We start from the raw sequence: 55830 nt of genomic DNA, 5'->3' as shown, positions 1-55830 counted from the left end.
ACGCGTCCCCATGAAGATCGTGCCTTTCGGCCCCTGCACCATGGTGCGCGCGCCGGGATGGCCGCTCGAGAACACTTCGGCCTTGAAGCCCGCCGGCAGCTTCAGCTTGTCGAGCGGAAGCTTGTCGACCGGCGTCACGATCGGCGGCGTCGCATGCGGCTTGAGATTCGCGTCCTGCTTGCTGGCCGCCGGATTGGACTTGTCGATCGCGCTCATGCCGGGAGGCCCTTGCGAGATCGCGGGTGCGGTCGTCAGTGCGAAGGCGCCGGCAATACCGCCGGCAAACAACATGGTACGGGACAATCGATGCATCGAAGCCTCCCTGCAATACGCCGTCGTTGGATCGCGGCCTTGTCGCCAGTGTCCGATATTTCACGCCCGGATGGCAATCACGGTGTGACAACCGGCACGCGGAAACGCCGGTATTCGTATGCGTCTGTTTGAATTGCTGCGATGCGTTCGACTTCACCATGCAGCGGCGACAGGTGGCAGACCGGATCGGTCGCCCGCGCGTCTCCGGTGAGCAGAAAGGCCTGGCAGCGGCAGCCGCCGAAATCCTCGCGCTGCTTCGGACAGGAGCGGCAAGGCTCCTGCATCCAGTCGGTTCCCCGGAACGCGTTGAAGGCCGGCGCATGCCGCCAGATATCGGCCAGCGAATGCTCCGTCACCGACCAGAAGGTCAGCCCCGGGATCACTTCGGCGGCATGGCAGGGCAGCACCTTGCCCGATGGCGTGACGTTGAGCGAGCGGCGGCCCCAGCCGCCCATGCATGGCTTGGGGTAGCGCGCGTAGTAATCCGGCAATGCGGAATCGATCACGATCCGGCCGTGATGCGCCTGGCGCAGCTTTTCGACCGTCTCGATCGCGCCGATCGCCTGCTCGCGCGACGGCATCAGGGCGCCGCGGTTCTTCAGCGCCCAGCCGTAATATTGCACATGCGCGATCTCGACCCGTTGCGCCCCGAGTGACAGCGCCAGCGCCACCATGTCGCCGATCCGTTCGATATTGAGGCGATGCACGACGACGTTGACGGTCAGCGGCAGGCCGAGCCGCGCCGTCTCAGCCGCCATCGCCTGCTTCCGGGCGAACGCGCCGTCATAGCCGGCGATGCGATCGGCGGAATCGGGTTCGGCATCCTGGATCGACACCTGGACGTGATCGAGACCGTTGTCGGCAAGCTGGCGCAGCCGAGCGTCTGTCAGCCCGACGCCAGAGGTGATCAAATTGGAGTAAAGCCCGGCCGCATGCGCGGATGCCACGATCTCGGCGAGATCGCGCCGCGATGCCGGCTCTCCGCCCGACAGATGAACCTGCAGGATGCCAAGTCCAGCCGCCTCGCGAAAGACACGCGCCCAGGTCTCGGTATCGAGTTCGTCCTTCGGCGCATCGAGCGCCAGCGGATTGGAGCAATACGGGCACCCGAGCGGGCAGCGATGCGTCAGTTCGGCGAGCAGGCCAAGCGGTGCCGGAAGCTCTCGTTCTCCGCCGGCGGCGGCTGCCGATGCCTGGGGCCTGAGATCGGTCACGACAATTCCAGCAGGCGCTTGTCGGCGAGCGAGCGCAGCAGGTTCGCGACGTCGGTTTCGATGCGCTCGCGTGGCGCCTTGAACGCCGCTGTCAGATCGTCGACGATTTCCAAAAAAGTCGCCTCGCCGGTGCAGCGTTTCAAAATCTCCACCGCGATCGCATCCGCCTTGAAAATACGCTCCGGCGCCAGCAGCACCCAGCCGCCCTGCGCTTCGTTATGGGTGAGCCGCACGCCGCGCGGCAGCCGCGGTCTGGCATCGGCAGCAATCGCGGCGGACGGCGCAGCGGGTTCGGTCATCGCCCGTCCTCCGGCACGAACGCGCCCGGCGGAATGTGCCCCGGCGCGACATAGGCGTGGTGCAGCGCATCCAGCATCGCCCACAGCACGCTGCATTTGAATTCCAGCGCTGAAAGAACCATCGCCTGCGAATCCGGTGTGTGCGCATGACGTTTCACATAGTCGAGCGCGAAATCGGAATCCTTTGCCGCCTGCGGCGGACGCTTCTCGAAATAGGCCAGCGTCTCGCGGGTGACGAAATCATAATGTGCGAGCATGCCGTCCATCCGCTCCGAAATGATCACCGGCGAGAACAACTCGGTGAGCGACGACGCAATCGCTTCCAGCAGCGTCTTCTCGCGCACAAATCGCACATAGGCCTCGACCGCAAAGCGCGTCCCCGGAAGCAAACCCCGCAGCGACGTCACATAGTCCCGGTCGAGCCCGAGCCCATCGGTCAGTTTCAGCCAGCGGGCGATGCCGCCATCGCCCTCCTGCTCGCCGTCATGGTCGACCAGCCGCGAGCGCCATTCGCGCCGGATCGCCGGGTCGTCGCAGCGTGCGATCAGCGACGCATCCTTGATCGGGATCATCGCCTGGTAATAGTAGCGGTTCAGGGCCCAGGCCTGCACCTGCGCCTTCGTGCATTGCCCGGAATGCAGCATGTGATGAAACGGGTGCAGACGGTGATACCGGCGTGCGCCGATGTCGCGCAGCGCCGCTTCCAGTTCGTCGGGCTGCATCGGCGTCACAGCACGATCTCCATGCCATCATAGGCAACCTCGAAACCCGCCGCCTCCACCCGCCGGCGGGCGGGCGAGCCGTCGATCAGGATCGGATTGGTGTTGTTGATATGGATGTAGATCCGGCGCGTCTGAAGATCGGACAGCGCCGCAAGTGAGCCGTCGGGACCATCGATCGGCATGTGCCCCATCCGCATTCCGGTCTTCTCTCCCACCCGCAGGGCGATCATCTCATCGTCGGCGAACAGCGTCCCGTCGAACAGGATGGCGTCGGCCCGAAGCATGCGCTCGCGGATTGAGGGCGTCACTGCGGCCGCGCCGGGCATAAACAGCAGCCGGCGTCCGGCGCCGGTCAATTCGACGCCAATATTCACGGCGCTCTCGCCAATCTCCGGATTCTCGCCCTCGAGATAGAGCGGGACCTTTCCGGGGACGGTGAAAACATCGGCCAACAAGCCCTCCACCGGTGAAAAGGTTTCACCCAGCGAAAGCGCATGCCGGGTCACGTGGCCGGGGTGCAGGGCACTGAACATCGGGTTGTCGGCAATCGCGGCGAGTGTCGCAGGCGTCGCATGCAGCGCGACATCCTGCCGCTCGCGCAGGGTCAGCAGGCCGGCCGCCTGATCGATTTCAGCGCCCGTCAGCAGCACCGCCCGGATCGGCGAATGGCGTAATCCCCTGCGCGGATGCAGGGCCGGATTACCGAGGATCTGCGCCCGCAGATCGGGCGAGGCGTTGCACAGGAGCCAGTTCTCGCCATCGGCTGTGACCGCGATCCCGGCCTGGCTGCGGGGCGTCACGCGCGGGTCGCCGGCCCACGCCAGGGCGCAGACCGGGCAATTGCAGTTCCATTGCGGAAAACCGCCGCCTGCGGCTGCTCCAAGCACGAGCGCCGTCAGGCGGCCCATTTGGGCTGGCTTCGATTCAAATCAGCCGGAGGTCAGAATTCAGGCGGCAAGTAGCCGTTGATTTCCATGCCGATGCAGATTTCAACGAGAGTCGGGGTCGTCCATGCCATGTCAGCGGTCCTTTCGGGCAACCAGATTTGCATTATAACGCCGGTGGGCCGAAAAAGTCACCGTCCGCCCCGTGCGGCATTTGGACAATTCCAGCTTGACGCTGAGCCATGGCCGGCGCTTAGACTCGGGCCCGACGACGACAAAAAACGGCGGCGGGCCAGCGGCCGCGCCGACGATTTCGGGAGAACGCATATGACCTACGTTACCGAGGAAAACCTCACCGACCTGGCGATCGAGCGCTGGAGCAATATCCCGGATCCGCGGCTGCGCCAGATCATGACCTCCTTGGTGAAGCACCTTCACGGCTTCGTGCGCGACGTCGAACCGACCCAGCAGGAATGGTTCGCCGCCATCATGTGGCTGACGCGGGTCGGCCAGATCTGCGACGCCAAGCGGCAGGAATTCATCCTCGCATCCGACGTCCTCGGCGTCTCCATGCTGGTGGACTCGATCAACAACCGGGCGCCGGGCGCTGCCACCCCCTCCACGGTGGAAGGCCCGTTCCACATTGCGGATTCGCCCGAAATTGCCGACGGCGGCAACATGGCCGACGGCGCGCCGGGCATTCCGACCTTCTGCACCGGCCGGGTCACCGATATCGACGGCAAGCCGATCGCGGGCGCCATGCTCGACATGTGGCAGACCGACGGCGAAGGCCTTTACGAAGCGCAGATCGAAGGCGCCGAAGGCTACATGCGCGGCATCTTCCACTCCAATCCGGATGGCAGCTACACGGTCCGGACCGTGGCCCCGATCGGCTACACCATTCCGATGGACGGCCCGATCGGCGAACTGATGAACAAGACCAGGATCAGCCACATGCGTCCGGCGCATATCCACTTCCACATCGCGGCGCCCGGCTACAAGAGCCTGACCACGCATGTGTTCCAGAAGGGTTGCGAGTTCATCGACACCGATGTGGTGTTCGGTGTGAAGGAGCCGCTGATCGTCGAATTCGTGAAGCAGCCGGCGGGCAGCAAGGCCCCGACTGGCGAGGTGATGAACGAGCCGTTCTACGAAGTGAAATACGACTTCAAGCTCGCCAAGGCCGCGGCCGCACAAAAGGCGGCGTAATCCTAGGTCATTCCGGGGCGCGTGCGAAGCACGCGAACCCGGAATGACAGCGTCACGCCGCCCGCGCTTTGCCGCCGAACATCTCCACCACCCGCGCGCGCAGCCTGTTCCCTGCATGCCCGAGACGGTCCATGTAGAGATACAGCACCGGCGTGATGAACAGAGTCAGGAATTGCGACACCACCAGCCCGCCGACCACGGCGATGCCGAGCGGCTGCCGCAATTCCGAACTCGCGCCGTGGCCGACCGCGATCGGAAGCGCGCCGAGGATCGCGGCGAAGGTCGTCATCATGATGGGACGAAAACGCAGGATCGCCGCTTTGTAGATCGCGTCGGCGGGCGCCATGTGCTGAACCCGCTGCAGGTCGAGGGCGACGTCGATCATCATAATCGCATTCTTCTTGACGATGCCGATCAGCATCAGCAGGCCTATCATCGCGATCACGCTCAGGTCCATCCCGAACAGCGCCAGTGCTCCGAGCGCACCGACCACGGCTGATGGCAAACCGGTCAGAATGGTGAGCGGATGGATGTAACTCTCGTACAGCATCCCGAGCACCATGTAGATGGTCAGCACCGCGGCGGCGAGCAGGATGCTCTGATTGGCGAGCGACTGCTGGAATGTCTGCGCGGTGCCGGAAAACGTTGTGCTGATCGTGCTCGGCACGCCCAGTTGCTGCTTCAGCACCTCCGTTTGCGCCACCGCATCGCCGAGCGCAACGCCGGCAGGCAGATTGAACGAGACCGTCACCGCCGGAAGCTGGCCGAGCTGATTAACCGCGAGATCGCCGGCGGTACGTTCGACGGTTGCAATCGATGAAAGCGGCACCAGTTGGCCCGCCGGCGTGCGGATGCGGATATTGCCGAGATCGCCCGAATTCCACTGGATGCGCGGATCGAACTCCATCAGCACACTATAGGTGTCGCCGCTGCCATAGATCGTCGAAACCTGCCGCGATCCGAATCCGGAATACAAGGTGGCGCGGATCTGGTCGGCGTTGATGCCGAGCGACGCCGCCTTGTCGCGATCGACATGAAGCGTGACCTGGATCGCACCATCCTGCAGATCGTTGTTGACGTCGGTAAAATGCCGATCGGCCGCCATCGCCTCGGTCATCTTTCGCGCCCAGTCGCGCATTTCGTCGCGCCGCACGCTCTGCATCACGAACTGATATTCGCTGCGGCTTGAACGGCCGCCGATGCGCAGGTTCTGCACCGGCGACATCACCACGTTGATGCCGGAAAAGGACATGTCGCGACGGAAGATGCGCAGCAGCTCCGGCATCGCCGGCCGCTCTCCGCGCGGTTTCAGTTCGACGAACAGTCGGCCGGTGTTGAGACTTCTGGAACCACCACCGCCGCCCACGATCGATGCAACACTCTCCACATAGGGGGAGTTTCGGAACGCCTCCTCGACCTGGTTCTGCAGCGCCACCATCGCGTCGAACGAAATGTCCGGGCGCGCTTCGGTCGACACCTGTAGCTGGCCGATATCCTCCTGCGGAAAGAAGCCCTTCGGCGTGGCGTAGAACAGATAAACCGTTCCCAGCAGCGTCGCGAAGAACACGCCCAGCATGAACGGCTGGTGCCTAAGGCTCCATTGCACGCCGCGGTCATAGGCATTGGTCATGCCGACGAGCCCGCGCTCCAGCACCGCACGCCATCCCGTTTCAGGAGGAATGTTTCCATCCTTGTCGCGATGCGGCGGCTTCAGCATCTTGGCGCACAGCATCGGCGTCAGCGTCAGCGACACGAAGGCGGAAATCGCCAGCGACACCGTCACCACCACCGCGAATTCATGGAAGATGCGGCCGACGACACCGCCCATCAGCAGCACCGGAATGAACACCGCGACCAGCGACACCGTAATCGAAATGATGGTGAAACCGATCTCGCGCGAACCCTTGATCGCGGCATCGAAGGCGGACATCCCGTCCTCTTCCATGTGACGGTAGATATTCTCGAACATCACGATTGCATCGTCGACCACCAGGCCGACCGCCAGTGTCAGCGCCAACAGCGAGATGTTGTTGATGCTGAAGTCGAGCAGATACATCGCCCCGAGCGTGCCGACGATCGAGATCGGCACCGCCAGCGCCGGAATCAGCGTCGCCGTCAGCCGCCGCAGGAACAGGAAGATCACCATGATCACAAGCGCGATCACCAGCAGCAGCGTGAACTGCACGTCGGCCACCGCCTCGCGGATCGACGCCGAACGGTCGTTGAGCACTTCGATGGTGGACGCGCGCGGCAGATCGTCCTGGAAACTCGGCAGCATCGCCTTGACGCGATCGACCACCTCCACCGTGTTGGCCTCGGGCTGGCGCTGGACCGCGAGAATGATCGCACGCGTGCCGTTGAACCAACTTGCCGCCTGATTGTCTTCGACCGAGTCCGAGACCACCGCGACATCGCCGAGCCGCACCGGCCGTCCGCCCCGCGAGGTCACGATCACCTGCCGGAACTGGGTGGCGTTGTTGAGCTCGGTCTCCGCCTGGATCGTCAGTTGCTGCTGGGCGTTGCGCAACGTTCCGACGGGGGTATTGGCATTGGCCGCCGCGACCGCGGCCTGCACCTCGTTGACGCCGATGCCGCGCGCCGACAGCGCATTCGGATCGACCTGGATGCGGACCGCGTATTTCTGGCTGCCATAAACCAGCACCTGCGCAACCCCGTCGACGGTCGATAACGCCGGCGAAATCACCTGCTGCGCAAAGGCGTCGAGTTCGGGAAGCGGCGTGGTGTCGCTGCGGATCGCCAGCAGCAGCACCGGCGCATCCGCCGGGTTGACCTTGCGATAGCTGGGCAGCTCGGTCATCTCCGGCGGCAGCCGCCGCTGGGTGCGCGCGATCGCCGACTGCACGTCGGCTGCAGCAGAGTCGATATCGCGATCGAGATTGAACTGGATCACGATCGACGTCGACCCCTGCGTCGAGGTCGCACTGATGGTGTCGATGCCACTGATGGTGGTGAATTGCTTGATCAGCGGCGTTGCGACCGAATTCGCCATGGTGTCGGGCGCGGCGCCGGACAGGCTGGCGGACACATTGATGGTTGGAAAGTCGGTGCGTGGCAGCGCGGCAACCGGCAGATAGACATAGGCGAACAGCCCGGCCGCCACCACCGCGATCGACATCAGCGTGGTGGTGACCGGATGGCGGACGCAGAACTCGGAAATGTTCATCGCGCCGCGTCCGTCTGTGACGCTGACGGTGCCGCCTTTTTCGGTGCAGCCTGGTCCGGCGCGGCAAATCCGGCCTGTTTCCCGATATCGCGCACCCGCGCGCCATCGGCGAGCCGGAGCTGGCCTTCGACCACCACGCGCTCACCCGGCTCGAGGCCCGAACGGATCGCGGTGCGATCCTCGACGATGCCGCTGGTCTCCACCATCCGCAGTTCCGCAACGCCGTCAGGCTTCACCACAAAAACGAACGGGCCCTTCTGGCTGGTCTGCAGCGCCACTGTCGGAACGCTGATCGTGTCCGGACGGGTATCGAGATCGACCTCGACATCGACATATTGACCGGGCCACAGGCTGAAATCCTGATTGGCAAAGGTCGCCTTCGCCATGATCGTTCCGGTCGCGGTGTCGACCGATGAATCCACGAAATCGAGCTGCCCGGATGCGAGCGGCTGGGTGTCGCCGGCCGCATACACCCGCACCGTCGGCGGCTGCTCACTCCGGCGCGCCGCGCGCAACGCCGCCAGGTCACGCTCGGGCAGCGTGAACGAGACGCGGATTGGACGGATCTGCGTGATCGTCACCAGTCCCTGCGCGTCCGATGATGACACCAGATTTCCCGGCGTGGTGCGGATCGTGCCGATCCGGCCGGTGATGGGCGCGGTGATCCTGGTATAGCCGAGCCGGATGCGATCGTTGTCGAGTTGCGCCTTGTCGGCGGCGATGGTGGCTTCGGCGGCCTTCGCATCTGCAACCTTTTCGTCGAGCTGCTGTCGTGCTGCCACGTTCTTGGCGAGCAGTTCCTCGGTCCGCTTCAGATCGGCATTGGCGCGGTCGCGGACGGCTTCATTCTTGGCAAGCTGCGCCTCGTTGCGTGCGATGGTCGCCAGCAATTCGCGATCGTCGAGCGTGAACAGGAGATCGCCCTTGCGCACGAGCTGCCCGTCATTGACGTGCTTTTCGAGCAGCTGACTGTCGATGCGCGACCGGATCACCACGACGGCAGGCGATTCCAGGAGACCGATGCTGCGGCGGCGAACCGGAAACGTGCCCTGCTCCGCGGCGATAGTGGTCACCGGAACCGCCGGCGTGGCGCGTGGCCCTTGCGTGGTCTGCGTCAGCGAGCCCGCGGTCAGGCCGAGGCGGTCGCCATAATTGCGAATGCCGTAATATCCGGCCGCCAGCACCGCGATCAGAAGAATCGTAACAACGGTCCGTCGCCGCATGTGGTGGCTGCCTCCGTGATCGCCGCAAGACGTGTGCCGCCGCTAATCAAGGCGCGGTCAGCACAACGTTCGCAATCACCAAACGTTCCACCACGGCGAAAATCCGGCCGCCGACATGCTTTGTCACAGCGCGGGGTTAAATCGCTGTCATGTTCCCTGATCGCGACCGCGCCACGGCGACGCGGTCGGCCAGGCAAACGGCCTACCCCCAGATCGCCTTCGCCGCCTGCACCTCGAGTTCCAGCTTCTTGCGCTCGTCATCCTCCGTCACCGGATTGCCGGCGACCGTGGACGCAAAGCCGCATTGCGGCGAGATCGCCAGCCGGTCGAGATCGATGAATTGCGTCGCTTCCTCGGTGCGGCGCTTGAGCGCATCGAGGGATTCCAGCACCGGGGTCTTGCTCGAAATAAGCCCGAGCACCACGCCCTTGCCCTTGACGAAGCGCAGCGGCCTGAAATCGCCGGCGCGCTCGGTATCGTATTCGAGCAGGAAGTGATTGACCTTCGTGCCCTCGAAGAACCGCTCGGCCACCGACTCGTAGCCGCCGGCGCCGAGATAATGGCCCTTGAAATTGCCGCGGCACATATGCACGCCGAACACCACATCGGCCGGCGCGCCTTTGACGCACTCGTTGATGCTGTCGATATAGAGATCGACCAGCTCGTCCGGTTTCATCCCGGCGTCTTCGACCTGCTTGCGGATATTCGGATCGCACAGCAGCGCGATCGCGACCTCGTCGAGCTGGATATACTTGCACCCGGCCTTCACCAGATCGGCGATCTCCTCGCGGAAAATCCGGTTGAGATCGTCGAAGAAGCTATTCACGTCGGCATAGGCAGACTTCGCCGCGAAGTCGGTGGCGCGATAGAAATGCATGGTCGACGGCGCCGGCAGCGTGATCTTCGGCGTCGCGCTCGTGATCCCTTTGAGGAATTCGAACTCGTCCAGCGCCAGCGGCTTGTTGCGCTTCAGCTTGCCGTCGGCATAGGGCGCGGTGAAATCGACCTGATGGCCCTGGTCGTCGCGGAACTTGAACACCGCCGACTTGATCGCGAAGCCGTCGATCCGCTCGACGAAGCGTCCCCAATAGGAGCCGCGACGGAATTCGCCGTCGGTCACGACCTTGAGGCCGACATCCTCCTGCATCTTCACCACATCGCGGATGCATTCATCCTGGATCTTCGCAAATGCAGCATCGTCGATGCGCTTGCCCATATGATCGCGGAAGGCCTGCCGCAGCACCGGCGGACGCAACAGGCTGCCGACATGGTCGGCGCGGAACGGTGGTCGGCCTTGCGGCAGATTGGTCATTGGCGCATGCTCCCGGGGTAGATGGATTATTCTATAGGTCTATAGATGAAATCTAGATCGGCCCGCCGCCCGGATGCAAGCCCCACCCGGCCGATACCGCTTCGCCGCGATCCGCCGCTGCGCAAAAGCGGCGCGGAAGAGCCCGCGGAGCGCCGCAAGCGCGCCACCCACCGCCGCTCGGGCGAGATCATCGAGGCCGCGGCTAAGGTCTTTGCCGAGCGCGGCTATCATGGCTGCTCCACCCAGGACATCGCCGACGTTCTGAAGATCCGGCAGGCCAGCCTGTATTATTATTTCCCGTCCAAGGAAGTAGCGCTCGAACTGGTCTGCATGCGCGGGGTCGAGGGCTTCTACGAGACCGAAAAGGCCATCGCCGAAGGCCCCGGCACCGCGACCGAACGCCTGTCCGGCCTTATCCGGGCGCATATTTCTCCGCTTCTCGACCGCGGCAATTTCATGAAGGTGTTCCTCACCCAGCGCCAATTCCTGCCCGCGCACAGTCGGCGCAAGATCCGCAAGGTATCGCGCGGGATCGAGGCAATATTCGAGGAGGTTCTGAAACAGGGCCAGCGCAGCGGCGAGTTCCGCAATGATCTGGATACGCGGCTTGCGACCCTGTCGATCCTGTCGGTGGTGAATGGGTGCGCTGCCTGGTATTCGCGCGAGCAAGCCTCGATCGAGCGCATCGGCGGCGATTTCATCGCGCTCATCCTGCACGGAATCGATTCACCACAGCCGGGCGCTGCAAAAGGAAAACGCAAGTCGCCGGCGCGCCGGACCAAGCAAAAAATTTGATTGACCTATAGAATTTCCGGCGTTGAAATAAACGTCAGGAAAAAGAGCCGGACCATCGGCCGGTTCGTTTGGGAGGAAGGCCGCGATGAAGATGCCGTTTTACGGCTCTGCGAACTTCTTACGCATCTCGCATTGTGTCATGGCTTGACGTCATGACCCAGGCCGCAGCGCAATCCCCGCAATTTGCAGTCCTGCGCGGCAAGACCGCACCCGGATTGATTGCGGAGCATGCGCGGCGCAAACCCGCCGAAATCGCCTATCGCGCGAAGACGCTCGGCCTCTATCGTGAAAGGACATGGCGCGACTATGCCGCTGCGATCGGACGGAGCGCGCGCGCCTTGCAGACGCTCGGCCTCGCAAAGGGCGACCGTGTCGCCATCATGGGCGACGCCTGCGAGGAATGGGTGATCTGCGACATGGCGGCGCAAGCGGCCGGCGCCATCGTCTACGGTGTCTATCCGACCGCCTCGGTGTCCGAGGTTGAATTCCTGATGAAGGATGGCGGCGCGTCGATCTTCATCGCCGAGGATCAGGAATACATCGACAAGATCCTGCCGATCGCCGACCGCCTGCCCGACCTGAAATGGATCGTGGTGATCGACGATTCCGCGATGTTCGATTACAGTCATCCGAAGTTGATCGCGCTGTCGGAACTGCATGAACGCGTTAAGGGCGACGACGACGCCAATATCGCCGCACTGGAAGCGATGACCGCGGCGCTGAAGCCCGACGATCCCGCCTTCATCGTCTATACGTCCGGCACCACCGGCAATCCGAAGGGCGCGCTGATCTCGCACGGCAAGCATCTCGCCGGCACTTACACCATCGTCGATCACTACCCGACATTGCGCGACAAGGATCACCGCACCGTGGTGTTCCTGCCGCTCTGTCACATCTTCGGTCGCGACGTGGCGATCACGCTGCCGCTGATTTCGCGACTGGTCCCGCATTACGGCGAAACCGTCGACGATTTGATGCAGACCATGTTCGAAGTCGCGCCAACCGCATTGTTCACGGTGCCGCGCTACATGCAGAAATTTGCCTCGCAGGTGCTGGTGGGCCTGAGCACCACTTCGCCGGTGAAGCGCGGGGTGTATAACGCGGCGATGAACCTCGGCCGCTCCGCGGCGCGGCGCCGCTGGGCCGGGCAGACCGGCGCTGCGACCGATATGATGACCACGCTCGCACGCGGCGTCGCCTTCGGCCGGGTGCTGAACAAGCTCGGTCTCGACAAGCTCGAACTCGTGATCTCGGGCGCAGCACCGTTGCCGAAGGAGACCGCGGCGCTCTGGCAGATCTGGGGCGTCAACCTGGTCGAGGCTTACGGCCAGACCGAGACCGGCGGCGCCTTCATCAGCGGCCAGCCGCAGGCCTTCGCAAAGCCCGGCAATGTCGGCACCGTGGTGCCGGGCTGGCAGGTGCGGCTCGACGGAGACGGCCAGATCCTGGTGAAGGGACCGGACCAGTTCGAAGGCTACTGGAACCAGCCGGACGCGACCGCGCAGATCGTCGACAGCGAACACTGGCTGCATACCGGCGATGTCGGCGAATGGCAGGACGGCAACCTGCGGCTGATCGACCGCGCCCGCGATTTTCTGGTTACCGCCGGCGGCAAGACCATCTCGCCATCGGGGATCGAAAGTACGCTGCGCGCCAGCCCCTATATCGGCGAGGCGATCGTGTTCGGCCATGGCCGCAAATATCTCACCGCACTGATCGAGATCGACTTCGATTCGGTTGCCGACTGGGCGCGCGCCAACAACGTGAATTACACCGGCTTCACCTCGCTGGTTCAGAGCGATGCCGTGCAGCGCCTGATCAAGACGGAAATCGACAAGGCGAATGAAGAATTCGCCCGCGTCGAGCAGGTCAAGGCGTTTCGCATCCTGCCGAAGGAACTCGATCCCGAACAGGATGGCGAGCCGGTGACGCCGACCCGCAAGGTGAAGCGCAACCTGATGTACGAGCGCTTCAAGGATCTGGTCGAGGGCATGTACGACGACACCGAGGAGCGGCTTCTCGCCGCGGGAGCGGGCGATGCGCTGAGATAGAAACGACCTCCGTTCGTCCCCGCGAAAGCGGAGACCCATTCTCGCGATTTCTGGATTCCCGCTTTCGCGGCGGGAATGAACGGAGGATAGGCTGAGTGAAAAGAAACAAGATCATCACGGAGGAAATCATGCTGAAACGGAGCCTGATGGGCGCAATCGCTGCGCTGACGATCGCGTTGCCGGCCGCAGCGCAGGACGCCTACACAATCGGTCTGACCGGTGCGATGACCGGCCCCGCCGCCGGCACACTCGGACCGGCCGTGGAAGGCCTGCGGCTTTACATCGACAAGCTGAACGCATCGGGCGGCATCGACGGCCGCAAGGTCAACCTGATCCTGCAGGACGATTCCGCCGAACCGTCAAAGGCCGCAGCGAACGTCAAGAAGCTGCTGTCGCAAGATAACGTCCCGGTTCTGGTGAATGCGAGCCTGTCATCCACCTATGCGCCGATGCTGGCGGAAACCAAACGCGGTGGCGTGCCGGTCCTGTTCATGGGCGCGGTCTGCCCGAAGGAAGTGCTCCCGCCGAATCCCGACCCGCTGCAATTCTGCTCGACCGGCTTTGCGCAAACCTATGACAGCCGCGCCGCGCTCGAATACGTGAAATCGGTCGCCAAGGGACCGGTGAATGTCGGCTATGCGGCGATGGCGATCCCGATCTCGCGCGGCGAAATCGATTTCGCGGCGGCCGAAGCCGAGAAGATGGGCTTCAAGACCGTGGCCAAGGAGGTGATCCCGCCGCCGACGCCCGACTACACGCCGTTCGCAACGAAGATCAAGGATGCCGGCGCCAACTGGGCCTTCTCCTGGGCGCCGTGGGTGACCGAGATCCGAACCTTCGAGGCGCTGCGCCGTCTCGGCTGGGATGGCGAATATCTCACCATCGCGCATCTGGAGGCGGAAGGTGAATTGCCGCGCGTCAAGGATCCGAAATTCTACGTCATGGGCGCGAACGCGTTCTATGCCGACGGACTGCCGATCCATAAGGAGATCGAAGCGGCGGCGAAGGCCGGCGGCGCCAAATATCCGGCGAACCAGATGACCGAAGGCTGGCTCGGCGGGCTCGCGCTCGAAGCCGCGCTTCGCAAGGCCGGATGGCCCGCGACCAAGGAGAAGATCGCGGCGGCGATGTCCGATCTGAAGGTCGACACCAAGGGCCTGCGCGGCGTGCCGATGGTCTGGACCAAGGACAATCACTTCCGTACCCAGCAGGCCTATCGCGTCTATCGCTGGGACGGCGACAAGATCGCCATCCTGCAGGACTGGAAGGTCTACGACGTCGGCAAGTGATCTTAATCTATCGCGACATCGCACACTCCGTTCGCCCCCGCGAAAGCGGGGGCCCAGAGCCACAAACACAGACTTCGATATTCGGCACTGGGTCCCCGCTTTCGCGGGGACGAGCGGAGAGAGTGTCGGCACGACGAAATACACCACCCGTTTGAAAGACCGCCCTTGCAACTCCTCGTCAACATCCTGGTCCTGTCGTCGATCTACGCGCTGATCGCCTGCGGCTATGTGCTGATCTATCGCGTCAGCCGCGTGCTCAATCTGGCGCATGGCGAATTAATGATGGTCGGGTCGTATCTGCTCCTGACCACAGCCTGGATGTTCGTGGGCTCACCCGTGACCGCGATTGCGTCTGCGGTCGTGCTCAGCCTCACCGTCGGTGTGCTGGTCTATCTGTTCCTGATGCGCAAGATGACCGGCGAGATGGTGCTGGCCGCCGTCCTCACCACCGTCGCGCTCGGCATCCTCCTGCGCGGCCTGATGGTGCTGATCTGGTCGGCGCAAACGCAATATCCCGCGCAGGCGCTCGGCTTCGACAATCCGGCATTGATGGTTCCGGGCGGCGCCCGGATCTCGCTGTTCGCCGCGATCCTGATCGGCGTGACGATTGCGACCTATGCCGCGCTCTTCACCTTCCTGCGGTTCGGCGCATGGGGCGTGCGGATGCGTGCGGCCGGGCAAAACCCGCTGCTAGCCGCGCAGCGCGGCATCAACCTGCACGCGGTCTATGCGCTGGCCTGGGGCCTGTCGACATTGACCGGCGCGCTCGCCGGCATGCTGATCTCGCTCGACTCGGGCCTGACCGGCACCATGGTCATCATCGGGCTGAAAGCCTTCCCCGCCGCGCTGGTCGGCGGACTCGACTCGCTGGTCGGCGCCATTGTCGGCGCGCTGATCATCGGCGCCTGCGAGGTGCTGGCGATCCAGTATATCGACCCGCTCCTGTCCGACGTGATCCCGTTCGTGGTGCTGATCGCGTTCCTGGTGGTGCGGCCCTGGGGCCTGTTCGGCACCCGCGAGGAGCTCGACCGTGTCTAACCAGCCGCGCGCCTCGGGCTATTTCCGCACCTCCTACGCGCAGGACGTGGCGCTGATCCAGACGCGCATGCAGCGCGTCAGCGCCGTGATTTTCGGCATCGTGCTGCTCGGCTTTCCGCTGGTGGCGTCGAACTTCTATCTCGATCTGGCAACGCAGGTGCTGCTCGCCTCGATCGGCGCGCTGTCGCTGATGCTGCTCACCGGCTATGCCGGACTGATCTCGCTCGGACATGCCGGCCTGCTTTGCGCCGGCGCTTTCACCGCAGGCATTCTCTTCAAGGAATTCAACACCCCGATCTGGCTGACGCTGCCGGCCGCCGCGATCGTCGGCGCGCTGCTCGGTGTCATCTTCGGATTGCCCTCGCTGCGGCTGCGGGGGCTCTATCTCGCGGTGTCGACCCTCGCCTTACATTTCGTGGTGGTCTATCTCGGGGCGGAATACGAGACCAAGCGTGGCTTCTCGACCGGCATCACCATCGAGGCGCCGGTCGTATTCGGGTTTGAGCTCTATGGGGGGCCGACCTGGTATTACGTGATGCTGGCCTTCTCGGCGCTCACGCTGCTGCTCTGCATCAACCTGATGCGCACGCGCATCGGCCGCGCCTGGCGCGCCATCCATGCGCACGAGACCGTGGCCGAAGCGCTCGGCATCAATGTCGCCGCCTACAAGCTGCTCGCCTTCGTCATCTCTTCGGCAATCGCAGCGGTCGCGGGCGCATTGTTCGCCTATTACCGCAGCTTCGTTTCGGTCGAGGCGTTTTCGTTGTTCCTCACCATTCAATATGTGGCGATGGTGATCATCGGCGGCATGGGCTCGCTGCTCGGCGCCATTCTCGGCGCGCTGTTCGTCACGCTGTTCCCCTATGCGATCGAGAGCGCGCTTCTGGCGCTGCCGAACGCGCAGGCCTATGCCGGACAACTCTTCGCGGTGAATTATGCCGGCTTCGGCTTGGTGATGATCCTGTTCCTGGTATTCGAGCCGCTGGGCCTCGTCGGCATCTGGCACCGCATCCAGACTTACTTCCTGCTCTGGCCGTTCAAGCACCGCCCGGTCGCGGGAGCACGCAAATGAGCGAGCCCCTCCTCATCGCCGAAAAGCTGGCCGTGGTCTATCACCACGCCATCACCGCCATCCAAGGCGTGTCGCTCACCGTGCGCGAAGGCCAGATCGTTGCCATCCTCGGCACCAACGGTGCCGGTAAATCCACCACGCTGCGCGCGCTCTCCGGCTTTCTCGGCATCGACAACGCGCGCGTCACCGAAGGCACCATCACCTTCCGCGGCAAGCGCATCGAGAACCGGCCGCCGAACGAACTGACCAGGCTCGGCATCGCTTTGATCCCTGAGCGCGAGAAGGTGTTCCCCAATCTCACCGTCGCCGACAATCTCGCCGCCCCCTTTGCGCCGGCGCTATCCAAAGCCGAACGCCGCCGGCGCGAGGAGCAGATCTATTCGTTCTTCCCGCGCCTCGCCGACCTGCGCGCGCGCATCGGCGGATTGCTGTCCGGCGGCGAGCGGCAAATGCTGGCGCTCGCGTCCGGCCTGATGACCAAGCCGCAATTGCTGCTGGTCGACGAACTCTCGCTTGGCCTCGCGCCCGTCATCGTCGAGGACCTGATGGCGCGGCTGGTGCAGATCCGCAACGAGCTCGGCATCACCATCGTCATCGTGGAGCAAAGTGCGGCGGTCGCGCTCGATGTCGCCGATTACGGCTATGTGCTGGAAAACGGCCGCGTCGTGCTCGACGGCTCGGCCGACAAACTGAAGTCCCACGGCGACATCCAGGAATTCTATCTCGGGCAATCCGGCGGCGCGGAGCGCAGGAGCTACCGCGACGTAAAGCAATATCGCCGCTCGCGGAGATGGTATGGCTGAACTCGATGTCGACAATCTGACGCTGCGCTTCGGCGGGCTGGTGGTGCTGGACGGCGTATCGCTCAAGGTCGACAAGGGCGAATTGCTTGCGCTGATCGGCCCCAACGGCGCCGGCAAGACCTCGGTCTTCAATTGCATAAGCGGTCTTTATCCCGGCGAGGGCGCGATCTCGTTCCGCGGCGAATCGCTCATCGGCAAGAAGCCGCATGACATCGCCGCGCTCGGCGTCGCGCGCACCTTCCAGCATGGCGAGCTCTTTCCGCAGATGAGCGTGGTCGACAATCTGCTGACCGGCCGTCATCCGCGCATCAGGGGCAATCCGTTCGCCGAGATGCTGTTCCTGTCCTCCGTGCGCCGGGAGGAAATCCGCCAGCGCGAGGCGGTGGAAAAAATCATCGAATTCGTCGAGCTGGAGCGCTATCGCCACACCGCGGTCGGCGGACTTCCGTTCGGCACCCAGAAGATCATCGGCTTCGCCCGCGCGCTCGCCAACGAGCCCGCGATCCTCCTGCTCGACGAACCTTCCGCCGGCCTCAACCGCGAGGAGCGCGAGGACCTCGCGAGATTCATCCTGCGCATCAAGCATACGCTCGGTATTGCCATGATCTGGATCGAGCATGATATGCAGATGGTCGCCGACCTCGCCGACCGGATTCATGTGCTCGATTACGGGCGCACGCTGGCGAGCGGTCCGGCCGATGCCGTGCTGAAGGATGAGAAGGTCATTGCCGCATATCTTGGGACCAGCAAGCACTGACCTTCCTTCTCCCTCCCCCCGCGAGCGGAGCGAACTCCTTCCTTCTCCCTCCCCCCGCAAAGCTCTTTCCTTTCCCTCCCCCCGTGAGCGAAGCGAATGGTGGGGAGGGTGGCCGCCGGCGCGAAGCGACGGCGGTCGGGTGGGGGGCAGAAATCTCCGCGCATTCGCTCGTTTGTTTTCATTGAAAAATCCCCCCACCCGGCTCGCCGCTGATGCGGCTCGCCACCCTCCCCACCGCTTCGCGGGGGGAGGGAAAAGAAAGAGCTTCACGGCCGGAATAAGAGCGTTCGCGGCCTGCATCACGCTGTGCGTCTGCGTCGGCAACGCTCCCGCGCAATCCCCTGATCCGCAAGCCCGCTCCTTCCGCGGCTATATCGAGCAGCTGCGCCCGCTTGCACAACAGCGCGGCGTCACGCCTGCGACATTCGATCGCGCGCTGGCGAACGTCGCCTATGACGCCGAAATCTCCCGCCTCTCCCGCCGCCAGCCGGAATACGGCCGCCCGGTCGGCGACTATCTGAATTCCCTCGTCGCGCAGCCGCGCCTGTCGAACGGCATCCGCCGCATCGGCGAATTGCGCGGTCTCCTCGATTCGATCGAGCACCGCTTCGGCGTGCCGCGCGAAGTGATCGTCGCGATCTGGGGCATCGAGACCAGCTACGGCGCCAACCAGGGCGGCAAGCGCGTGATCCCGTCGCTCGCCACGCTCGCCTTCCACAATTACAAGGGCGACTTTGCGCGCGACGAACTGATCACCGCGCTGCTCATCCTGCAGGAGGGCCACATTCCGCCGGAACGCATGATCGGCTCCTGGGCCGGCGCGATGGGGCAGCCGCAATTCATCGCCTCGAGCTTCATGCGCTGGGCGGTGGATTTCTCCGGTGACGGCAAGCGCGATCTGTGGACGTCGGTGCCGGACGTACTGGCCTCGATCGCGAATTACCTGAAGGAGCATGGCTGGCAGCCGGGCGTACCCTGGGGCTATGAGGTGCAGGTGCCGCAGGGCTTCGATTATCGCAAGAGCCGCAGCTCGTTCCGCGAATGGGTGACGCTCGGCTTCCGGCGCACCGACGGCGGCAATCTGCCGACCACCACGACACGCGACGAGGCGACGCTCTTGTTTCCTTCCGGCGCACGCGGGCCGGCGTTTCTGGTCACGAAGAATTTTGAGGTGATCAAGACCTACAACATCTCGGACGTCTATGCGCTCGCCGTGCTCCACCTCGCCGATCGCTTTCGCGGCGCACCGCCGTTTGCCGGCCGCTGGCCGGACAACGACGTGCAGCTCTCGCGCGAGGACAGGATGACGATTCAGCAGGAGCTTGCGAAGCGCGGCTTCAAGCCGAGCAACCTGCAGGGCATGATCGATTTCGATCAGCGCGACGATATTCGCGCGATGCAGGTACAATTCGGGATGACACCGGACGGGCATCCGACGCCGGAGTTTTTGGGGCGGTTGGTGGGGCGGCCTTAACAGGTGGGGCGACGGTCGCCCCGCGTCCAATTACAACAACGAGGCACGCTCGGAGCTGATGCCATGAGACTTCTCGGATTTGTCCTGATCGTTCTCGGCCTGCTGTGGTCGGTCATGAGCTTTCTCGGCACCATGATGATGTCGCGCAGCGTCAACATGTTCACCGAGGCCGTGCTGCCGGCGCTGCTCGGTATCGTTGCCGCAGCCATCGGCCTCATGCTGGTCGCGCGCACCAGACCACCGCAGGATCACTGAATGCGCGTGGCGACTGCGGAGCTTTGCCTCTCACCCCACCAGCACATACGCCATGATCACCACCAGCATCACCACTTGCGGATAAAACGTCAGCGCGAACCCCAGCGCGCGGCCCGGTGCGCCGCTGGCGTAACCGCGCCAGAACAGCACGCGGCCGATCACGAACAGGATCACCGCGGCCGGCACTGCCGCCTGCCAGCCCTGCGGCATCACGACGGCCCAGATCGCATGCACGCCGAGCGCCAGCACACTCTGCTCCAGCGTGTTCTGCAGCATCGATTGCAGGAGATGCGCGGTCGCGGTGCCAGGCGTCAGCCCGCCGCCATCGATGTCGTCCGGCGTGAAGAAACGGTGCCGCGCCAACAGGCCGATATTGATCGCGAGGCAGGCGAGCACCAGCGTGTCCCATCTGAGTGCGTGCGTGAGCGGCGCCTGCGCGCCCGGCATCAGCGGCGGCAGCAGGCCCGCGATTGCGAGCCCCAGCACCACGAGCGTGATGGCGAGCCCCGCCACCACGCCTCTCAGCACACCTCTCTGCTTGTCCGTCATCGCCGCCCCCGCGCTCAATGCGCGGAGACTAGCATTGTTTAACGCGGAGCGGCGCCGTTGCCGTTGCTCTTCACCACCGGATATTCGACATGACAGCGCTTGCAGCGAAACACATCGGTGACCTTCGCTACCGCGGCATGCATCTGCGCGGCGATCGTCTCACCGCCGCACACCGGACAGGCCGGCGTGGGAATAGGATCGGGAAACACATTACCAATCGAAATATCTGACATCGCAATCTCCTCAAGTTTTTCTTCTGCTTGCGCGCAGATGCAGATCTCCGTTCAGTCGGAATTGGGAACTGGATCGAGTGCCGGAACAACGCGGCGATCGCGGATGGGTGCCGCGTCAAATTCATGAAAAATCGCGTGATGCGCAGGAACCGGGCAGACCGAATGCTGTGACAAAGCGGATCGACCGCGCGCGTGCGACGCGGCAAGCGCGCGCCCGGAGTCTTTTTGACGCGTTTTCTTAACGCGAACTGGTGCCCACTTCGCTCGAAAACGGTCTAATGCTCTTCGACGAAGCGCAGCCGCCCGGTCTGCTGCAGCGTGCGGGTGTCGAAGGTGCGCACCTCGATCGCCCCGTTCACATCCACCGTCACCACCAGCCGGTCGCCTGAGGTTTGCGCTGCGATGATGCGCGCGCCCTTCGGCAACATCGCCATCACGTCGACCGGTTGCGCCGGCGGCGCGGTGTCGCCCGAACGCGAGAGCTTCCAGCCGATCACAACGATCACCACCGCGATGCCGAACACGGTGGCAAAGCCGGAGATCGCAGACATCCGGCGCACGCGGTCGACCACCGCCTGCGCCTGCGGGTCGAGCGGCTTGCCGTCGGGGTCTTTCAGGGGATCTGGCGTGGACATGGTTGGTAGTGGTTGCGTTTTGCCGCTTCCGCAAAGGGCGGTCGGGAGGGGGTAAGCCACTATGACAACGCTTGCAACTTGCCCTCATGCGACATACCCCCCTCCCCAATGACAGCCTCCACCGAAACCCTCACCGTCGCGGCCGAAGACGCCGGCACCCGGCTCGACCGCGTATTGGCGGCGGGGCTCGCCGACCTCTCGCGCACGCGGCTGAAGGCGCTGATCCTGGAGGGCGCCGTCACGGCCGGCGGGCGCGCGGTCGACGATCCCGGCTACAAGGTGAAGGCCGGCGAAGTGCTGACCGTGGACGTGCCGCCGCCGGAGCCGGCCGAGCCCGAAGGCGAAGCCATCCCCCTCACCATCCTGCATGAGGACGACCAGGTCGTCGTCATCGACAAGCCGGCCGGCCTCGTGGTGCACCCGGCCGCCGGCCACCAGACCGGCACGCTGGTCAATGCGCTGATCGCCCATTGCGGCGATACCCTGTCCGGAATCGGCGGGGTGATGCGGCCGGGCATCGTGCACCGGCTCGACAAGGATACCTCGGGCGTGATGGTGGTGGCCAAGACCGACAAGGCGCATCAGTCACTGTCCGCGCAATTCGCCGACCATGGCCGCACCGGCGATCTCGAGCGCGGCTATCTCGCGCTGGTCTGGGGCGTGCCGGACCGCGCCCGCGGCACCATCGATGCGCCGATCGACCGGCATCCGCATTCCCGCGACAAGATGGCGGTGCGCCAGGGCGGCCGCGAGGCGATCACCCATTGGGAGGTGAAGGAGCGCTATGCCGGGGCGGACGGGAAACCGATCGCCAGCCTGATCGAATGCCGGCTGGAGACCGGCCGGACTCACCAGATCCGGGTGCATCTCGCCCATCTCGGCCACCCGATTCTAGGCGACGAGACCTATGCGACGGGATACCGCACCAAGGCGGTGCGCCTGCCCGAGGCGGCCCAGGACGCCCTGCAGGCCCTTGGACGGCAGGCCCTGCATGCTTATCTGCTGGTTTTCCAGCACCCTGTTTCGGGCAAGATCGAGCAATTCCAGTCGGAACTGCCGGTCCCGCTCGCCCGTTTGCGTGGTAGCCTGTCCCGCATCTGAAACTTCGTGCCCGGTTGGGCGTATCTTTAAAAGACGATGTAAATCAACGACTTGGATTACGGCTTTCGGTCACCTTGTGTTCACGCTGAGGTGACGGGAATGTAACTTCCTTTCGTAATCCATGTCACATATGCTGCCAATGCGGTATGTTGCACCGCAGCATGTTCCGCCGGCCCGTTGACGGCGGCGGGGCATATGCCCGCCGATCCTCGGGGGCATGAATGAATGGAGGGCGCAAGTCATGGCCCGTTCTGCGGCTATGCCGATGATTACCGCCGAAGGCGGTCTGTCGCGATATCTCGAAGAGATCCGGCGGTTCCCGATGCTGGAACCGCAGGAGGAATTCATGCTGGCCAAATCCTGGCGCGAGCACGGCGACCGCGACGCGGCGCACAAGCTCGTCACCAGCCACCTGCGGCTCGTCGCCAAGATCGCGATGGGTTACCGCGGCTATGGCCTGCCGATTTCCGAAATCGTGTCGGAAGGCAATGTCGGCCTGATGCAGGCGGTGAAGCGGTTCGAGCCCGATAAAGGCTTCCGCCTCGCCACCTATGCCATGTGGTGGATCAAGGCCGCCATCCAGGAATACATCCTGCGTTCGTGGTCGCTCGTGAAAATGGGCACGACCGCGAACCAGAAGAAGCTGTTCTTCAACCTGCGCAAGGCGAAGAGCAAGATTTCGGCGCTCGGCGAAGGCGATCTCAAGCCCGATCAGGTGGCGCAGATCGCCAAGCGCCTCGGCGTGACCGAGAAGGACGTCGTCGACATGAACCGGCGGCTGGGCGGGGATTCCTCGCTCAACGCTCCGATCCGCGACGATGGCGATTCCGGCGAGTGGCAGGACTGGCTGGCGGACGATTCCGCAGGCCAGGAGCATGTGCTCGCCGAAACCGAAGAACTCGACAATCGCAGGTCCGCGCTCGATCACGCGCTCACCGTGCTGAACGATCGCGAACGCCGCATCTTCGAGGCGCGGCGTCTGGCCGACGATCCGGTCACGCTCGAGGAACTCGCCGCCGAATTCGGCGTGTCGCGCGAGCGCGTGCGCCAGATCGAGGTGCGCGCCTTCGAGAAGGTGCAGAAGGCGGTGAAGAATCGCGTCGCCGCGATGGAAACGCCTAAGCAGCAGGAAGCGCTGCCGGCGCATTGATCCACGCGCGGCAAGGAAAGCCACATCAACGAAGAAAAAGCCGGGCAGCAATGCCCGGCTTTTTTCATTCCCCGGCCTGTGTTCGGCATCCACGCTCACGCGGGCACCATCGCCGTAAGCATCGAGCCCGCTTCTGCCGACGCCGGGAACCGCACGGCCCCGATCCGGCTTCTGTCCTGCAGCAACAGGAGAGACGCATGCCGACGCCGCAAGAACTGGAAGCCAAATTCTGGAAAGCCCTCAAATCCGACATGACCGTGATGCTGGGCGTCGATGGCGTCGAAGACCGGCATGCAAGACCGATGACCGCGCAGGTCGAGGAAGAACGCAGTCCGATCTGGTTCTTCACCGCGCGCGACAGCGAACTCGTCAAGAACCTGCGCAACGGCGCGCATGCCGATGCGACCTTCGCCTCGAAAGGTCACGACCTGTTCGCCACCATCCACGGACATATCGCGCAGGACAACGATCGCGCCACGATCGAGCGGCTGTGGAATCCCTATGTCGCTGCCTGGTTCAAGGGCGGCAAGGACGATCCCAATCTCGCACTGCTGCGCTTCGATGCCGAGCGCGCGGAAATCTGGCTCGACGAATACAGCCTGATCGCAGGCGTGAAGATGCTGCTCGGCGCCGACCCGAAGAAGGATTACCAGGACAAGGTCGCCGAGGTGAGCTTGAAATAGTCGGCATCGCCGCTCAGCACGCAACACCCGTCACGGGAAGAAACGCCGTGGCGTCTTGTGCTCCTCGCATGGATGGAATGCCGGCTCCTGACGCGTTGCAATCGATCAAGATGCGGTTTGTCGCGGACGACTTGATCAGTCGGGCGCGTAGAATTAAGAAAAAGGCCGCACCTTGTTTCTGATCGTGGATCTCCATCAGTGGAACTACTCTGGTCTCTGAACGAAACAGCGCTCGCGTTCGAAACCGCGTTCGAAAACAGCCTTCCCGCAGTCTATATCGTGCTGTCGCTGATGACGTTATCCGGCAATTTTGCCATCAAGTCCTTCTTTGACGGATGTGGCGTGGATCTGTACGGGCGCACTTGGTGCGGCTGCGCTCTCGGCGTGGCCGGCCTTGTTCTGCTGACGGGGCTATCGTCGTGTCATGCCACCACGGCAATGATCGCGATGTTTATCTTCCTCGCCGGCATGGCGCTTCGCGGCGGGGCGCGTCAGGTTGCCGCCATCAATGTCGGTGCCGCGGCTGCACTCGCACCGGTCGTGATCGTCCCCTGATGTCGGCTGCCCTTCCCACAGCGTTCTGGCCGGCTGGCTGGCGCCTTGACGCCTTCGATGCGATCGATCGCATGTCTGAGTACTTCCCAGGCGATCGTCTGACGCGTTATCCGCTGCGATTTCTGCGCTACTGGTTCGTCCGGCATTTGATCGAAACGCATGCGAAAGCGCTGGGCCGGCCATTGGATGTTCTGGAAGTCGGTGTCGATCGCGGACAGATGCTCACCTTCATGATGTCGGGCAGCGCGTCTGGCCGGCCTTCCATCCTCCAGCGCTGGGATGCGGTCGACATCGCAGGCGACCCTGCGATGCTGGCCGCCAAGGGCTATACGCATTACACCCGCTTCAATGTCGAATCCGGAGCGCGCCCCGCGCTGGACCGGCACTACGACGTGGTCGTGTACCTTCATCTGCTTGAACATCTCCATATGCCGGAGGCTTGCCTGCGCGCGGTCCTGCCGTTCCTGGGGCAGGACGGACTGATTGTGGGTGGTTCACCCACCATGCCGAAGCTGATTGCCGATCTCGGTTACGAGCGAAGGCTGCGGCAGCGCGCCCGCCCCTTCGGTCATGTCAGCATCCTGTCGCCTGAGCGGCTCGAACTGTTCGCGCAATCGGAGGGCCTGCGCTTGCGCTTTCTTTCCGGCTCGTACCTGACCCGCAACAACGGTCATGCGATCGAGAATTCGGCATTCTGGCTCAGGCTGAACGTCGCCTTCGGCTCGCTGTTTCCCTCGCTCGGAAGCGAAGTGAATTTCTGCATGTCGCGCTAGGCATGGGCCAAGTCTCGGGCCGCGACGAGAGCGGCGCCTTACTCATTCGCTTTTTTCACAACTCTGCTCCACCGCATTCCATCGCTGCTGCAATCCGCCATTGGAAATGCGTGTGACCTGCGTCTTCGCATCCGGCGCACCGGCATTCGGTGTGATCCGCAGATCCATCCCCGGCTGCGTGGCGAGCGCGGCGATATCGGGCGTCGCCACCGTCAGCCGGCGGCGCAGATAGGGCGCATCCGGCTCGGTCGGATTTTTGTGCATCGACATATCCTGCGGCAGGAACACGAATTTGCGCCGACCCGCAGTCAGTTGGACATCGGTGCCCTCGCCCGCGTCGCCGCCGATCGCTGGACGCACGAACACGATCGCGGAAGACGCCGGACCGCTGCCCCGCGCGTTGCATTGCAGTTCCAGCCAGCCCATGCGTTTGGCGCCATCCGCGCCGGTCGCTTCCAGCAACACCTTCACGATCACCTGCGCAGCGCCGGGCTTGCCCATCCAGGGCGTCTCGGCGATATCGCTGGTGTCGATGCCGAAGCGGTTCAGTTCTTCGCGGGTCAGATAACGGATTTCGTTATGCGGCACCTTGGCCATTGCCTCGACATAGCCCTGCGAGATTCCCATTTCGCGCGCATAGGCGGCCAGTTCCTTCGCGCCTTGTGCGCTGAATTGCCGGCATTGCTCGGCCAGCCGGCCGGCGCCTTTCTGGCCGACGATGCGCCCGCTGCGCAGGAAGCAGTAATAGGCCGGCGAATGGATGCCTATGCCGCCGCCCGGCGGCACCCAGCGCTCCGCCGCACCGATCAGCGCGATACCGCAGGCGGAATTGCAACTGGCGTCGAAGCTGGTCCATTGCGACGCCAGCGGCTTGCCGGATTTCTTGGCGGTCTCGCACACCACCGGCTCCTTCGGCCGGCGCACGCAGAGATCCGGCCGCGTCATCGCGATGCCCGCGCGCATCCGCCGCTCGCGCATCAGCCGGCCGATCGCCATCGCCTCCTCCTGCAGGCCGCCGTTCGAATTGAAGAAGATCGGCAGGTCCCCTGCCTTGGTGCGGGCCAGGAATACCCGGAACCGGGCGGCCGATCCCTCGTCGAACTGCCCATCAGCGGCGATCCAGTCCCGGCAGCCCGGACCGCAGGAATCCTCCGCCCCGCGCGCCAGGAAGAAGGTCAGCGGCTGTTTCGCCAGCTTGGTTTGCAGGTCGGCCTTGCGGCTGACCGGGTTCTGCGCCAGCGACGGCAGCGCAGTCGCCAGGCCCCCGGCCCAGAGCAGCACCCCCGCGAGCAGAATTCGTCCGATCATGGCGCAGTTCCCACCTTACGCGAGGGTACCGGCAATGGCATAAAGAGCAAATTGGACAGAGATTTTGGCAGGCTCCGCCGCGATCCTGTCACAGCTGCGTGCGAGACTTGCGTTATGCCCCGCTACTATTTCAACACCCGCATCGACGGGGAACTGATCCGCGACCCCGACGGCGCCGAGCTTCGCGACCCGGATCACGCCTGGACTATGGCCCGCGCCATGATCCGCGACATTCTCCATGACGAGGACGCCGAGCCGCGGCTGATGCGCGCGGCCATCGAAGTCACCGACGAGGAGGGCGAGGTGGTGCTGGAATTTCCCTTCACCGAGGCGCTGATCGAGCCCGGGCAAGGCTCAATGCGGGTGCATTGAGGCAAAGCCTGAATGTCCTGCGTAGGATGGGTTGCGCGAATGCGAGACCCATCGTCACCGTGCAAGGCGTTGGTGGGTTTCGCTGCGCTCAATCCACCCTGCGATCGATAAAGACCGCTACTGCTTCCACGCCGCGAAGGCTTCCTGGAAGGCGCGCTCGCCCGGCGTCCCCTTCTCGATCGCGAGAATGGCGCGCCGGTTGTTGTTGTAGACGATCGGGATGTCGAACCAGCCCCGCTCCTTGAGAAGCTGGGTATTCCGCGCCTGGTCGGCTTCCACCGCCGACAGGCCGATCAGGAAGAAATTGTTGGTGACCTTTACCGCGAGCCCGGCGAGCGGCGTGCCGCGCGTCTGCTCCGCCTGCTTCATCAGCACGCCCGGGACGTTGGAAATGCCGCCGGCCGGGAAGTCCGGCGGGAGGTTGAACATCACTTCCATGGTGTGGCTTGCCGGCAGCGTCTGGTCGGTGTTGCGCCGGATCGAGAACGACATATTCAGCTTGCGTTCCGGGATTTCGACATCGGCGCGGATCGCCAGTTCAGGCGGACGGCCCGGACCGGGCGACACGGTTTCGGTGCGCCAGATCGCCGATCCGACATAGCGCTTGCCCTGCGGATCGTTCGGCTCTTCCTCGTACAGGACCACGCGCTGCGCGACCGCCGGACCGGACTGGGTGTCCTGCGATCCGAACCGATCGGTGATCTTCGGACGCCCGGCGGCCGGCTGCCCGGTCTTGCTGTCTGCCACCTCCGGCTTCGAGCCGCTGCGCGATTGCAGCATCTCGGTCACCAATCCGCGCTGCGACCAGGCCACCCAGCCGATGCCGAGCACTAGCACGACTGCGATCAGCGCCTTGACGAGACCGCCGATGGTCCGTTTCGGCCGCTCATCCTCTTCCAGTTCCTCGTCTTCCGCTTCGGCCATATCCCGCGGCGGGCGGGCGCCGCGATTCGGCGGCGGTTCGCGGAAGGGGTCCGTCGCCTGACTGCGCCCGTCATCCGGGACGGGCGGACGCATCTCGCGATTGAAATCCTCCTGCGCGAGCCGCGGCTCCATCAGGCGATCGAAATCTCCCGAGAGTTCCGCAAACGGATCGCGGGCCGGCCGGGCGGCGCTAGCGGGTGACGCGGGAGGCGTTGCCAGCGGTTTCGTCCCGCCGGGGAGCTGTGGACGCGGCGGCGCCGGAGGGAATTTCGGTGCAGCGGCAGCGGGGCCGGGCCTTGCCGCGGCCGGCGCGGGATTGCCGCCCGGAACCGGCGGTTTCGGCATTCCCGGTCCGGGCGGAGGTGCTGCCGGCGGACGCGCAGGGCGGTTCGGTGTCGGGGCCGCGGCATTGGGGAAACGCGGAGCGGCGGCAGGCGGAGCCGCCGGGGCAGCCGGCGCGTCGACGCGGGTGCGGCGGGCGGCTTCAGCCTCGACCTTGCGGATCGCCTCCTCAAGGGCGAGCCGCTCGCGGGTGATCTCAGCCTCCTGCAGCGGCGGCTTGACCCCGCGCAATTGCGCAACCAGGGCCGTCCGCGCCCGCTCATAGAGCGCGCGGCGAGCCTCGCCGGTATTCTTGTCGAGCCCGGCAATCGCGCGCTGGATCAGAGGTTGATAGTCAGCCATGCGTTCCTGAACAGCTCCGGATGTCAGAGCAGCCCCGATTGCTCATCGTGTCACGCCTCGAACGGATTCTGAACGAGAATTGTATCCTCACGCTCGGGCGAAGTGGACAAAAGAGCCACCGGACACCCGATCAGTTCCTCGATCCATCTTACATACTTGATGGCCTGAGCCGGCAAATCCGCCCAGGACCGGGCTCCGGCAGTCGCATCGCGCCAACCTTCAATGGTCTCGTAGACCGGCTCAACCAGCGCCTGGGCGTGCTCGCTCGCCGGCAGATAATCAATCATCCGCCCTTCGAGGCGGTAGCCTGTGCAAACCTTGATCTCCTCGAAACCGTCGAGAATATCGAGCTTGGTCAGGGCGATACCGTTGATCCCGCTGGTCCGGACGGTCTGCCGGACAAGCACCGCGTCGAACCAGCCGCAGCGCCTTGGCCGCCCGGTGACGGTTCCAAATTCGTGCCCGCGCTCGCCGATCAGGCGGCCGATGGCGTTGTCCTGTTCGGTCGGGAACGGTCCCTCGCCCACCCGGGTCGTGTAGGCCTTGCAGATACCGAGCACATAACCGATCGCGCCGGGACCGAGCCCCGAACCGGTCGCGGCCTGCGCCGCGACGGTGTTCGACGAGGTCACATACGGATAGGTGCCATGGTCGATATCGAGCAGCGCACCCTGCGCACCCTCGAACAGGATGCGGCGGCCTTCGCGGCGCTTGGTATCGAGCAGCGACCAGATCGAATCGAGATAGGGCAATATCCGCGGCGCCACTGCGGCGAGTTCGTCATAGACCGTGTCGGGCGCGATCTCGGCGAGCCCGTTGCCGCGCCGCAGCGCATTGTGATGCGCCAGCAGCCGTTCGATCTTGCTGCGCAGCGCGGGCAGATCGGCAAGGTCCATCATCCGGATCGCGCGCCGGCCAACCTTGTCTTCGTAGGCCGGGCCGATGCCGCGTTTGGTGGTGCCGATGCGCGCGGCGCCGGATTCGCGGATCGCTTCCAGTTCGCGATGCAGCGACAGGATCAGCGTCGCATTCTCGGCGATGCGCAGATTGTCCGGCGTCACCGCGACGCCCTGCTCCTTCAGCCGATCGATCTCGGTGGTCAGCGCATGCGGATCGACGACGACGCCATTGCCGATCACCGACAGCTTGTTGGGACGCACCACGCCGGACGGCAGCAACGACAGCTTGTAGACTTTTCCGTCGATGACCAGCGTGTGTCCGGCGTTGTGACCGCCCTGAAAGCGGACCACGATATCGGCCTGTTCGGACAGCCAATCGACGATCTTGCCTTTGCCTTCGTCGCCCCACTGCGCTCCGACGACAACTACATTCGCCATCCGTTCAGTTTCCTCCCGCGGCGCGCGGCCCGCGGCTCACGCTTGACTGATCTGCCCGGCCTTAGCGAGGCCCGTTCCGGATACGGCAAGCGTGGCCCTGAGGCAAGACGATGAGACCCGCGAATGGCCGGATTCGTGGCGATAAGCGGTTGAAAAGCATGAAATTTTGGGAAGGTTCGCGGCCGGGAGGGTTAACGCTGGGCCCGCATGCGACGGACGGCCTTCCGGATGCGGCGGAGCTTGTGTACCTAAATCCGGGCCGCCGTCCGGCGGGCTCATTCCATCAACCCGCCGGGGGCGTTCGATGGCCAGTGCGTTCGGCCGCTTCGGCGGCTGGCTCAATCAGCAGGCCTATCTGCTGGTTGTCCTGACCTATCTGATGTGGTCGCTCAACATCGTGCTCGGCCGCCACGTCGCTGGCGCGATTCCGCCCGTGACCTTGAGCGTGCTGCGCTGGGGCATCGGCGCGCTGATCCTGTTGCCATTCGCCTGGCCTTATCTGAAGCGCGACTGGCCGGCGATCCGATCGCATCTTCCGATCCTGTGCCTGCTGGGCCTTACGGGGACCACGGGATATTCGATTCCCTCCTATTGGGGCCTGCAATATACGCTCGCCATCAACGGTCTGCTGATCCAGTGCACGATGCCGATGGTGATCGGCGTGATGTCCTATCTGCTGGTCGGCGACCGGCTCAATTTCTGGCAAGTCGCGGGCATCATCACCTCGTTCTTCGGCGTGCTGGTCATCCTCACGCGCGGCGACCCGGATGTGCTGCATTCGATATCGTTCAATCGGGGCGACATCTGGTTTCTGGTCGCGATCGCGATCTTCGCGCTCTATTCACCTCTGGTGCGCAAGCGCCCGGCCATCCATCCGATTTCGTTCCTGGCCGTCATCGCGATCACGGGGACATTGATCGTCCTGCCGCTCTGCGCATGGGAATTATCGATGCGGACATTGCCGCCGATCGATCTGACCATGGCTGCGGTCGTCCTCTATTTCGCGGTGTTTCCATCGCTGCTCGCCTATCTCTGCTACAATCGCGGCGTCCAACTGCTTGGCCCGAATCCGGTCGCGGCGCTGTATCCGCTCATCATCGTGTTTGGATCGCTTCAAGCATTGCTGCTGCTGGGCGAAGTGCCGCAATGGTTTCATTATGTCGGGACGGTCTTCATCGTGGCCGGCGTACTTCTCGCGACGCGATTGGCGGGAAAGAAAGCGGCAGCCTGAGCAGCGGTCCGGACCCCTTTCCGCGGCAATTGCGCATTCCGGAAAGGGCATTGCCTGCTCCAGCCAGCGCGCCTTGCCGGCAAAGTCGGCGGATCCCATCTAGTTCCCGTATCTTCGCACTATGCGTTACGCGACAATTGTTTGGAGCAATTACAAAATGTCACAGACGACGACGGCCGAGCCCGTGCATGGCGATGACCGCACTCCGTATCGGGTTCGCCACGAAACCAAACGCCGGCGCCTTGTTGTGAAAGACATCAAGAAGCTGACTCCGCACATGACGCGCGTGACGGTTGGCGGCGACGAACTGGCCGGTTTTACGAGCCTTGGCTTCGACGACCATATCAAATTGTTCTTTCCCGACGCCGTATCGACCGAGCGCGATGTGAACGGCGAGCCCAAACCGGTGAGCCGCGATTACACGCCGCGGCGCTACGATGCCGCGGCCAATACCCTCGACATCGATTTTGCGCTCCACGAGGCCGGCCCCGCGACGCAATGGGCCGAACAGGCCAAGCCCGGCGACATCCTGAATATCGGCGGACCGCGCGGATCGCTGGTGATCCCAACCGGCTTCGACTGGCATCTGCTGATCGGCGACGACACCGCCTTGCCGGCGATCGGGCGGCGTCTCGCCGAACTGCCTCGGAATGCCCGTGCGGTTGTGCTGGCGGAAGTGGACAGCGCCGCCGACGAAATCGCGTTCGAACATGCGGTCGAGGCGTCGATCATCTGGGTCCATCGCAACGGAGCGGAGACGGGCTCGCCTCAACCGCTTGCCGAAGCGTTGCGGAAACTCGCCCTGCCGGATGGCGACTATTATGCCTGGGTCGCGTGCGAAAGCCTGACCGCCAAGGCATTGCGCGCGCAACTCGTTGCCGAGAATGGCGCCAATCCGAAATGGCTGCGGGCCGCCGGCTATTGGCGACGCGGCGCGGCCGCGGTGCACGACACGTATAACGATTAGTGCGCGTTCGCTATTGATCGAAGCGGTCGCCCCCTTCTGTCATGCCCCGCGAAGGCGGGGCATGACAGCGAGGCTGACACCAATCGCAAGCGAAGGCGCCCTGGCGGTCCGCTTGCCGTTGAAGCCGCTCAGAACCGTAGCGCCTTTGCCGACTGAACCTGCGGCAGTGCGCGCACTGCATCGAGCACCTGCGGCGATAATTCTCCGTCGATCTCGATCAGCGCCACCGCGTTGCCGCCCGGTGCGTCGCGGCCGACATGGAAGGTCGCGATGTTGATGCCGGCCTCGCCGAGCGTCGACGAGAAGCGGCCGATAAAGCCCGGCTTGTCGAGATTTGTGATGTAGATCATCGAGGGCCCGAACTCCGCATCCATGCGGATGCCCTTGATGTTGACGATGCGCGGCCGGCCGTCCGCAAACACCGTGCCCGAGACCGAACGGGTCTGGCGTTCGGTGGTGACCGTCACCGTGATCAGGCTCTCATAATCGCATTCGCCCTCGCGAGTGATCTCCTCGATCACCATGCCGCGATCCTTCGCCACCACCGGTGCGGACACCACGTTGATGTCCTGCAGCATCGGGCGCAGCAGGCCCGCCAGGGCCGCCGAGGTGAGCGCCTTCACTTTCATCTGCGCCACAGCACCCTCATAGGTGATCGTGACCTTCTCGATTCCGGTCTCGGTGAGCTGACCGGCAAACGAACCGAGTCTTTCCGCCAGGGCGATGAACGGCTTCAGCCGCGGCGCCTCTTCCGCGGTGATCGAGGGGAAGTTCACCGCATTGGAGATCGCGCCGCGCAGCAGATAGTCCGACATCTGGTCGGCGACCTGCAGCGCGACATTCTCCTGCGCCTCGCTGGTGGATGCGCCCAGATGCGGCGTGCAGATCACGTTGGGATGACCGAACAGCGGATTTTCGTTCGCCGGTTCGGTCGAGAACACGTCGAAGGCCGCGCCGGCGACCTGACCGGAATCGAGCGCCGCGCGCAGCGCCACCTCGTCCACCAGACCGCCGCGCGCGCAATTGACGATGCGCACGCCCTTCTTCATCGTCGCAATCGCCTTGGCGTCGATGATGTTCTTGGTCTTCTCGGTGAGCGGCGTGTGCAGCGTGATGAAATCGGCGCGCTTGAACAATTCGTCGAGCTCGACCTTCTCGACGCCGAGATCGACGGCACGCTCGGGCGACAGGAATGGATCATAGGCGATGACGCGCATGCGAAGACCGAGTGCGCGGTCGATGACGATCGAGCCGATATTGCCGGCGCCGATCACACCCAGCGTCTTGCCGGTGATCTCGACGCCCATGAAGCGGTTCTTCTCCCACTTGCCGGCCTGGGTCGAAACGTCGGCCGCCGGGATCTGACGCGCCAGCGCCAGCATCAGCGTGATCGCGTGTTCGGCGGTCGTGATCGAATTGCCGAACGGCGTATTCATCACGATGATGCCCTTGCCCGTAGCGGCCGGGATATCGACATTGTCGACGCCGATGCCGGCGCGCCCGATCACCTTCAGGTTCTTCGCGTTCTGCAGAATCTTCGGCGTCACCTTGGTGGCCGAGCGGATCGCAAGCCCATCGTAATTGCCGATGATCTCGGCGAGCTTGTCCTTGTCCTTGCCGAGGTCGGGCTGGAAATCCACCTCGACGCCGCGATCCTTGAAGATCTGCACGGCGGCGGGAGACAGCGCGTCGGAAATGAGAACTTTGGGTTTGGTCATGATGATGGTCCTGTTGGAGAACCGTCATCCTGAGGTGCGAGCAAAGCGAGCCTCGAAGGATGCGGTCCGGGCCGTCGCCCTTCGAGGCTCGATGCTACGCATCGAGCACCTCAGGGTGACGGAATGGGGCATGTTTCGTTGTCGCTACGCCGCCTTCGGCAGCTTGTCCTTGGCCTTGGCATAGGCCCAGTCGAGCCACGGCAGCAGCGCTTTGACGTCGCTGGTCTCGACCGTGGCGCCGCACCAGATGCGAAGACCCGGCAGCGCATCTCGGTGATTGGCGAAATCGAAGGCGACGCCTTCCTTCTCGCACAACGCGACGAGGTCTTTCACGAAGGCCCATTGCGCATCGACCGACAGCGCAGTGATCGCCGGGTCGACGATCTTCAGACAGACCGAGGTGTTCGAGCGCGTCTTCGCATCGGAAGCGAGATTGTCGATCCACGGAGTCCTGGCGATCCAGTCATGCACCGCGCCGGCATTGGCGTCGGCGCGCGCAATCATGCCCTTCAGGCCGCCGACCGATTTCGCCCAGGCCAGCGTGTCGAGATAATCCTCCACGCACAGCATCGACGGGGTGTTGATGGTCTCGCCGACGAAGATGCCTTCGTTCAGCTTGCCGCCCTTGGTCATGCGGAAAATCTTCGGCAGCGGCCAGGCCGGCTTGTAGGTCTCCAGCCGCTCCACCGCGCGCGGCGACAGGATCAGCATGCCATGCGCGGCTTCGCCGCCCAGCGCCTTCTGCCAGGAGAAGGTCACGACATCGAGCTTTGAAAAATCCATCGGCTGCGCGAAGGCGGCGGAGGTCGCGTCGCAGATCGTCAGTCCCTTGCGATCGGCCTTGATCCAGTCGGCATTCGGCACGCGCACGCCGGAGGTGGTGCCGTTCCAGGTGAAGACGATGTCGGTATCGCTGTCGACCTTGGACAGGTCGGGCAGTTCGCCATACGGCGCCTTGAAGGTCGTGACGTCTTTCAGCTTCAACTGCTTCTCGACATCGGTGACCCAGCCTTCGCCGAAGGATTCCCAGGCCAGCATAGTGACGGGCCGCGCGCCCAGGAGCGACCACATCGCCATTTCGACGGCGCCGGTATCGGACGCCGGCACGATGCCGATCCGGTAATCGGCCGGCACTTCGAGAATTTCGCGGGTGAGGTCGATGGCGCGCTTCAGCTTCACCTTGCCCTCTTTCGAGCGGTGCGAGCGGCCAACGAGTGCGTCTTTGAGGGCTTGGAGGGTCCAGCCGGGGCGCTTGGCGCAGGGGCCGGAGGAAAAATGCGGGTTTGCCGGCCGCATGCCGGGTGTCGTCGTCGTCATTGCTCTATCCTTCCAGATAGCACGCCCGCTCGTTGGGGAGGGGTGGCCCGCCGCGGCATGTATAGGAGTGCCGCGAAAACCGCAAGAACTTTGAGCTGTCGACAGGACATGCACCACGGTTTGGGCATTGCATCGCGGTGCCGACAACGAAAAAGCCCCGGCTTGCGCCGGGGCTTCAAATCGATTCAGACGCCTGGTGCGACTAGAAATGCCGGCGGCATTGCGGGCTCAATTGCCGCTTGTTGGCCTTCATGCAGGCCGTGATCCGCTCGACATCGGGAATGAACCGGCCGCAGACGAACCTGGCATCGTCGGCGCAGTCCATGCGTTGCTGGCGCGTGCCTTCCGCAGGCTGCGCCCGTCTCGCCCATCCATCGTCTGCAGCAATGACCATTGCCGCCGTTGCCAGCGCAGCAACGAGCAAACATTTCGATATCGTGATTGCAGCCATCCCGATCCCCGGTTTTTCAAAAGGGAGTGACCGATAGGCGAGTTGACGCCGGCTGGCAATGAACCAGACGCAGCGTCAGCCTCCGATCAACCGAACGTGACGGCTGTCCTTCAATCGAAATTATAGCGCAGACCGATACGGAATTCGTTCGCGGTCAGGTCCTGCAGCGTCAGTTCGTTGAGCAGCGTCGGGTTGAACGTCACGTTGCCGAGATTCACGCGGCGGTAGCTGAAATCCACCGCCCAGCGTGGCGCGAAAGTCCAGGCGAGCCCGGCCATATAAGCCCAGGCGAACTGGGTCTTCGATTGGTAGTCCAACGACGCAATGCCGAGCGGGGCCGCGAAGTCATAGGCGCGGAATGTCGCGGCGCCAGCGCCGGCGCCGATGTAAGGCGTCACGCCATTCCAGGTGCCGAGGTCGAGATACATGTTGCCCAGGACCGTCCAGGATTCGACCTTGGCGGAGTAAACGCCCGCGAATGGACCTTCGCCCGAAAATCCGGCTCTGCCGGCATAGTCGATCGTTACGTCGGCCCGGAACCAGCCGGACTTGTAACCGCCGCCACCGCCGAAGGTGGCGACATCGGCGAAGTCCGTGTTCGTGGGCAGCGCAAATGACGAGGTCATGCTGCCGATATCGGTGTTGGTGCGATAGCCGATGTCGCCGCGCAGGTACCAGCCGGAGACGTATTCCCGCACTATGCCGGTGGGCTGGCTCTGCGGCCATGGCGGCATATCGGCGGCATCCGCCCGCGTCGGCAGCTGGAACGACGCGGCCGCCAGTCCGGCGCAAATCACGGCAAATTGCATCGATCGACGCATGAGCACTCTTCCTTCGGCATTCGCCCTTGCGGGCGTCAACGTTTCGGAAACCATAAATGCCGTTGGTTAAGGCTTTGCTAACCATAACATCCGCGTCGCCAGCATTAACGAGCGGACATTGACTCTAATTTGCGGAACCGGCTGCGGCCCGTGGCGCGAGGCGATAATCTCGATGCTGGCGCAGAGTATCCACGCCGGAGAGGTCATGACGCAGCAAGCAGGCATCTTGCAGCCCGCACGCATCGACTGGGTCGATTATGCCAAGGGCATCTCGATCATCCTGGTCGTGATGATGCATTCGACCCTGTCGAGCGCGGAGGCGCTTGGCAGTACCGGCTGGATGCATCCGATCGTCGAATTCGCCAGGCCGTTCCGCATCCCGGCCTTCTTCCTGATCGCCGGCCTGTTTGCAGCGCGCGGCATCGATAAGGACTGGCGCAGCTTCCTCGACAGCAAGGCGCTGCACTTCGCCTATTTCTACGTGCTGTGGCTGACGATCCAGTTCGCGTTCCGCGGCCCGGTCTATGTCGCGCAGGACGGAGCCGCCGAGGCAATCCGGCTTTATCTGCTCGCCTTCATCGATCCGTTCGGCACCCTGTGGTTCATCTATCTGCTGCCGGTGTTTTTCCTGGCGGCGCGGCTGACGCGCGGGTTGCCGCCACTCGTTGTCCTCGCCGGCGCGGCGCTGCTGCAGGTCGCGCATATCGAGAGCGGCTGGACCCTGATCGACGAGTTCGCCGGACGCTTCGTGTATTTCTACGCGGGCTATCTGTCCGGGCGCTGGATCGTCACGCATGCGGACTGGTTTCGCGCCCGTACGGGCGTGACCGCACTGGCCTTGGCCGTCTGGGGGCTCGTCACCGCGGCCTGTGTCAGCGCAAACCTTGCGGTCCTGCCGGTGGTTTCGCTGCTGCTTGGATTTGCCGGCGCCGGTGCAGTGATTGCGATCTCGGTGCTGCTGGCGCGGCTGCACGTGTTCGGCTTTATCCGCCTGTGCGGACAGCAATCGCTTGCGATCTATCTGGCGTTCTTTTTGCCGATGGCGGTGACGCGCATCGCGCTGGTGAAGACCGGGATCGTCACCGATCCGGGAACGGTCGCATTCCTGGTGACGTCAGCCGCCATTATCGCGCCGCTTGTTCTGCGCTGGCTGGTGCGCGGAACCGCGCTCAACTTCCTGTTCGAACGCCCTGCCCGGTTCAGGTTGTCGGCACCGAAACGCGTGGCGTTGCAACCGGCTGAATAATCCCTCGCTGCACGTAGCAGCCTTCAATCGTCACAAAAGCAGAAGAGGCGGGGTTGTCCCCGCCTCTTCGTTTTCCATCTCGCCGAAGCTGTGTGTCAGCCCTTGCGCATCAGCGGCGGGGCCGGCGAATAGACCGGCGGCGGCGGATTGTACGCAGACGGCGCCGGTGCGTAGGCCGGCATCGCAACCGGAGCATAGGACTCGGTCGGCGTGAGATTCCAGCGCAGGCCGAGCTTGAAGTCGTGCGAGACCACGTTGTTCAGGTTGATCGGGTTGTAGACGGCGTTGACACCGTTGAAGCCGATCATGTCAGCCGACGCGAAGTCGCCGAGATTGACGTAGCGATAGGCGAATTCCGCGGTGAAGTTCGGGTTCACCTTGTAGGCGACGCCGGCATGCAGCGCCCAGGCCATCTCCCACTGCGAATTCTTCTCGGCATAGGCGGTGGCACCGGTCTGCGTGTTGATGTCACGCCAGTTGCTGATGGTGTTCTGCGAATAGCCGACACCGGCGCCGACGAACGGCGTGAAGCACCACCAGGTGCCGAGATCGATATAGGCGTTCGCCATGAACAGCCACTCGCTCTTGGTGCCGTAATAGTCGTTGGACGCGGGGCCGTAGGTGTCGAGGCCGCGGAACGTCGTGCCGCCGCGATACTCACCGGTGAAGTCGGCGCGGAACCAGTTGTTGAACTGATAGCCGATGCCGAGACCGGCCAGCATGCCCGAGCTGACATCCTTCTGCAGGACGGTGACGTCCGTCGTGAAGGCCGGGCTGGTCAGTTCGCCGACACTCTGGTTGGTCATGCCGATGTCGCCGCGCAGATACCAGCCGCCGGTCTGCACGGCGACCGGCGCCTTGTAGACTGGGAGCGGCATGTCGGCGGCGCCGGCGGGGGCTGCGATCGTCATGGCGGCGACGCCAGCGATCAAACTCGTCTTGATACATTTCATGGTCGATCCTCACTCGGCGAAATGGAGTGAGCGGACCATCGCAGCAATTGCTTAAGCGGCGCTTAACCTTGATTTTTAACCGCGAATATTAACGTTTCGGGTCTCGAACCGGGGCTTTGTACGGCTTCCGTTCTGAAAAAATTCATCCGCTGTAAACCTTCGCAAACGCGAGGTTAAAAAAATGCGCGGCAACGCCGCGCATTTCATGTCCGAGCGATTCGGTTCCGTGCGCGACGGCGATCAATCGTCGTCGAGCTTGCCGATATGGTGCTGCGAATAAAGCTGCACGCCCAGCTTGGCGACCAGATCGAGTTGTTCTTCGAGGAAGTCGATGTGTTGTTCCTCGTCCTTCATCAGCTCTTCGAACAGGTCGCGCGACACGTAGTCCTTGACCGAATGGCAATAGGTCGCGGCCTCCTGATACAGGCTGCGCGCGTCGACCTCGGCGGCGAGATCGGCTTCCAGAATTTCCTTCACGTCCTGGCCGATGCGCAGCGGATCGAGCACCTGCATGTTCGGGAAGCCGTCGAGGAACAGGATGCGGTGCGCGAACTTGTCGGCATGATGCATCTCCTCAATCGATTCCGCCTTCCACTTCTTGGCGAGATTCTTCAGGCCCCAATTGTCGAGGATGCGGTAATGCAGCCAGTACTGGTTGATCGCGGTCAACTCGCTGCGCAGACCCTTGTTCAGATAATCGATGACCTTGGGGTCGCCCTTCATGCCGCATCTCCTTCAAAATCCGAACTAAATAGTTTGGACCGGTTCTAAACTGATGGGTACTGGCATGCAAGGCAGCAAACGCCTGCGGCGCAGCGGAACTCTCGCGAAGTGGGGAAAGCGTCAGGCGGTTTCGGCGGGAACCGGCAACGGCAGACCGGACATCGGGCAGACCGGGCAACCCGCCTTGCAATTGCCGCCCAGGGCCTGGTCCAGGATCGTCTTGATGGTACGAGCGCACCGTCCGCATTGCGGGCTGCAACCCAGGCAGCCATAGACCTCTCCGGTCGTCCGCGGCCGCTCGGAATGGCAGGCGGTCCGGATAGCCGTGTCGGTCAGGACGTTGCAGGAACAAACGATCATAACGCTCAGGTGGCCGGCGGGTCCGATAGTTCAACTTGCAACAATCGTTAGCAGGGGGCCTTGCGCTGCCGCAAAGCGAAAATGCCGATTTTGTAGGTAATCTAAACTGGTCCGGAAGCCGGGAACGCACTCAGGCTGGAACTTCGCCGCCGGTCCGGCGCCGATAAGCCGGGTTCGGACGCGGATCGACGCACTGCCCCAAAGGCGCCGCATCCTCCGTCATCGGATCTTGATGACAATCCGATCCCGATCGGCTTGGTAAGGGACAATTCGACCGAGCGAGATCACATGGACCACCCTCTCCCCGATCCGGCCGCCCGACATAGCGCATCTCCCGAAGCGCCGCTGGTTTTCGAAGATACCCGGCAGACCCTGAGCGAAACCCTGCTCCGCAGCATCGACGCGATCAACGGCGACACCGTCACCCTGCGCTGGCTGCTGGAAGAGATCGGCGAGCAGGGTCTTCTGATCCTCTGCATCCTGCTGACCATCCCGTTTCTTCTCCCGGTTTCAATTCCCGGGGTCAGTACGGTGTTTGGTGCGGCGATCATCATGATCAGTATTGGCATCACCTTGAATCGCATTCCGTGGCTGCCGAGGGCGCTGCTCGACCGCACGCTGGATGTCGGCAAGCTTGTTCCGGTCCTCCGCAAGGGTGCGGAGATCGTTCATCGGATGGACCGCTACGTTCACCCCCGGATGCAGATCCTGACGACGGGCGCGGTGATGAACCGGCTGAATGGCCTCGGCATTCTGTTCGGAGGCATCCTGCTCGCGGCGCCGCTCGGGCTGGTCCCGTTCTCCAACACGCTGCCCGCCCTGGCGATTCTGTGCCTGGCGGTGGGGATTTCTCAGAGCGACGGCCTGTTCGTGGCGGCGGGCTATCTTCTGCTGGCAGCGACCTGCCTCTACTTCACAATCCTGGCGCTGCTGGCATTGGCGGCCGGCCAGGGCCTGTCGACGTTCCTGTTCGGCTGAACCCGGTCGCAGACGCACGCGCTCTCTACGGCGCAGCGATCTGTCGTTCAGGCTTGCGGCATATCCGCACCGAAGGCAGCCGCCTGCTCCAGCAGCACGGCATAATCAGCTGGCGCAACCGCGGCAAAGCCCTGGAGCGCGAGCATATCGAGGACTGGCCGCATCTCGGGATCGCGGCCACAGGCCAGCAATACGGTGCGAAGGCGGTGTGCAATCTCGGGCGCGACAGTGCACGACGCCACCAGCGGCGGATTTGGCGTCATGACGGTCGAGCCGACAACCCGCAGTCGCGATGCTGTCGCGGGATCGTGCCGGTCAAGCAGATCAAGGACCAGGGAATCGACCGGCCCGACGTCGATCCGGCCGGCAAGCACAGCATCGATCACCGCACGCGGCGTCACCAGCGGGCCCACCCATTCCGCGAACAGCTTTGCGTGCCGCCGTTCGCGTTCGTATCGCAGCAGATGATAGCGGATGGCATTGTAGCCGGATTGCGAATGGTGAACGGTCCAGCCGATCTTTCCCCCGAAAGTATCCTCCAACGTGCCGAACGCGCTGTCGGCACGAACCACGAAGTCGGTGCAGTAGCATGGGACACCGCCATAGCGCGGCGCGATCGGGATCGGTGCGGCCAGAAGCTGCGGCTTCGGTTCGGCGCAGACAAACGGAAACCCACACATGAAGACCGAGCCGAGATCGTCACGCGACCACAGATGTTCGAGCGGCGCGGGTGCGGCATGTTCGATAATAGCCAGTTCGATGCCGGCCGTTCTCGCAACCCATGCGAACAGCGTCTGCCACGCCGCAGCGACCTTCGGCGTCACCGCATACATCCGCGCATTGGCAACGAGCGCCATCAGGCGTAACGCAGTTGCTGTCCGATCCCGAGCCGCGCCGCCTTCTCCAGCATGGCATGACCGAGCGCAATGTCGGACAGCGACAATCCGCGATGCCAGAACAGGATGGTTTCATCCTCACGCTCGCGGCCCGATTTTAAGCCGGCAACAACTTCACCCATCTCGGCATGCAACGTCGCTTCGGACAGCTTCCCGGCCTCGACATGCGCCCGCAATGCCCCGAACGGCCCGCTCTTGCACTGACCCCAATCGTCGACCACGAGCTTGGACATGATGTCGGTCAGCGACAATTCGACCGCGCTCATCGTGCCATAGGGCACGACGAACGCGCCAGGCTTGATCCATTCCGTCTTCAGCAAGGGCGTGGGTTCATTCAGGCGCGACGCCTCGACCACGATGTCGGCGCCGGACACACAGGATTCCCAATCCTCGGTCGCGATCACGGGCTTGCCGAGATCCCGCGACAGCCGCGCGGCAAAGGCCTCGCGGCTCTCCGGCCGGCGCGAATGCACGCGGATCTCGTCGAACCCGAACAGCCGGTCGAGCAGCCGGACATTCCAGTAAGCGGTGCCGCGCGCACCGATATGGCCGAGCACCCGCGATCCCTTGCGCGCCAGATACTTGGCGCCGATCGCGGTGATGGCACCGGTGCGCATGTCGGTCAGATGGCTGCCGTCGATGATCGCCTTCGGCACGCCGTTGCGCGGGTCCATCAGTAGCAGCAGCCCGACTTCCGACGGCAAGCCCTCCTTGTAATTGTCTACGAAGTCGCTGATCACCTTCACGCCGGCGAGATTGATCGGCTCGCGGAACGCGCCGCGCAGCACGTTGAAGTGGCCGTTGCCACCGGCATTCGGCACAAGATGCATGCGCGGCTCGATCACCGCTTCGCGGCGTCCCTGCGCGGCCAGGCCCTGCTCGACCGCGGCTAGAATCTCGTGATCGGTCAGCGCCAATGAAGCGACATCGAGCGCGTTCAGATAGTGCAGATAGATCGGCTCCATGTCGCTTCGGAGCCGCTTACTGCGCCGGCTTAATATTGGCGTCGCGGATGACCTTGCCCCAGCGCGCGGTGTCGGAAGCAATCAGGTCCGCAAGCTCCGCCGGCGTGCCGCCGACCGGCTGCGCGCCGAGGGTTTGCAGCGTAGCCTTGGCGCCGGGTGCGCCGATCGCCTGCACAACGCCGTCGCGAAGCTTCGCGATCACTGGCTGCGGCGTGCCGGCCGGTGCCATCAACGCATACCAGGAGACCGCTTCGAAGCCCGGCATGCCGGCGGCCTCCGCGATGGTCGGCACGTCGGGAAGCGCTGCGTTGCGGGCTTTGCTCGCAACGCCGAGCGCGCGCAGCTTGCCGCTGTCGATCAGCGGCTTCGCCGTCGATACCTGTGCGAACATGGCGGTCACTTCGCCGCGCATCACATCGGTCAGACCGGGCATGACGCCGCGATAGCCGATCTGTCGCATCTGGATTCCGGCGTTGAGAGCGAACAACTCGGCCGCGAGATGGGCGATGCTGCCGGCGCCGGGCGTGGCATAAGTCAGATTCGCGTCCGGCTTTTTCCCGAGGGCGATCAGGTCCTTTGCCGACTTGATCGGAGAGTCCGCGCCGACCACCAGCACGTTCTCGACATTGGCAATCAGCGTGACCGGCGCGAATTGATCCATCTTGTAAGGCAGGTCGGGCATCAGCGACGGATTGACCGCGGCATTGCCGACCGGCACCAGCGCCAGCGTGTAGCCGTCCGGCTCCGCCTTGGCGACCGCAGCCATTGCAATGTTGCCGGCGGCGCCGGTCCGATTCTCCACCACCACGGTCTGATTCCAGGCCTGGCCGAGATGCTCGCCGACCGTTCGCGCCAGCAGATCGGGTGCGCCGCCCGCGGCAAAGCCGAGGATCAGACGGATCGGCTTCGACGGATAATCGTCCGCCGCCATGGCGGAACTTGCCGTTGCAACGAGAGCCGCCGCAAAAACGCGCGCACCGAATGTCATTGATTGTCCGTCCGTCTCGTGGATACCCGCACGGCCGAACTTTAGACGCTCGCTACCGCCGCGGCTAGGCCGCGGCCTGCGTCAGCGCCTCGACGATCTCGTCGACCACCTCTTCGACCAGATAGAGATCGTCGCCCTCGCCCATCACCCGGATCACCGGTTCGGTTCCGGAGGGACGGATCACCAGCCGGCCGTTGCCATTCAGACGCGCGGTCGCGTCGTCGATCACCAGCTTGACGGATGCATCGTCCAGCGGCTTGCCCTGCTTGTAGCGCACGTTCTTCAGGATCTGCGGCAGCGGATCGAACACATGGCAGACTTCGGACACCGGCCGTCCCTGCCGCTTCACCACCGCCAGCACCTGCAGGGCCGCGACCAGACCGTCACCCGTGGTCGCGTAATCCGACAGGATGATGTGACCGGACTGCTCGCCACCCAGATTGAAGCCCTGCTGGCGCATGTGTTCGAGCACATAACGGTCGCCGACCGGCGTGCGCGCAAGCGAAATCCCGAGCCCCTGCAGATGCCGCTCCAGGCCGAGATTGGACATGATGGTCGCCACCACGCCAGGCTTGCTGAGCCGGCCGTCCTCTTGCCAGCTCCCGGCGATCACCGCCATCAACTGGTCGCCGTCGACGGTGTGGCCCTTTTCGTCCACGATCACCACGCGATCGGCGTCACCGTCGAGCGCGATCCCGACATCGGCGCGCACCTCGCGCACCTTGGCCGATAGCGCCGCGGGCTCGGTCGAGCCGCAATCCTTGTTGATGTTGAAGCCGTCCGGATCGATGCCGATCGCAATCACCTCGGCGCCCAGTTCCCACAGCGCTTCGGGGGCGACGCGATAGGCTGCGCCGTTGGCGCAATCCACCACCACGCGCAGGCCGTCGAGCGAGAGGTCGCGCGGCAGCGTGCGCTTGGCGAATTCGATATAGCGGTCCTGCACGCCCTCGATACGCTTGGCACGCCCGAGATCGGCGGATTTCGCCAGCTTGCGGGTGATGTCCTCGTCCATCACCGTTTCGATTTCGATCTCGACGCTGTCCGACAGCTTGTAGCCATCCGGTCCGAACAGCTTGATGCCGTTGTCGTCGTAAGGGTTGTGCGACGCCGAAATCATCAGGCCGAGATCGGCGCGCATCGAGCGCGTCAGCATCGCCACCGCCGGGGTCGGCATCGGGCCGAACAGCAGAACGTCCATGCCGACCGATGTGAAACCCGCGACCAAAGCGGTCTCGATCATATAGCCGGACAGGCGGGTATCCTTGCCGATCACCACCCGGTGGCGGTGCTCGCCGCGCTGGAACACCAGGCCGGCGGCCTGGCCGACCTTGAGCGCAAGCTCGGGCGTGATCACGCCATTGGCGCGCCCGCGAATGCCATCGGTGCCGAAATAACGACGTGTCACGCTGGAACCCCCGTCCCCGTTACCCAGATCAGGTCCGTGTAATAACTATCCTAGCCGGATTGGCTTCAAAAGTTGTGAGCAAAAGTTGCAAGCCGGGCTGGCCGGCGATTTAGCGTTAACGCCGGCGCCGCCGGTGCCTCAGGGCTCAAATTTCGTCCTTGTCCTGCGAGGAGTGCGGCGGTTGCACCACATTCACAGGGTCGGAGCCGGGAAAGCTCTCCTCGAGCCCCTCATCCAGCGCCTTGTCGAGCCGCTCCTTTTCCAGCCGCTCTTTCTTGGCCTGTTCGGACTCGTGGTCGCCGTGTTTCCTGCCTGCATTCATGCCGATCATCCCTTGCCGGTTCGAGCCAGCCCGCTGTTCCCGCACGTGTTCGCGCCCGCGAAGTGTGCTAATCCAGCCTATATGGGATGGAAACGCCAATGACGCCAATCACCTGCATCGAAGACCTGCGCCAGCTCGCCGAAAAGCGCGTCCCCCGCGCCTTCTTCCAGTATGTCGATTCCGGCTCCTATGCCGAGGAAACCTTCCGCGCCAACCGCGCCGACATGGAGCGGGTCAAGCTCCGCCAGCGCGTGCTGGTCAATGTCGACAAGCGCGACTTGTCCACAACCATCGTCGGGCAGAAGGCCTCGTTGCCGATCGCGCTCGCCCCGATCGGGCTGTGCGGGATGCAGCACGGCAATGGCGAAATTCTCGCCGCCGAAGCCGCGAACGAGGCCGGCGTGCCGTTCTGCATGTCGACCATGTCGATCTGTTCGATGGAACAGGTGGCGGAGGCGACCAAGAGGCCATTCTGGTTTCAGGTCTATGTGATTCGCGATCGCGGCTTCATCGCCGACCTGATCGCGCGCGCCAAGGCGGCGAATTGCTCGGCGCTGGTTCTCACCGTCGATCTGCAGGTGCTCGGCCAGCGCCACCGCGACATCAAGAACGGCATGACCGTGCCGATGAAGCTCAAGCTCGCCAATGTGCTCGACGTCATGTCGAAGCCGCGCTGGGCGATGAGCATGATGAATGCCAAGAGCAAGACCTTCGGCAATCTCGCCGGTCACGTGAAAGGCATGGATGGAGTCAACTCGCTGGCGCAATGGACCGCCAGCCAGTTCGACCCGACCCTGAGCTGGGAGGATGTCGCCTGGATCCGCTCACTGTGGCCGGGCAAGCTGATCATCAAGGGCATTCTCGACGTCGACGACGCGAGGCTCGCAGCGAAGAGCGGCGCCGACGCCATCGTGGTGTCGAACCACGGCGGCCGCCAGCTCGACGGCGCGCCGTCGTCGATCGCGATGCTGCCGAAGATCGCCGATGCGGTCGGCGACGATATCGAGGTGATGTTCGACGGCGGCATCCGCTCCGGGCAGGACCTGTTCCGCGCGCTGGCGCTCGGAGCGAAGAGCTGCCTGATCGGCCGCGCCTACATTTACGGGCTGGGCGCACTCGGCAAGCAGGGCGTGGTCACCGCGATCGAGACCATCCGCAAGGAACTCGACATCACCATGGCGCTGACCGGTGTCACTAAGATCGCCGACATCGACCGGCGCGCACTCGCGACCGAGACGATTCCGGAGCAGACGCACGTGCTGGAATTGGCGGAGACGAAGAAGGCGGCGGCGCGCTGACGCCGCTTGAGCCTAAACATTTGCGGGGACACCCGTCATGAACGCACCGGATCGACCTGTCACGCAGCGTGCGCCGGCCAGGAGCCTAAGCCGGCGGATCATCGCCATGACGATCGCCGGCGGACTGGTGTTCCTGATCCTCTGGCTGATGGCGTTGAGCGCGCTCATGTCGCTCGTGATCGCAGCGGGCGTGTGCATCGCGCTGTTGTCGGCAAGCGCAGTCTCCGATCCGGTCGAGACGGTGCTGGAATTCCTGGTCGCGATCGTGTTCGGCGTGCTGGCCGCGATCGCCGCATTCTTTGCAGCGATCTTCAGTGTCTTCAGCAGCTAGGGGAAACCGCCGTCATCACCGTAAAAGCGTGATCGGCAATCCTCTGCTCCTCGCACCAGATTTCGAAGACCCATTCGCCGGGCACCATTTCCCAGGCCTGTTCAAACGTATAGCTCTGGAATGTCACCGCTCGGTTCGGAACGTCGCATGACATCCGATCGCATTCGAAAACCGTGCCGTCACCCGACACGACTCCGCCGGCCGGAAACCGTGTGATCCAGGTCATCGGAATGAATTCGCCGAAGTCGTCGGACGACAGTACGAAACTTGTACCGAATGTCAGTCCGGGCTTCGCCATGATCAGGCCGGTCTGCTCGATCAGCCTGAAATCACTGAAGAAGTTGTAGAACGGCGCGGCCGCGTTCGGCAGCGCCTCGGTCTCCCCGACGGTCACGTCGAAGATGCCGGATGACAGCCGTTGGTAACGCAGCCGTTGCGCCGATGGCAGAACGATGTCGACAGGTTCCGTACTCACGGTTCCGCTCCGCGCGCCTCTTTGCCGCGATCCAGCCTCATTTGATTATGACAGAATTACTACCGATAAATGTCAGACCGACTTTTCTTACGGAGTGGTTTGATGACGGTCCGACGCCCGCCGCAAGTCCTGGCCTGGTCGAATCCGGTGGCGCGCTGGTGGGGCCTTCTCTCGCTTGTCAGCCTCATCAACATCGCGGTCTGGTTCGCGCTCTATCGCAATCTGCATGAACCGCAGGCCGGCGCGATCGGCGGCAATGCCGGGATCGGCGTGATGCTGGCGCTGTGCGCGGCTTATGTGTTCGGCTGCGCCTTCCGCTCTCTCCTGCCGCGCGCCGACGTGCAGCGCATCTGCCTGTTCGACACCTGGCTCTCGAGCGTGATGGTCGGACGCAGTGTCGCGACGGTGGCGGAAATCTGCTTCGCCGTCCAATGGGCGATCATTCTCTATCTGCTCGGCGACATGATCGGCGCCGACACCACGCTGAATGCCGCGCTGGTCATCGTGCCGCTGATTCTGATCGCGGAAGCCTTTTCCTGGTATGCGGTGCTGACGAAGAAATACTGGGCCAACGCGCTGGAGAATTCGATCTGGGCGGTGGCGTTCTTCATCGTCGGCCTCGGCCTGTTCCGTCTGCTGCCGGAATTCGAGGGTCCGGTTCGCGCGGTGCTGGTCGTCACGATCGTCGGCATCGCCGGCTATCTGGCGTTTCTCGCGACCGTCGACGTGCCGATGTATGTCAAGCGCTGGCGCGAGGAGACGGCGCGCGGCAGCAAGCCGCTGCATCCGCTCGAGGGGTTGCGCGACGTCAACCGGCGCTGGGTGGTGACGCATGACATCTCCGAGTGGCGCGAGGAAATCCCGTGGATGTCGCTCTATTTCAGCGCCGCGGTGTGGGCGAGCCTCGCGCTTTGCGTGGTGTTCTCGCTGGAGCGCGAATTGCCGCGCTATCGCACCGCGCCGGTGGCGGAATGGTCGGCGCAGACGCCGTCGGATCGCGGCGCCAGTGCCGTGCGGGTTTGAGCAGTTCCGATTAGCGACCTGTCGTACTCGCGCGAGCAGGCGTAAGCGTATCGCCCTACCGCGTCACGATCACCTTGGTTCCAAAGCTGACGCGATCATAGAGGTCGAGCACGTCCGCATTGAACATCCGGATGCAGCCATAGGACACCGCCCCGCCGATCGATTTTGGATTGTTGGTGCCGTGGATGGCGCGTTCGCCGCCGGCCAGAAACAGGACCGCCGCGCCGACCGGATTATTCGGCGCGCCGGAAGGGACCACCGACGGCAGGTTCGGCTTGTCGCGCCGCACGATGGCCGGTGGCACCCAGGCCGGCCGCAGCATCTTGTTGTTGATGAAGGTCGTCCCGCTCCATTGCAGGCCTGAGCGGCCGACGCCAACCGGATAGCGCACAGCCTTCCCACCGCCGAGCACGTAATACAGCGAACGCTCATTGTTGCGCACTACCACGGTGCCAGCCGCGCAATTGCCGGAGAAGCCGACGATTGCGCGGGCTTGCGCGGGTTGCGGCATCGCCGGGACCACAGCAAGCAGGGATGCGACTGCCGTCGCAGCCAGCCAACGTGAAACCTGCATGGCTCAGTGGCTCCCATGGAGTGGCGGCCTGGTGCCGCACCCACGACACTATCAGCAGCCCTTCCACCGGACAAACGGCACCGGATGACCGCCGGCCCGGCGCGTGCGCTCAAAACGGCGTATGGCGGCGGCAGCCGGATACGCCATCCGCCATCCGCATTATTTCTGCAGCGGGATCTTCGCCTCTTTGACGATCTTTGCGTATTTCGCCACGTCGTCGTTGAACTTCTTCGCGAATTGCTCCGGCGAACTGCCGACCGGCTCGGCCACGAAGGTCGCAAGCCGCTCGCGCACATCCGGCGCCTCCAGCGCTGTCTTGGCAGCCTGATAAAGCTTCTGCACGATCTCGTTCGGTGTCTTGGCCGGGACGAAGAAGCCCTGCCAGCTTCCCATGTCGAAGCCGTTGACGCCCTGCTCGGCCACCGTCGGCAGGTCGGGCATCACCTTCGCGCGTGACGCGCTGGTGACGGCGAGACCCTTGACCAGCTTGTTATCGGCATTCACCCGGCCGGTCGCGATCGGAACGATCGCAAGATCGACCTCGCCGGAGATCAGCGCGGTATTCAGCGGTGCATCGCCCTTGTAGGGCACGTTGGCGATGTCGATACCGGCCTCGCCCTTGAGCATCTCCATCGACAGATGCAGCGGATTGCCGATGCCGGTCGAGCCGTAATTCAGAACGCCGGGCTTCTGCTTCGCCAGCGCGATCAGTTCCTTCACCGAAGTAACGCCGAGCTTGTTGGACGCAACCAGCAGGAGCGGCGATTCAATGAGCTGCGTGACCGGGATGAAATCCTTGTTCACGTCGAACGGCAGCGAGGCGTACAGCGACGGGCTGATGGCCAGTCCGTTGGTGGTCAGGAACACCGTGTAGCCGTCGGGTGCCGCACGCGCCACCGCGTCCGCGGCGAGATTGCCGCCGGCGCCGGGCCGGTTCTCGATCACCACCGGCTGGCCGAGCGATTCCGACATCTTCTGCCCGACCACGCGCGCCACCGTATCGACGGCGCCGCCGGCCGCGAACGGCACCACGATGCGGACCGGCTGGCTCGGATAGCTCTGCGCCGATGCGGCTGTGGATGCAAAGGCGGCGACCAGTCCTGCCACGCCTGCGAAGAGCGCGAGTGCGCGTTTCATGTCGAAATCTCCCTTATGGTTTCGTTCGATGTCCCGGTCTTGTGCGACCGGGTTCCGGTTCGGACGCGCGCGGTCCTAAGCCGCGATGCGGGTCTCCTTCATTTCGATGACATCGAGATTGAGGTTCTTGAGCAGCCGGTAGATCGTGTCGATCTCTTCCTGCTTCGGTTTCGGCATCGGCGCCCGCATGAAGGGGTTCGGAATGAGGCCGCGCAGCCAGGTCGCGGTCTTGTAGCGGATGTGCAGCCGGCCCATGTCGGCGATGTATTCCTGGAGTTCGCACAGGCCGCTGTCCCAGATCTGGCAGGCCTTTTCGAGATCGCGCGCATCCCACGCATCAAGGTGGTCGAGCATCGGCTCCTTGGCGAAGGTCCAGAAGCCGCTCAGCGTGCCGTCGAACATGCCGGTGGCGCGGTATTCGTGGAAGCGCGACGCCAGCGCTCCCATCACCGCGACCGGACGGTCGAGCCCGCGCAGGCCCTTGGCGATCAGGCGGAAGCCTTCATAGGTGTAGGTCATCTTCCAGCCGACGACGTTCTTGACCTCGCGGCAGATGCGCAGCGTGGCATTCAGCGGCAGTCCCGGGAAGAACGGCGGCTTCGCGCCACCGACCGGATGCGTGATGATCGGCAGATCGACGGCGCGGTCCTGCGCGATGATCTGGTCAAGCCAGATTTCCGGATAGCCGTCAGCATCCCAGCACGAGGTCACATCCTGTGCGCCGCCGGGAGGCGTCACGAAGATGCCGTCGACGCCGAGCGCCTTGCAGTCCTTGGCGGTTTCGACCGTCTCTTCCGTGGTCAGCGCCCAGGTTCCGGCGATGATCGGCAACTTGCCGTGCGCCTCTTCCATCGCGATTTCGAGGACGCGGCGCTTTTCCTCGCGCGTCATGTAGAAAATCTCGCCGGCTTCCGGATTGATGCACAGCCCGCCCTCGCGCGCGAAGCGCTTGTCGTCGGCGAAATAGCGGACGTAGTTGCGGAATGCCTGCTCGTCGATCTTGAAGGAACGGTCGTAGGGCAACAGCACGGCGACGTAGCGGCGATGGCCGACAGTCTGCATCGGAACCTCCCGAAAAAGCATGGAAGCGCTTGGGCGCTTGTTGCCCTTGTCTTTACGCAGGTTGCCTATCAATGCAATTTCATTATTGTCATAATCGTATAAACAGCATTCATAGCCATGAACCTGCGCAATATCGACCTCAACCTGCTGGTCGCCTTCGACGCCCTGATCGCCGAACGCAGCGCCTCGCGCGCCGCAGGAAAGCTCGGCGTGACCCAGCCCGCGGTCAGCCACGCGCTCAAACGGCTGCGCCATCTGTTCAAGGACGATCTGCTGGTCCGCGGCCCGCGCGGGCTGCAACCGACCGGCCGCGCGCTGTCGCTGCACCCGCAGGTGCAGTCCGTGCTGGCCGATATCCGCTCCATCGTCTCAACCGGCGCGGAATTCGACCCGGCGACCACGCGGCGCGCCTTCCGGCTGTCGATGAGCGATGCCATGAGCGTGGAGGCGCTGCCGGCGATCGTGCGCCGCATCCGTCGCGACGCGCCCAACATCGATCTCGTCATCAGCACGTCGGGCCCGCAGGAATCCTGCAGCCGCATCGCCGACGACGCCATCGATCTCGCCATCGGCGTGTTTCCGCATGTACCGAAGGACTTGTTCAGCCGCCGGCTCTATGGCGACACGCTGATCTGCGTCGCCGACAAGCGCAATTCCCGGCTGAAAAACGGACGCATGACGCTGCAGGATTATCTCGACGCGCCGCATGTCACCGTCGCGCGGCATCGCGACACCGGCATTCAGGTCGACGAGATTCTGGACTCGATGGGGATCCCGCGCCGTATCGTGGTCGCGGTGCCGCACTATCTCAGCATCCCGTCGCTGATCCGCGGCACCGACCTTGTCGCCCATACGCGCCGGCGGCTGTTGTCGGTCTTCCGCCGCTCCACGGGGCTCGTGGTGTTTCCGGTGCCGATGAAAGTGCCGGAGTTGGAATTCATCCAGATCTGGCACAAGCGCTACGAAGGCGATCCCGGCCATCGCTGGCTGCGCGATCTCGTGCTTGACGCGGTGGGAGCGCAATCGGCGTGAAACGGCGACCGGCACAGGCGCCCTCCACCTTTACATAACTTTACACCGCGCACATCGCCCTGAAACGGGCCCGCTCCAGATTGCATCCGTGGCCGACGCCACATCGCTTCTGGAGACCACCCAATGACCGATATCCGCCCGGATCACCCGATCGACCAGCGCCAGCATGCGCTCGTCGTCCGCCCGCCCGTTCCGCGCACCCGCCGCGGCCGGACCATCCTGTTCGCGGCGCTGGTCGCCGCCACCACCGTCATTACCGGCGCCGCCGTCACCAAGGCCTTCAGCAATCCGTACGGCTTCGGCCCCGGCTGGCACGGCGCGCGCGGCCACTGGGGCAGCGTGCCGCTCGATCCCGCCCAGATCGAGGATCGCGCCGACCGCATGGTGCGGCATCTGTCGATCGAACTCGATGCCAATAACGAGCAGCAGGAAAAGCTGCGCGGCATCGTCCGCGCCATGCTGAAGGACGTGCTGCCGGCGCGCGAGCGCGCACAAGCCGCCCGCCTGCAGGCTCGCGAGTTGATGACGGCGACCACCATCGATCGCAATGCAATCGAGAAGCTGCGCGCCGACCAGATCGCGCTCGCCGACAGCGTGTCGAAACGCATCACCCAGGCATTGGGCGACGCCGCCGAAGTGCTGTCTCCCGAGCAGCGACGGAAGCTCGCCGAGCGTCTGCCGCCCGGCGGCCCCGGCATGGGCATGATGATGCCGCCCTGGCGCCGCGGCTGATCTGAAAACCCCCTCTCCCGCGTGCTGGTCATTCGGGAGAGGGTTGGGGTGGGGGCCGGCTCGAAGTCCCCGCGAAGGCTGGCCTCCACCCCGACGATTTCTCAGGCTCGCATCTGTTGCGAGGCTGCGGATCAGTTGAACGTGTAATTCAGTCCGACGCGCACGATGTTGTAAGCGAAGTCGTCGAATACGAAATTCGAGCTCACGCCCGATGTGCTCGGCGGCGATGGGCTCACCAGGTTGATCGACGTGCCCTGCAGTTCAACGCGCAGATATTCGAGCTTGACCGACCAGTTTGCATCGAGCTTCCACTCGCCACCCAGTCCTGCGGTCCATCCGATGCGTACGTCTTTTCCGCTACCCGCATAGCAGATCGACGTCGGATTGGCGGGGGTCGCAAAACAGGCGAAAGTGCCCGAAGGAGTGCTCACGCCTACGAAGGATGGACCCTTTGGTGCGAGAACCACACTCCCGCTGCTTTCGATCTCGCCGTAGGACAGACCGCCGGTCCCGTAGAGCATCAGGTTCGGCGTCATCAGAAATCCAATTCGTCCGCGCACGGTCCCGAACCATTGCAGTTCGCTTTGTGCGTTGACGTCGAATCCGAAGGACGAACCAAGTGCCGAAGGGTTCAGGAAAGCCCGCTGCGAGCCGCTCCCGCTGATCGCGGATTTTTGAAGATCGGCCTCAACGCCCCAAACAAAGGCGCCCGCTTGCCAGTTGAAGCCCGCCTGAAAACCGCCGATCCATCCCTTTTGATCGAACGCCGTATCGAACGATCCGGGCGCAAAATCAGTGAACCCCGAGCGAAAGAAGATTCGGCTGGCCGGGTCAACCGGCTCGTTGATGCTCGATGCATCGCCCCAGCCAACACCGGTGTTGGCGCCGATGTAAAAGCCGGTCCAGTTCTGTGCGTGGGCGGATGTCGACATCAGAGCGGTTGCCATCGCAACACCGACCAGAAGCCGTCGCATGTGGAATTCCCGGATCAATTATCAAACAATCCACACAAGGATAGACGGGTTTGCGCGTCCCGGCTGTTGCCGAAGAGATACATCGGCGCAAACTCACAGGACTTTCACGGCTCAGGTTTGCAGTTGCGGCAATCACCGATCAGAAGCCGGGGGGCACTCCGCCGTAAAGTTGATCCCTGTCGATGGTCGCGCGTGGATGAGCGTGTCGGCCTTCCAACGCGATCACGGCTCGGTCTGACGAACATGAAATGCCGCGCCTGCAAGGCTCCCCTCAAGGAGACACCGACGGTGACAACCCCGACCTGCCCCTATTGCGGGGCCTATTGGCCGGGCGGCCTCGGCGGATTGTGGGTGATTGGCGCGAGCCTCGTCGCTTACGTGCTGTACCGGTTGTTCGTCGAGCCCGGATGAGGCCGCTCGAGCTTTACAAAACTTTACCTGGCGGAACGAAAACAGACACCTGACGTGGGCATAGTCCCGGGCGTTGAACTCCTTTCCCTCGCCCGGGGAAAGGAAGGGGTGGGGGCCCGCAATAGTCCCCAAGGCGTAGACCCCCACCCCCTCTCCTGCTTTAAACTGCCGTGGAGCGAATTTGACATTCGCCACCCACGCAGCGACGGACCCATCAGGCGAATGCCAAATTCAAAGCTCCACGAGAACCCTATATTTGCTAGTGGTCCTTTGATTCAGACATTCGCGAATGAGCTTGCCGAGGAGGAGCGCGAATGTCTGAATCGGACCACTAGCCCGTGACCGATCGCATCCTGCTCATCGAAGACGACAAGCGCCTCGCCGAAATGGTGTCGAACTATCTCGGCGAAGCCGGCTTTGCGACCGCCATCGCCGGCACCGGCGGAGGCGGCATCGCGCTGCATGACCGCGAGCCGTTCGATATCCTCATCCTCGATCTGATGCTGCCGGACATGGACGGCCTCGATGTCTGCCGCCGGATCCGCGAAAAATCCCAGACCCCGATCCTGATGCTGACCGCGCGCGGCGACGCCATGGATCGCGTGGTCGGGCTGGAAATGGGCGCCGACGATTATCTGCCCAAGCCGTTCGAGCCGCGCGAATTGCTCGCAAGGCTGCGCGCGCTGCTGCGCCGCGCCAAATCCGAGCACAAGCCCGACATGCTGCGCTTCGGCCGTCTCGAAATCGATACCGGCGGACGCCAGGTCCGGCTCGATGGCGAGGAAAAGAGCATCACCGGCTATCAGTTCGCGCTCCTGCTCGCGCTGGCGCAGAATGCCGGACGGGTGTTGTCGCGCGACGCACTGATGACGCTTCTGAAGAACGAACAGCTGGAGGCTTTCGACCGTTCGATCGACGTTCACATCTCGCGCATCCGCGCCGCCATCGAGGACGATCCGAAAAAGCCGAAGCGCGTCATCACTGTGCGCGGCACCGGATATGTGTTCGCCAAGAATCAGGATTGAGATTGGTGGTCTCCCTCTCGCCTCTCCTTCTTCTCCCTCCCCCGTTTACGGGGGAGGGTCGATCGACTGAGCGCATGGCGCGAAGGAGATCGGGGTGGGGGCTTGCTCTGGTCAGGGGGGGGCCCCCCGCCGCCCGCGGCCCCCCCCCCCCCCCCCCCCCCCCGGGGGGGGGGGGCGGGGCCCCCCGCGCACACGGGGGGCCCCGCCAGGCCGCG

Annotated in this window: 57 protein-coding genes and 1 pseudogene (1 of these 58 only partly in view); 27 read left to right on the top strand and 31 right to left on the bottom strand. The window is 63.8% G+C overall.

The window, feature by feature from the left end:
- The 5 genes and pseudogenes from AC5I5I_RS20030 to pqqA form a co-directional block, all read right to left on the bottom strand.
- Positions 1-312 carry the 5' portion of a PQQ-dependent sugar dehydrogenase gene (locus AC5I5I_RS20030; RefSeq protein ID WP_495975922.1) on the bottom strand. The gene continues 960 nt to the left of window position 1, outside the view, so 312 of the gene's 1272 nt are visible here — the first part of the coding sequence; the start codon lies at positions 310-312; the stop codon falls past the left edge of the window.
- A 77-nt stretch (positions 313-389) separates the two neighbouring features.
- Positions 390-1526 (bottom strand): pyrroloquinoline quinone biosynthesis protein PqqE, encoded by a 1137-nt coding sequence (gene pqqE, locus AC5I5I_RS20025; protein ID WP_495975920.1) that lies wholly within the window; start codon positions 1524-1526, stop codon positions 390-392.
- Positions 1523-2547: pseudogene (gene pqqC / locus AC5I5I_RS20020) on the bottom strand (pyrroloquinoline-quinone synthase PqqC). The gene pqqE and the pseudogene pqqC overlap by 4 nt, the downstream one beginning before the upstream one ends.
- 5 nt (positions 2548-2552) lie before the next feature.
- Entirely contained in the window at positions 2553-3446 is an 894-nt protein-coding gene (gene pqqB, locus AC5I5I_RS20015; RefSeq protein ID WP_495976304.1) for a pyrroloquinoline quinone biosynthesis protein PqqB, read from the bottom strand.
- 41 nt (positions 3447-3487) lie between these two features.
- On the bottom strand, positions 3488-3565 hold the full coding sequence (gene pqqA, locus AC5I5I_RS20010) for a pyrroloquinoline quinone precursor peptide PqqA (protein WP_495976303.1): 78 nt from the start codon (positions 3563-3565) through the stop codon (positions 3488-3490).
- 193 nt (positions 3566-3758) lie between these two features.
- Between pqqA and AC5I5I_RS20005 the strand changes: the two genes are divergently transcribed.
- Positions 3759-4640 (top strand): dioxygenase family protein, encoded by an 882-nt coding sequence (locus AC5I5I_RS20005; RefSeq protein ID WP_495975918.1) that lies wholly within the window; start codon positions 3759-3761, stop codon positions 4638-4640.
- A gap of 52 nt (positions 4641-4692) precedes the next feature.
- Here AC5I5I_RS20005 and AC5I5I_RS20000 read toward each other — a convergent pair whose 3' ends face one another.
- The 3 genes from AC5I5I_RS20000 to AC5I5I_RS19990 form a co-directional block, all read right to left on the bottom strand.
- Complete coding sequence (locus AC5I5I_RS20000) at positions 4693-7824, bottom strand: efflux RND transporter permease subunit (protein WP_495975917.1); 3132 nt, start codon at positions 7822-7824, stop codon at positions 4693-4695.
- On the bottom strand, positions 7821-9047 hold the full coding sequence (locus tag AC5I5I_RS19995) for an efflux RND transporter periplasmic adaptor subunit (RefSeq protein ID WP_495975915.1): 1227 nt from the start codon (positions 9045-9047) through the stop codon (positions 7821-7823). Before AC5I5I_RS19995 ends, AC5I5I_RS20000 begins: the two co-directional genes overlap by 4 nt.
- Before the next feature lie 202 nt (positions 9048-9249).
- The gene (locus AC5I5I_RS19990) at positions 9250-10359 is read right to left on the bottom strand and encodes a 5-methyltetrahydropteroyltriglutamate--homocysteine S-methyltransferase (protein ID WP_495975914.1); all 1110 of its coding nucleotides are present in this window, start codon (positions 10357-10359) and stop codon (positions 9250-9252) included.
- A 45-nt stretch (positions 10360-10404) separates the two neighbouring features.
- Here AC5I5I_RS19990 and AC5I5I_RS19985 point away from each other — a divergent pair, with 45 nt between their 5' ends.
- The 9 genes from AC5I5I_RS19985 to AC5I5I_RS19945 all read left to right on the top strand — a co-directional run bounded on the left by AC5I5I_RS19985 (position 10405) and on the right by AC5I5I_RS19945 (position 19893).
- Positions 10405-11154 carry a TetR/AcrR family transcriptional regulator gene (locus tag AC5I5I_RS19985; protein WP_495975912.1) on the top strand — a complete coding sequence of 250 codons (750 nt, stop codon included), beginning with the start codon at positions 10405-10407 and terminating at the stop codon, positions 11152-11154.
- A 152-nt stretch (positions 11155-11306) separates the two neighbouring features.
- Positions 11307-13205 carry an AMP-dependent synthetase/ligase gene (locus tag AC5I5I_RS19980; protein WP_495975910.1) on the top strand — a complete coding sequence of 633 codons (1899 nt, stop codon included), beginning with the start codon at positions 11307-11309 and terminating at the stop codon, positions 13203-13205.
- 128 nt (positions 13206-13333) lie between these two features.
- Complete coding sequence (locus AC5I5I_RS19975) at positions 13334-14494, top strand: ABC transporter substrate-binding protein (RefSeq protein ID WP_495975908.1); 1161 nt, start codon at positions 13334-13336, stop codon at positions 14492-14494.
- Between the two features lie 165 nt (positions 14495-14659).
- Positions 14660-15532 carry a branched-chain amino acid ABC transporter permease gene (locus AC5I5I_RS19970; RefSeq protein WP_495975906.1) on the top strand — a complete coding sequence of 291 codons (873 nt, stop codon included), beginning with the start codon at positions 14660-14662 and terminating at the stop codon, positions 15530-15532.
- A complete protein-coding gene (locus AC5I5I_RS19965) occupies positions 15525-16604 on the top strand; it encodes a branched-chain amino acid ABC transporter permease (protein WP_495975904.1) in 1080 nt (359 codons plus the stop codon). The genes AC5I5I_RS19970 and AC5I5I_RS19965 overlap by 8 nt, the downstream gene beginning before the upstream one ends.
- Positions 16601-17407: an ABC transporter ATP-binding protein gene (locus tag AC5I5I_RS19960; RefSeq protein WP_495975902.1), complete on the top strand. Its 807-nt coding sequence runs from the start codon at positions 16601-16603 to the stop codon at positions 17405-17407. The genes AC5I5I_RS19965 and AC5I5I_RS19960 overlap by 4 nt, the downstream gene beginning before the upstream one ends.
- Positions 17400-18164, top strand: coding sequence for an ABC transporter ATP-binding protein (locus AC5I5I_RS19955; RefSeq protein WP_495975901.1), 765 nt, complete (start codon positions 17400-17402; stop codon positions 18162-18164). The genes AC5I5I_RS19960 and AC5I5I_RS19955 overlap by 8 nt, the downstream gene beginning before the upstream one ends.
- A 181-nt stretch (positions 18165-18345) precedes the next feature.
- A complete protein-coding gene (locus AC5I5I_RS19950; protein WP_495975900.1) occupies positions 18346-19638 on the top strand; it encodes a lytic murein transglycosylase in 1293 nt (430 codons plus the stop codon).
- Positions 19639-19701: 63 nt separating this feature from the next.
- Complete coding sequence (locus AC5I5I_RS19945; RefSeq protein WP_495975898.1) at positions 19702-19893, top strand: hypothetical protein; 192 nt, start codon at positions 19702-19704, stop codon at positions 19891-19893.
- Positions 19894-19923: 30 nt separating this feature from the next.
- Here the strand turns inward: AC5I5I_RS19945 and AC5I5I_RS19940 are convergent, their stop codons facing one another.
- The 3 genes from AC5I5I_RS19940 to AC5I5I_RS19930 all read right to left on the bottom strand — a co-directional run bounded on the left by AC5I5I_RS19940 (position 19924) and on the right by AC5I5I_RS19930 (position 21310).
- Positions 19924-20442 (bottom strand): MAPEG family protein, encoded by a 519-nt coding sequence (locus tag AC5I5I_RS19940; protein WP_495975896.1) that lies wholly within the window; start codon positions 20440-20442, stop codon positions 19924-19926.
- A 38-nt stretch (positions 20443-20480) separates the two neighbouring features.
- On the bottom strand, positions 20481-20675 hold the full coding sequence (locus AC5I5I_RS19935) for a hypothetical protein (protein WP_495975895.1): 195 nt from the start codon (positions 20673-20675) through the stop codon (positions 20481-20483).
- A 275-nt stretch (positions 20676-20950) separates the two neighbouring features.
- Complete coding sequence (locus AC5I5I_RS19930; protein WP_495975893.1) at positions 20951-21310, bottom strand: hypothetical protein; 360 nt, start codon at positions 21308-21310, stop codon at positions 20951-20953.
- A 108-nt stretch (positions 21311-21418) separates the two neighbouring features.
- Here AC5I5I_RS19930 and AC5I5I_RS19925 point away from each other — a divergent pair, with 108 nt between their 5' ends.
- From AC5I5I_RS19925 to AC5I5I_RS19905, 5 genes are all read left to right on the top strand, one after another.
- Positions 21419-22411: an RluA family pseudouridine synthase gene (locus AC5I5I_RS19925; RefSeq protein ID WP_495975891.1), complete on the top strand. Its 993-nt coding sequence runs from the start codon at positions 21419-21421 to the stop codon at positions 22409-22411.
- Between the two features lie 241 nt (positions 22412-22652).
- Entirely contained in the window at positions 22653-23561 is a 909-nt protein-coding gene (gene rpoH / locus AC5I5I_RS19920; protein ID WP_495975889.1) for an RNA polymerase sigma factor RpoH, read from the top strand.
- A 197-nt stretch (positions 23562-23758) separates the two neighbouring features.
- Positions 23759-24244 (top strand): pyridoxamine 5'-phosphate oxidase family protein, encoded by a 486-nt coding sequence (locus AC5I5I_RS19915; protein WP_495975888.1) that lies wholly within the window; start codon positions 23759-23761, stop codon positions 24242-24244.
- Between the two features lie 198 nt (positions 24245-24442).
- On the top strand, positions 24443-24799 hold the full coding sequence (locus AC5I5I_RS19910; protein WP_495975886.1) for a hypothetical protein: 357 nt from the start codon (positions 24443-24445) through the stop codon (positions 24797-24799).
- A gap of 71 nt (positions 24800-24870) precedes the next feature.
- Positions 24871-25572 carry a methyltransferase domain-containing protein gene (locus AC5I5I_RS19905; protein ID WP_495975884.1) on the top strand — a complete coding sequence of 234 codons (702 nt, stop codon included), beginning with the start codon at positions 24871-24873 and terminating at the stop codon, positions 25570-25572.
- A gap of 42 nt (positions 25573-25614) precedes the next feature.
- Here the strand turns inward: AC5I5I_RS19905 and AC5I5I_RS19900 are convergent, their stop codons facing one another.
- Entirely contained in the window at positions 25615-26880 is a 1266-nt protein-coding gene (locus AC5I5I_RS19900) for a COG3904 family protein (protein ID WP_495975883.1), read from the bottom strand.
- Positions 26881-26994: 114 nt separating this feature from the next.
- Here AC5I5I_RS19900 and AC5I5I_RS19895 point away from each other — a divergent pair, with 114 nt between their 5' ends.
- Complete coding sequence (locus AC5I5I_RS19895) at positions 26995-27252, top strand: DUF6894 family protein (protein ID WP_495975881.1); 258 nt, start codon at positions 26995-26997, stop codon at positions 27250-27252.
- Between the two features lie 117 nt (positions 27253-27369).
- Here AC5I5I_RS19895 and AC5I5I_RS19890 read toward each other — a convergent pair whose 3' ends face one another.
- Entirely contained in the window at positions 27370-28860 is a 1491-nt protein-coding gene (locus tag AC5I5I_RS19890; RefSeq protein ID WP_495975879.1) for a hypothetical protein, read from the bottom strand.
- A gap of 50 nt (positions 28861-28910) precedes the next feature.
- Positions 28911-30197, bottom strand: coding sequence for an adenylosuccinate synthase (locus AC5I5I_RS19885; protein WP_495975877.1), 1287 nt, complete (start codon positions 30195-30197; stop codon positions 28911-28913).
- A gap of 304 nt (positions 30198-30501) precedes the next feature.
- On the opposite strand from AC5I5I_RS19885, the gene AC5I5I_RS19880 reads away from it, so the two are divergent.
- A complete protein-coding gene (locus AC5I5I_RS19880) occupies positions 30502-31428 on the top strand; it encodes a DMT family transporter (protein ID WP_495975876.1) in 927 nt (308 codons plus the stop codon).
- Between the two features lie 157 nt (positions 31429-31585).
- A complete protein-coding gene (locus tag AC5I5I_RS19875; RefSeq protein WP_495975875.1) occupies positions 31586-32395 on the top strand; it encodes a siderophore-interacting protein in 810 nt (269 codons plus the stop codon).
- Positions 32396-32523: 128 nt separating this feature from the next.
- Here the strand turns inward: AC5I5I_RS19875 and serA are convergent, their stop codons facing one another.
- The 4 genes from serA to AC5I5I_RS19855 form a co-directional block, all read right to left on the bottom strand.
- On the bottom strand, positions 32524-34113 hold the full coding sequence (serA, locus tag AC5I5I_RS19870) for a phosphoglycerate dehydrogenase (RefSeq protein WP_495975873.1): 1590 nt from the start codon (positions 34111-34113) through the stop codon (positions 32524-32526).
- Between the two features lie 144 nt (positions 34114-34257).
- Positions 34258-35430, bottom strand: a complete 1173-nt coding sequence (locus tag AC5I5I_RS19865) for a phosphoserine transaminase (protein WP_495975871.1) — start codon at positions 35428-35430, stop codon at positions 34258-34260.
- Positions 35431-35632: 202 nt separating this feature from the next.
- A complete protein-coding gene (locus AC5I5I_RS19860; RefSeq protein ID WP_495975870.1) occupies positions 35633-35824 on the bottom strand; it encodes a hypothetical protein in 192 nt (63 codons plus the stop codon).
- 167 nt (positions 35825-35991) lie between these two features.
- Positions 35992-36702 carry an outer membrane protein gene (locus AC5I5I_RS19855; RefSeq protein ID WP_495975868.1) on the bottom strand — a complete coding sequence of 237 codons (711 nt, stop codon included), beginning with the start codon at positions 36700-36702 and terminating at the stop codon, positions 35992-35994.
- 205 nt (positions 36703-36907) lie between these two features.
- On the opposite strand from AC5I5I_RS19855, the gene AC5I5I_RS19850 reads away from it, so the two are divergent.
- Complete coding sequence (locus AC5I5I_RS19850; protein ID WP_495975866.1) at positions 36908-37948, top strand: acyltransferase family protein; 1041 nt, start codon at positions 36908-36910, stop codon at positions 37946-37948.
- A gap of 95 nt (positions 37949-38043) precedes the next feature.
- Here AC5I5I_RS19850 and AC5I5I_RS19845 read toward each other — a convergent pair whose 3' ends face one another.
- From AC5I5I_RS19845 to AC5I5I_RS19835, 3 genes are all read right to left on the bottom strand, one after another.
- Entirely contained in the window at positions 38044-38901 is an 858-nt protein-coding gene (locus AC5I5I_RS19845) for an outer membrane protein (protein WP_495975864.1), read from the bottom strand.
- Between the two features lie 240 nt (positions 38902-39141).
- On the bottom strand, positions 39142-39624 hold the full coding sequence (gene bfr, locus AC5I5I_RS19840) for a bacterioferritin (protein WP_495975862.1): 483 nt from the start codon (positions 39622-39624) through the stop codon (positions 39142-39144).
- Positions 39625-39744: 120 nt separating this feature from the next.
- On the bottom strand, positions 39745-39984 hold the full coding sequence (locus AC5I5I_RS19835) for a (2Fe-2S)-binding protein (protein ID WP_495975860.1): 240 nt from the start codon (positions 39982-39984) through the stop codon (positions 39745-39747).
- A gap of 288 nt (positions 39985-40272) precedes the next feature.
- On the opposite strand from AC5I5I_RS19835, the gene AC5I5I_RS19830 reads away from it, so the two are divergent.
- Entirely contained in the window at positions 40273-40962 is a 690-nt protein-coding gene (locus AC5I5I_RS19830; RefSeq protein WP_495975858.1) for an exopolysaccharide biosynthesis protein, read from the top strand.
- Between the two features lie 47 nt (positions 40963-41009).
- On the opposite strand, the gene AC5I5I_RS19825 is transcribed toward AC5I5I_RS19830, so the two are convergent.
- From AC5I5I_RS19825 to AC5I5I_RS19805, 5 genes are all read right to left on the bottom strand, one after another.
- Positions 41010-41819, bottom strand: coding sequence for a phosphate/phosphite/phosphonate ABC transporter substrate-binding protein (locus AC5I5I_RS19825; RefSeq protein ID WP_495758312.1), 810 nt, complete (start codon positions 41817-41819; stop codon positions 41010-41012).
- Positions 41819-42823 carry an ornithine cyclodeaminase family protein gene (locus AC5I5I_RS19820; protein WP_495975856.1) on the bottom strand — a complete coding sequence of 335 codons (1005 nt, stop codon included), beginning with the start codon at positions 42821-42823 and terminating at the stop codon, positions 41819-41821. The genes AC5I5I_RS19825 and AC5I5I_RS19820 overlap by 1 nt, the downstream gene beginning before the upstream one ends.
- A gap of 16 nt (positions 42824-42839) precedes the next feature.
- Positions 42840-43811: a Bug family tripartite tricarboxylate transporter substrate binding protein gene (locus tag AC5I5I_RS19815; RefSeq protein WP_495975854.1), complete on the bottom strand. Its 972-nt coding sequence runs from the start codon at positions 43809-43811 to the stop codon at positions 42840-42842.
- Between the two features lie 64 nt (positions 43812-43875).
- Positions 43876-45219 carry a phosphoglucosamine mutase gene (gene glmM / locus AC5I5I_RS19810; protein WP_495975852.1) on the bottom strand — a complete coding sequence of 448 codons (1344 nt, stop codon included), beginning with the start codon at positions 45217-45219 and terminating at the stop codon, positions 43876-43878.
- A 145-nt stretch (positions 45220-45364) separates the two neighbouring features.
- Complete coding sequence (locus AC5I5I_RS19805; protein WP_495975850.1) at positions 45365-45541, bottom strand: hypothetical protein; 177 nt, start codon at positions 45539-45541, stop codon at positions 45365-45367.
- A 98-nt stretch (positions 45542-45639) separates the two neighbouring features.
- Between AC5I5I_RS19805 and AC5I5I_RS19800 the strand changes: the two genes are divergently transcribed.
- Together AC5I5I_RS19800 and AC5I5I_RS19795 are read left to right on the top strand one after the other, a co-directional pair.
- Positions 45640-46839 (top strand): alpha-hydroxy acid oxidase, encoded by a 1200-nt coding sequence (locus AC5I5I_RS19800; protein WP_495975848.1) that lies wholly within the window; start codon positions 45640-45642, stop codon positions 46837-46839.
- Positions 46840-46876: 37 nt separating this feature from the next.
- The gene (locus AC5I5I_RS19795; RefSeq protein WP_495975846.1) at positions 46877-47170 is read left to right on the top strand and encodes a hypothetical protein; all 294 of its coding nucleotides are present in this window, start codon (positions 46877-46879) and stop codon (positions 47168-47170) included.
- Here AC5I5I_RS19795 and AC5I5I_RS19790 read toward each other — a convergent pair.
- Positions 47160-47645 carry a DUF3859 domain-containing protein gene (locus AC5I5I_RS19790; RefSeq protein ID WP_495975844.1) on the bottom strand — a complete coding sequence of 162 codons (486 nt, stop codon included), beginning with the start codon at positions 47643-47645 and terminating at the stop codon, positions 47160-47162. The genes AC5I5I_RS19795 and AC5I5I_RS19790 overlap by 11 nt on opposite strands.
- 102 nt (positions 47646-47747) lie before the next feature.
- On the opposite strand from AC5I5I_RS19790, the gene AC5I5I_RS19785 reads away from it, so the two are divergent.
- Complete coding sequence (locus AC5I5I_RS19785; RefSeq protein ID WP_495975842.1) at positions 47748-48668, top strand: hypothetical protein; 921 nt, start codon at positions 47748-47750, stop codon at positions 48666-48668.
- 55 nt (positions 48669-48723) lie between these two features.
- Here AC5I5I_RS19785 and AC5I5I_RS19780 read toward each other — a convergent pair whose 3' ends face one another.
- From AC5I5I_RS19780 to AC5I5I_RS19770, 3 genes are all read right to left on the bottom strand, one after another.
- Positions 48724-49179: a L,D-transpeptidase gene (locus AC5I5I_RS19780; RefSeq protein ID WP_495976301.1), complete on the bottom strand. Its 456-nt coding sequence runs from the start codon at positions 49177-49179 to the stop codon at positions 48724-48726.
- A gap of 222 nt (positions 49180-49401) precedes the next feature.
- Entirely contained in the window at positions 49402-50379 is a 978-nt protein-coding gene (locus tag AC5I5I_RS19775; RefSeq protein WP_495975840.1) for a tripartite tricarboxylate transporter substrate binding protein, read from the bottom strand.
- Positions 50380-50454: 75 nt separating this feature from the next.
- Positions 50455-51441 (bottom strand): dihydrodipicolinate synthase family protein, encoded by a 987-nt coding sequence (locus tag AC5I5I_RS19770; protein WP_495975838.1) that lies wholly within the window; start codon positions 51439-51441, stop codon positions 50455-50457.
- 117 nt (positions 51442-51558) lie between these two features.
- On the opposite strand from AC5I5I_RS19770, the gene AC5I5I_RS19765 reads away from it, so the two are divergent.
- Positions 51559-52473, top strand: coding sequence for a LysR family transcriptional regulator (locus AC5I5I_RS19765; RefSeq protein ID WP_495975836.1), 915 nt, complete (start codon positions 51559-51561; stop codon positions 52471-52473).
- A gap of 123 nt (positions 52474-52596) precedes the next feature.
- Positions 52597-53205 carry a Spy/CpxP family protein refolding chaperone gene (locus AC5I5I_RS19760; RefSeq protein ID WP_495975834.1) on the top strand — a complete coding sequence of 203 codons (609 nt, stop codon included), beginning with the start codon at positions 52597-52599 and terminating at the stop codon, positions 53203-53205.
- Positions 53206-53336: 131 nt separating this feature from the next.
- On the opposite strand, the gene AC5I5I_RS19755 is transcribed toward AC5I5I_RS19760, so the two are convergent.
- Positions 53337-54179 (bottom strand): outer membrane protein, encoded by an 843-nt coding sequence (locus AC5I5I_RS19755; RefSeq protein ID WP_495975832.1) that lies wholly within the window; start codon positions 54177-54179, stop codon positions 53337-53339.
- Positions 54180-54467: 288 nt separating this feature from the next.
- Here AC5I5I_RS19755 and AC5I5I_RS19750 point away from each other — a divergent pair, with 288 nt between their 5' ends.
- Both AC5I5I_RS19750 and AC5I5I_RS19745 read left to right on the top strand, forming a co-directional pair.
- The gene (locus AC5I5I_RS19750; protein ID WP_495975830.1) at positions 54468-54590 is read left to right on the top strand and encodes a hypothetical protein; all 123 of its coding nucleotides are present in this window, start codon (positions 54468-54470) and stop codon (positions 54588-54590) included.
- 338 nt (positions 54591-54928) lie between these two features.
- Positions 54929-55615 (top strand): response regulator, encoded by a 687-nt coding sequence (locus AC5I5I_RS19745; protein WP_495975828.1) that lies wholly within the window; start codon positions 54929-54931, stop codon positions 55613-55615.
- The last annotated feature ends 215 nt before the right edge of the window (positions 55616-55830 follow it).

It is taken from the genome of Pseudorhodoplanes sp. (assembly GCF_059499825.1).
This window is presented reverse-complemented; position numbering and strand designations above follow the sequence as displayed.

Coding starts and splice junctions, on each gene's coding strand:
- AC5I5I_RS19985 (WP_495975912.1), top strand. CDS start 10,405: ATGAAATCTAGATCGGCCCGCCGCCCGGATGCAAGCCCCACCCGGCCG.
- pqqA (WP_495976303.1), bottom strand. CDS start 3,565: ATGGCATGGACGACCCCGACTCTCGTTGAAATCTGCATCGGCATGGAA.
- AC5I5I_RS19890 (WP_495975879.1), bottom strand. CDS start 28,860: ATGGCTGACTATCAACCTCTGATCCAGCGCGCGATTGCCGGGCTCGAC.
- AC5I5I_RS19855 (WP_495975868.1), bottom strand. CDS start 36,702: ATGCGTCGATCGATGCAATTTGCCGTGATTTGCGCCGGACTGGCGGCC.
- AC5I5I_RS19905 (WP_495975884.1), top strand. CDS start 24,871: ATGTCTGAGTACTTCCCAGGCGATCGTCTGACGCGTTATCCGCTGCGA.
- AC5I5I_RS19945 (WP_495975898.1), top strand. CDS start 19,702: ATGAGACTTCTCGGATTTGTCCTGATCGTTCTCGGCCTGCTGTGGTCG.
- AC5I5I_RS19755 (WP_495975832.1), bottom strand. CDS start 54,179: ATGCGACGGCTTCTGGTCGGTGTTGCGATGGCAACCGCTCTGATGTCG.
- AC5I5I_RS19775 (WP_495975840.1), bottom strand. CDS start 50,379: ATGAAACGCGCACTCGCGCTCTTCGCAGGCGTGGCAGGACTGGTCGCC.
- AC5I5I_RS19875 (WP_495975875.1), top strand. CDS start 31,586: ATGTCACAGACGACGACGGCCGAGCCCGTGCATGGCGATGACCGCACT.
- AC5I5I_RS19885 (WP_495975877.1), bottom strand. CDS start 30,197: ATGGCGAATGTAGTTGTCGTCGGAGCGCAGTGGGGCGACGAAGGCAAA.
- AC5I5I_RS19795 (WP_495975846.1), top strand. CDS start 46,877: ATGAACGCACCGGATCGACCTGTCACGCAGCGTGCGCCGGCCAGGAGC.
- AC5I5I_RS19880 (WP_495975876.1), top strand. CDS start 30,502: ATGGCCAGTGCGTTCGGCCGCTTCGGCGGCTGGCTCAATCAGCAGGCC.
- AC5I5I_RS19960 (WP_495975902.1), top strand. CDS start 16,601: ATGAGCGAGCCCCTCCTCATCGCCGAAAAGCTGGCCGTGGTCTATCAC.
- AC5I5I_RS19760 (WP_495975834.1), top strand. CDS start 52,597: ATGACCGATATCCGCCCGGATCACCCGATCGACCAGCGCCAGCATGCG.
- AC5I5I_RS19915 (WP_495975888.1), top strand. CDS start 23,759: ATGCCGACGCCGCAAGAACTGGAAGCCAAATTCTGGAAAGCCCTCAAA.
- AC5I5I_RS19895 (WP_495975881.1), top strand. CDS start 26,995: ATGCCCCGCTACTATTTCAACACCCGCATCGACGGGGAACTGATCCGC.
- serA (WP_495975873.1), bottom strand. CDS start 34,113: ATGACCAAACCCAAAGTTCTCATTTCCGACGCGCTGTCTCCCGCCGCC.
- AC5I5I_RS19850 (WP_495975866.1), top strand. CDS start 36,908: ATGACGCAGCAAGCAGGCATCTTGCAGCCCGCACGCATCGACTGGGTC.
- AC5I5I_RS19825 (WP_495758312.1), bottom strand. CDS start 41,819: ATGGCGCTCGTTGCCAATGCGCGGATGTATGCGGTGACGCCGAAGGTC.
- AC5I5I_RS19990 (WP_495975914.1), bottom strand. CDS start 10,359: ATGACCAATCTGCCGCAAGGCCGACCACCGTTCCGCGCCGACCATGTC.
- AC5I5I_RS19815 (WP_495975854.1), bottom strand. CDS start 43,811: ATGACATTCGGTGCGCGCGTTTTTGCGGCGGCTCTCGTTGCAACGGCA.
- AC5I5I_RS20000 (WP_495975917.1), bottom strand. CDS start 7,824: ATGAACATTTCCGAGTTCTGCGTCCGCCATCCGGTCACCACCACGCTG.
- AC5I5I_RS19830 (WP_495975858.1), top strand. CDS start 40,273: ATGGACCACCCTCTCCCCGATCCGGCCGCCCGACATAGCGCATCTCCC.
- AC5I5I_RS19930 (WP_495975893.1), bottom strand. CDS start 21,310: ATGTCCACGCCAGATCCCCTGAAAGACCCCGACGGCAAGCCGCTCGAC.
- AC5I5I_RS19770 (WP_495975838.1), bottom strand. CDS start 51,441: ATGCAGACTGTCGGCCATCGCCGCTACGTCGCCGTGCTGTTGCCCTAC.
- AC5I5I_RS19995 (WP_495975915.1), bottom strand. CDS start 9,047: ATGCGGCGACGGACCGTTGTTACGATTCTTCTGATCGCGGTGCTGGCG.
- bfr (WP_495975862.1), bottom strand. CDS start 39,624: ATGAAGGGCGACCCCAAGGTCATCGATTATCTGAACAAGGGTCTGCGC.
- AC5I5I_RS19835 (WP_495975860.1), bottom strand. CDS start 39,984: ATGATCGTTTGTTCCTGCAACGTCCTGACCGACACGGCTATCCGGACC.
- AC5I5I_RS19980 (WP_495975910.1), top strand. CDS start 11,307: ATGACCCAGGCCGCAGCGCAATCCCCGCAATTTGCAGTCCTGCGCGGC.
- AC5I5I_RS19820 (WP_495975856.1), bottom strand. CDS start 42,823: ATGGAGCCGATCTATCTGCACTATCTGAACGCGCTCGATGTCGCTTCA.
- AC5I5I_RS19900 (WP_495975883.1), bottom strand. CDS start 26,880: ATGATCGGACGAATTCTGCTCGCGGGGGTGCTGCTCTGGGCCGGGGGC.
- AC5I5I_RS19975 (WP_495975908.1), top strand. CDS start 13,334: ATGCTGAAACGGAGCCTGATGGGCGCAATCGCTGCGCTGACGATCGCG.
- rpoH (WP_495975889.1), top strand. CDS start 22,653: ATGGCCCGTTCTGCGGCTATGCCGATGATTACCGCCGAAGGCGGTCTG.
- AC5I5I_RS19860 (WP_495975870.1), bottom strand. CDS start 35,824: ATGGTCATTGCTGCAGACGATGGATGGGCGAGACGGGCGCAGCCTGCG.
- AC5I5I_RS19935 (WP_495975895.1), bottom strand. CDS start 20,675: ATGTCAGATATTTCGATTGGTAATGTGTTTCCCGATCCTATTCCCACG.
- AC5I5I_RS19765 (WP_495975836.1), top strand. CDS start 51,559: ATGAACCTGCGCAATATCGACCTCAACCTGCTGGTCGCCTTCGACGCC.
- AC5I5I_RS20005 (WP_495975918.1), top strand. CDS start 3,759: ATGACCTACGTTACCGAGGAAAACCTCACCGACCTGGCGATCGAGCGC.
- AC5I5I_RS19800 (WP_495975848.1), top strand. CDS start 45,640: ATGACGCCAATCACCTGCATCGAAGACCTGCGCCAGCTCGCCGAAAAG.
- AC5I5I_RS19845 (WP_495975864.1), bottom strand. CDS start 38,901: ATGAAATGTATCAAGACGAGTTTGATCGCTGGCGTCGCCGCCATGACG.
- AC5I5I_RS19785 (WP_495975842.1), top strand. CDS start 47,748: ATGACGGTCCGACGCCCGCCGCAAGTCCTGGCCTGGTCGAATCCGGTG.
- AC5I5I_RS19865 (WP_495975871.1), bottom strand. CDS start 35,430: ATGACGACGACGACACCCGGCATGCGGCCGGCAAACCCGCATTTTTCC.
- AC5I5I_RS19955 (WP_495975901.1), top strand. CDS start 17,400: ATGGCTGAACTCGATGTCGACAATCTGACGCTGCGCTTCGGCGGGCTG.
- AC5I5I_RS19805 (WP_495975850.1), bottom strand. CDS start 45,541: ATGAATGCAGGCAGGAAACACGGCGACCACGAGTCCGAACAGGCCAAG.
- AC5I5I_RS19780 (WP_495976301.1), bottom strand. CDS start 49,179: ATGCCGCAACCCGCGCAAGCCCGCGCAATCGTCGGCTTCTCCGGCAAT.
- AC5I5I_RS19925 (WP_495975891.1), top strand. CDS start 21,419: ATGACAGCCTCCACCGAAACCCTCACCGTCGCGGCCGAAGACGCCGGC.
- AC5I5I_RS19940 (WP_495975896.1), bottom strand. CDS start 20,442: ATGACGGACAAGCAGAGAGGTGTGCTGAGAGGCGTGGTGGCGGGGCTC.